The organism is Nocardioides albertanoniae, assembly GCF_006716315.1.
In the GTDB taxonomy this organism is placed as follows: Bacteria; Actinomycetota; Actinomycetes; order Propionibacteriales; family Nocardioidaceae; genus Nocardioides; species Nocardioides albertanoniae.
This window is the reverse complement of the sequence record NZ_VFOV01000001.1, coordinates 292501-348146: the sequence shown is the minus strand read 5'-3', so window position 1 is coordinate 348146 and position 55646 is coordinate 292501. Positions and strand designations below refer to the sequence as shown.

52 protein-coding genes, 3 tRNA genes and 2 rRNA genes (2 of these 57 only partly in view) are annotated in these 55646 nt (G+C 69.1%); 23 read left to right on the top strand and 34 right to left on the bottom strand.

The window, feature by feature from the left end; all coding sequences use genetic code 11:
* Nucleotides 1–213 carry the 3' end of a CoA transferase subunit A gene (locus FB381_RS01675; RefSeq protein WP_141778679.1) on the top strand. The gene continues 618 nt to the left of window position 1, outside the view, so the window shows 213 of its 831 coding nt (coding positions 619–831); the start codon falls outside the window, past its left edge; the stop codon is at nucleotides 211–213.
* Complete coding sequence (locus FB381_RS01670; RefSeq protein ID WP_141778678.1) at nucleotides 210–965, top strand: CoA-transferase subunit beta; 756 nt, start codon at nucleotides 210–212, stop codon at nucleotides 963–965. Before FB381_RS01675 ends, FB381_RS01670 begins: the two co-directional genes overlap by 4 nt.
* A 106-nt stretch (nucleotides 966–1071) precedes the next feature.
* Here the strand turns inward: FB381_RS01670 and FB381_RS01665 are convergent, their stop codons facing one another.
* Nucleotides 1072–1689, bottom strand: a complete 618-nt coding sequence (locus FB381_RS01665; protein WP_141778677.1) for a TetR/AcrR family transcriptional regulator — start codon at nucleotides 1687–1689, stop codon at nucleotides 1072–1074.
* Nucleotides 1690–1759: 70 nt separating this feature from the next.
* On the opposite strand from FB381_RS01665, the gene FB381_RS01660 reads away from it, so the two are divergent.
* A complete protein-coding gene (locus tag FB381_RS01660) occupies nucleotides 1760–3316 on the top strand; it encodes an AMP-binding protein (RefSeq protein WP_141778676.1) in 1557 nt (518 codons plus the stop codon).
* Between the two features lie 6 nt (nucleotides 3317–3322).
* Here the strand turns inward: FB381_RS01660 and FB381_RS01655 are convergent, their stop codons facing one another.
* Entirely contained in the window at nucleotides 3323–4921 is a 1599-nt protein-coding gene (locus tag FB381_RS01655; RefSeq protein WP_141778675.1) for a cation:proton antiporter family protein, read from the bottom strand.
* 129 nt (nucleotides 4922–5050) lie between these two features.
* Between FB381_RS01655 and FB381_RS01650 the strand changes: the two genes are divergently transcribed.
* Nucleotides 5051–5311, top strand: coding sequence for a ribbon-helix-helix protein, CopG family (locus FB381_RS01650; RefSeq protein ID WP_141778674.1), 261 nt, complete (start codon nucleotides 5051–5053; stop codon nucleotides 5309–5311).
* On the top strand, nucleotides 5308–5559 hold the full coding sequence (locus FB381_RS01645; protein WP_141778673.1) for a type II toxin-antitoxin system RelE family toxin: 252 nt from the start codon (nucleotides 5308–5310) through the stop codon (nucleotides 5557–5559). Before FB381_RS01650 ends, FB381_RS01645 begins: the two co-directional genes overlap by 4 nt.
* A gap of 119 nt (nucleotides 5560–5678) precedes the next feature.
* Here the strand turns inward: FB381_RS01645 and FB381_RS01640 are convergent, their stop codons facing one another.
* From FB381_RS01640 to FB381_RS01630, 3 genes are all read right to left on the bottom strand, one after another.
* A complete protein-coding gene (locus FB381_RS01640) occupies nucleotides 5679–6896 on the bottom strand; it encodes an acetyl-CoA C-acetyltransferase (RefSeq protein WP_141778672.1) in 1218 nt (405 codons plus the stop codon).
* A gap of 9 nt (nucleotides 6897–6905) precedes the next feature.
* Nucleotides 6906–7673 carry an SDR family oxidoreductase gene (locus FB381_RS01635; RefSeq protein WP_141778671.1) on the bottom strand — a complete coding sequence of 256 codons (768 nt, stop codon included), beginning with the start codon at nucleotides 7671–7673 and terminating at the stop codon, nucleotides 6906–6908.
* A 65-nt stretch (nucleotides 7674–7738) separates the two neighbouring features.
* Nucleotides 7739–8641, bottom strand: coding sequence for a hypothetical protein (locus FB381_RS01630; RefSeq protein WP_141778670.1), 903 nt, complete (start codon nucleotides 8639–8641; stop codon nucleotides 7739–7741).
* A gap of 214 nt (nucleotides 8642–8855) precedes the next feature.
* On the opposite strand from FB381_RS01630, the gene FB381_RS01625 reads away from it, so the two are divergent.
* Nucleotides 8856–9545, top strand: coding sequence for a nitroreductase (locus FB381_RS01625; RefSeq protein WP_141778669.1), 690 nt, complete (start codon nucleotides 8856–8858; stop codon nucleotides 9543–9545).
* Nucleotides 9546–9657: 112 nt separating this feature from the next.
* Here FB381_RS01625 and FB381_RS01620 read toward each other — a convergent pair whose 3' ends face one another.
* On the bottom strand, nucleotides 9658–11790 hold the full coding sequence (locus tag FB381_RS01620; protein ID WP_141778668.1) for a YhgE/Pip domain-containing protein: 2133 nt from the start codon (nucleotides 11788–11790) through the stop codon (nucleotides 9658–9660).
* The gene (locus tag FB381_RS01615) at nucleotides 11787–14486 is read right to left on the bottom strand and encodes an MMPL family transporter (RefSeq protein ID WP_141778667.1); all 2700 of its coding nucleotides are present in this window, start codon (nucleotides 14484–14486) and stop codon (nucleotides 11787–11789) included. The genes FB381_RS01620 and FB381_RS01615 overlap by 4 nt, the downstream gene beginning before the upstream one ends.
* A 61-nt stretch (nucleotides 14487–14547) precedes the next feature.
* Between FB381_RS01615 and FB381_RS01610 the strand changes: the two genes are divergently transcribed.
* The 3 genes from FB381_RS01610 to FB381_RS24025 all read left to right on the top strand — a co-directional run bounded on the left by FB381_RS01610 (nucleotide 14548) and on the right by FB381_RS24025 (nucleotide 17759).
* The gene (locus FB381_RS01610; protein WP_170225026.1) at nucleotides 14548–15168 is read left to right on the top strand and encodes a TetR/AcrR family transcriptional regulator; all 621 of its coding nucleotides are present in this window, start codon (nucleotides 14548–14550) and stop codon (nucleotides 15166–15168) included.
* Between the two features lie 47 nt (nucleotides 15169–15215).
* The gene (locus tag FB381_RS01605) at nucleotides 15216–16475 is read left to right on the top strand and encodes a TerC family protein (RefSeq protein ID WP_141778665.1); all 1260 of its coding nucleotides are present in this window, start codon (nucleotides 15216–15218) and stop codon (nucleotides 16473–16475) included.
* Nucleotides 16476–16580: 105 nt separating this feature from the next.
* Nucleotides 16581–17759, top strand: a complete 1179-nt coding sequence (locus FB381_RS24025) for an HDIG domain-containing metalloprotein (protein ID WP_211352298.1) — start codon at nucleotides 16581–16583, stop codon at nucleotides 17757–17759.
* A 135-nt stretch (nucleotides 17760–17894) separates the two neighbouring features.
* Here FB381_RS24025 and FB381_RS01595 read toward each other — a convergent pair.
* Nucleotides 17895–17967: transfer RNA gene (locus FB381_RS01595), tRNA-Arg, on the bottom strand.
* 108 nt (nucleotides 17968–18075) lie between these two features.
* Here FB381_RS01595 and FB381_RS01590 point away from each other — a divergent pair.
* The gene (locus FB381_RS01590) at nucleotides 18076–19146 is read left to right on the top strand and encodes a LuxR family transcriptional regulator (protein ID WP_246087914.1); all 1071 of its coding nucleotides are present in this window, start codon (nucleotides 18076–18078) and stop codon (nucleotides 19144–19146) included.
* A gap of 48 nt (nucleotides 19147–19194) precedes the next feature.
* Here the strand turns inward: FB381_RS01590 and FB381_RS01585 are convergent, their stop codons facing one another.
* From FB381_RS01585 to FB381_RS01575, 3 genes are all read right to left on the bottom strand, one after another.
* On the bottom strand, nucleotides 19195–19377 hold the full coding sequence (locus tag FB381_RS01585; protein WP_141778664.1) for a hypothetical protein: 183 nt from the start codon (nucleotides 19375–19377) through the stop codon (nucleotides 19195–19197).
* A gap of 181 nt (nucleotides 19378–19558) precedes the next feature.
* A tRNA-Ser gene (locus FB381_RS01580) sits at nucleotides 19559–19650 on the bottom strand.
* A gap of 44 nt (nucleotides 19651–19694) precedes the next feature.
* Nucleotides 19695–20189 (bottom strand): hypothetical protein, encoded by a 495-nt coding sequence (locus tag FB381_RS01575; protein ID WP_246088292.1) that lies wholly within the window; start codon nucleotides 20187–20189, stop codon nucleotides 19695–19697.
* A gap of 171 nt (nucleotides 20190–20360) precedes the next feature.
* On the opposite strand from FB381_RS01575, the gene FB381_RS01570 reads away from it, so the two are divergent.
* Nucleotides 20361–20585 (top strand): hypothetical protein, encoded by a 225-nt coding sequence (locus FB381_RS01570; protein WP_141778662.1) that lies wholly within the window; start codon nucleotides 20361–20363, stop codon nucleotides 20583–20585.
* A gap of 28 nt (nucleotides 20586–20613) precedes the next feature.
* Here the strand turns inward: FB381_RS01570 and FB381_RS01565 are convergent.
* The 4 genes from FB381_RS01565 to FB381_RS01550 form a co-directional block, all read right to left on the bottom strand.
* Nucleotides 20614–20701: transfer RNA gene (locus FB381_RS01565), tRNA-Ser, on the bottom strand.
* A 74-nt stretch (nucleotides 20702–20775) separates the two neighbouring features.
* Complete coding sequence (locus FB381_RS01560; protein WP_141778661.1) at nucleotides 20776–21006, bottom strand: biotin/lipoyl-binding carrier protein; 231 nt, start codon at nucleotides 21004–21006, stop codon at nucleotides 20776–20778.
* 54 nt (nucleotides 21007–21060) lie between these two features.
* Entirely contained in the window at nucleotides 21061–22854 is a 1794-nt protein-coding gene (locus tag FB381_RS24170; RefSeq protein ID WP_246087913.1) for a hypothetical protein, read from the bottom strand.
* Nucleotides 22855–22939: 85 nt separating this feature from the next.
* Complete coding sequence (locus FB381_RS01550; protein ID WP_141778660.1) at nucleotides 22940–23716, bottom strand: carbon-nitrogen hydrolase family protein; 777 nt, start codon at nucleotides 23714–23716, stop codon at nucleotides 22940–22942.
* Between the two features lie 24 nt (nucleotides 23717–23740).
* Here FB381_RS01550 and mobA point away from each other — a divergent pair, with 24 nt between their 5' ends.
* The 3 genes from mobA to FB381_RS01535 are packed head-to-tail and all read left to right on the top strand — an operon-like array spanning nucleotide 23741 to nucleotide 25907.
* Nucleotides 23741–24310, top strand: coding sequence for a molybdenum cofactor guanylyltransferase (gene mobA / locus FB381_RS01545; protein WP_141778659.1), 570 nt, complete (start codon nucleotides 23741–23743; stop codon nucleotides 24308–24310).
* 10 nt (nucleotides 24311–24320) lie between these two features.
* A complete protein-coding gene (locus FB381_RS01540) occupies nucleotides 24321–25295 on the top strand; it encodes an NAD(P)H-quinone oxidoreductase (RefSeq protein ID WP_141778658.1) in 975 nt (324 codons plus the stop codon).
* Between the two features lie 27 nt (nucleotides 25296–25322).
* Nucleotides 25323–25907: a bacterial proteasome activator family protein gene (locus tag FB381_RS01535; protein WP_141778657.1), complete on the top strand. Its 585-nt coding sequence runs from the start codon at nucleotides 25323–25325 to the stop codon at nucleotides 25905–25907.
* Between the two features lie 39 nt (nucleotides 25908–25946).
* On the opposite strand, the gene chrA is transcribed toward FB381_RS01535, so the two are convergent.
* The gene (gene chrA, locus FB381_RS01530; protein WP_141778656.1) at nucleotides 25947–27080 is read right to left on the bottom strand and encodes a chromate efflux transporter; all 1134 of its coding nucleotides are present in this window, start codon (nucleotides 27078–27080) and stop codon (nucleotides 25947–25949) included.
* Nucleotides 27081–27241: 161 nt separating this feature from the next.
* On the opposite strand from chrA, the gene FB381_RS01525 reads away from it, so the two are divergent.
* Nucleotides 27242–27457, top strand: coding sequence for a hypothetical protein (locus FB381_RS01525; RefSeq protein WP_141778655.1), 216 nt, complete (start codon nucleotides 27242–27244; stop codon nucleotides 27455–27457).
* Nucleotides 27458–27749: 292 nt separating this feature from the next.
* Here FB381_RS01525 and FB381_RS01520 read toward each other — a convergent pair whose 3' ends face one another.
* Genes FB381_RS01520 through FB381_RS01510 form a run of 3 tightly spaced genes read right to left on the bottom strand, consistent with a single transcriptional unit; the run spans nucleotide 27750 to nucleotide 29303 of the window.
* Nucleotides 27750–28322: an NUDIX hydrolase gene (locus FB381_RS01520; protein WP_141778654.1), complete on the bottom strand. Its 573-nt coding sequence runs from the start codon at nucleotides 28320–28322 to the stop codon at nucleotides 27750–27752.
* 19 nt (nucleotides 28323–28341) lie between these two features.
* Nucleotides 28342–28674 (bottom strand): YnfA family protein, encoded by a 333-nt coding sequence (locus FB381_RS01515; protein ID WP_141778653.1) that lies wholly within the window; start codon nucleotides 28672–28674, stop codon nucleotides 28342–28344.
* Nucleotides 28668–29303 (bottom strand): histidine phosphatase family protein, encoded by a 636-nt coding sequence (locus FB381_RS01510; RefSeq protein ID WP_141778652.1) that lies wholly within the window; start codon nucleotides 29301–29303, stop codon nucleotides 28668–28670. Before FB381_RS01510 ends, FB381_RS01515 begins: the two co-directional genes overlap by 7 nt.
* A gap of 128 nt (nucleotides 29304–29431) precedes the next feature.
* On the opposite strand from FB381_RS01510, the gene FB381_RS01505 reads away from it, so the two are divergent.
* Nucleotides 29432–30382 carry a helix-turn-helix transcriptional regulator gene (locus tag FB381_RS01505; RefSeq protein WP_141778651.1) on the top strand — a complete coding sequence of 317 codons (951 nt, stop codon included), beginning with the start codon at nucleotides 29432–29434 and terminating at the stop codon, nucleotides 30380–30382.
* A 133-nt stretch (nucleotides 30383–30515) separates the two neighbouring features.
* On the opposite strand, the gene FB381_RS01500 is transcribed toward FB381_RS01505, so the two are convergent.
* The 8 genes from FB381_RS01500 to FB381_RS01460 form a co-directional block, all read right to left on the bottom strand.
* Nucleotides 30516–31895, bottom strand: coding sequence for a cytochrome P450 (locus tag FB381_RS01500; RefSeq protein ID WP_141778650.1), 1380 nt, complete (start codon nucleotides 31893–31895; stop codon nucleotides 30516–30518).
* Nucleotides 31896–31991: 96 nt separating this feature from the next.
* On the bottom strand, nucleotides 31992–33242 hold the full coding sequence (locus FB381_RS24020; protein ID WP_211352297.1) for a hypothetical protein: 1251 nt from the start codon (nucleotides 33240–33242) through the stop codon (nucleotides 31992–31994).
* Between the two features lie 151 nt (nucleotides 33243–33393).
* The gene (locus tag FB381_RS01485) at nucleotides 33394–34107 is read right to left on the bottom strand and encodes a TetR family transcriptional regulator (RefSeq protein ID WP_170225025.1); all 714 of its coding nucleotides are present in this window, start codon (nucleotides 34105–34107) and stop codon (nucleotides 33394–33396) included.
* Between the two features lie 267 nt (nucleotides 34108–34374).
* Nucleotides 34375–38055 carry an urea carboxylase gene (gene uca, locus FB381_RS01480; RefSeq protein WP_141778646.1) on the bottom strand — a complete coding sequence of 1227 codons (3681 nt, stop codon included), beginning with the start codon at nucleotides 38053–38055 and terminating at the stop codon, nucleotides 34375–34377.
* Nucleotides 38052–38822, bottom strand: a complete 771-nt coding sequence (locus FB381_RS01475) for an urea amidolyase associated protein UAAP2 (RefSeq protein ID WP_141782549.1) — start codon at nucleotides 38820–38822, stop codon at nucleotides 38052–38054. The genes uca and FB381_RS01475 overlap by 4 nt, the downstream gene beginning before the upstream one ends.
* 23 nt (nucleotides 38823–38845) lie before the next feature.
* Nucleotides 38846–39700 carry an urea amidolyase associated protein UAAP1 gene (locus FB381_RS01470; RefSeq protein WP_141778645.1) on the bottom strand — a complete coding sequence of 285 codons (855 nt, stop codon included), beginning with the start codon at nucleotides 39698–39700 and terminating at the stop codon, nucleotides 38846–38848.
* Between the two features lie 470 nt (nucleotides 39701–40170).
* Nucleotides 40171–40929 carry an HAD family hydrolase gene (locus FB381_RS01465; protein ID WP_141778644.1) on the bottom strand — a complete coding sequence of 253 codons (759 nt, stop codon included), beginning with the start codon at nucleotides 40927–40929 and terminating at the stop codon, nucleotides 40171–40173.
* 89 nt (nucleotides 40930–41018) lie between these two features.
* Nucleotides 41019–42344, bottom strand: a complete 1326-nt coding sequence (locus tag FB381_RS01460) for an FAD-binding oxidoreductase (RefSeq protein WP_141778643.1) — start codon at nucleotides 42342–42344, stop codon at nucleotides 41019–41021.
* A 70-nt stretch (nucleotides 42345–42414) separates the two neighbouring features.
* Here FB381_RS01460 and FB381_RS01455 point away from each other — a divergent pair, with 70 nt between their 5' ends.
* Nucleotides 42415–43263 (top strand): LysR family transcriptional regulator, encoded by an 849-nt coding sequence (locus FB381_RS01455; RefSeq protein WP_141778642.1) that lies wholly within the window; start codon nucleotides 42415–42417, stop codon nucleotides 43261–43263.
* A 30-nt stretch (nucleotides 43264–43293) separates the two neighbouring features.
* Here FB381_RS01455 and FB381_RS01450 read toward each other — a convergent pair whose 3' ends face one another.
* The 3 genes from FB381_RS01450 to FB381_RS01440 all read right to left on the bottom strand — a co-directional run bounded on the left by FB381_RS01450 (nucleotide 43294) and on the right by FB381_RS01440 (nucleotide 46147).
* Complete coding sequence (locus tag FB381_RS01450) at nucleotides 43294–44526, bottom strand: RNA polymerase sigma factor (RefSeq protein ID WP_141778641.1); 1233 nt, start codon at nucleotides 44524–44526, stop codon at nucleotides 43294–43296.
* Between the two features lies 1 nt (nucleotide 44527).
* A complete protein-coding gene (locus tag FB381_RS01445; RefSeq protein ID WP_141778640.1) occupies nucleotides 44528–44905 on the bottom strand; it encodes a YciI family protein in 378 nt (125 codons plus the stop codon).
* Nucleotides 44906–45037: 132 nt separating this feature from the next.
* Complete coding sequence (locus tag FB381_RS01440) at nucleotides 45038–46147, bottom strand: alkene reductase (RefSeq protein WP_141778639.1); 1110 nt, start codon at nucleotides 46145–46147, stop codon at nucleotides 45038–45040.
* A 124-nt stretch (nucleotides 46148–46271) separates the two neighbouring features.
* Here FB381_RS01440 and FB381_RS01435 point away from each other — a divergent pair, with 124 nt between their 5' ends.
* Complete coding sequence (locus FB381_RS01435; RefSeq protein ID WP_141778638.1) at nucleotides 46272–46631, top strand: MerR family transcriptional regulator; 360 nt, start codon at nucleotides 46272–46274, stop codon at nucleotides 46629–46631.
* Nucleotides 46632–46681: 50 nt separating this feature from the next.
* Complete coding sequence (locus FB381_RS01430; protein WP_141778637.1) at nucleotides 46682–47506, top strand: nicotianamine synthase family protein; 825 nt, start codon at nucleotides 46682–46684, stop codon at nucleotides 47504–47506.
* On the opposite strand, the gene FB381_RS01425 is transcribed toward FB381_RS01430, so the two are convergent.
* The gene (locus FB381_RS01425; protein ID WP_141778636.1) at nucleotides 47503–48396 is read right to left on the bottom strand and encodes an LLM class flavin-dependent oxidoreductase; all 894 of its coding nucleotides are present in this window, start codon (nucleotides 48394–48396) and stop codon (nucleotides 47503–47505) included. The genes FB381_RS01430 and FB381_RS01425 overlap by 4 nt on opposite strands.
* Nucleotides 48397–48528: 132 nt before the next feature.
* Between FB381_RS01425 and FB381_RS01420 the strand changes: the two genes are divergently transcribed.
* The 3 genes from FB381_RS01420 to FB381_RS01410 are packed head-to-tail and all read left to right on the top strand — an operon-like array spanning nucleotide 48529 to nucleotide 51513.
* On the top strand, nucleotides 48529–48954 hold the full coding sequence (locus tag FB381_RS01420) for a YciI family protein (RefSeq protein WP_141778635.1): 426 nt from the start codon (nucleotides 48529–48531) through the stop codon (nucleotides 48952–48954).
* A gap of 42 nt (nucleotides 48955–48996) precedes the next feature.
* Nucleotides 48997–50226 (top strand): RNA polymerase sigma factor, encoded by a 1230-nt coding sequence (locus tag FB381_RS01415; RefSeq protein WP_141778634.1) that lies wholly within the window; start codon nucleotides 48997–48999, stop codon nucleotides 50224–50226.
* Between the two features lie 21 nt (nucleotides 50227–50247).
* Nucleotides 50248–51513 (top strand): Nramp family divalent metal transporter, encoded by a 1266-nt coding sequence (locus FB381_RS01410; RefSeq protein ID WP_141778633.1) that lies wholly within the window; start codon nucleotides 50248–50250, stop codon nucleotides 51511–51513.
* A gap of 29 nt (nucleotides 51514–51542) precedes the next feature.
* On the opposite strand, the gene FB381_RS01405 is transcribed toward FB381_RS01410, so the two are convergent.
* Entirely contained in the window at nucleotides 51543–52352 is an 810-nt protein-coding gene (locus FB381_RS01405) for a siderophore-interacting protein (protein ID WP_141778632.1), read from the bottom strand.
* A gap of 99 nt (nucleotides 52353–52451) precedes the next feature.
* Here FB381_RS01405 and FB381_RS01400 point away from each other — a divergent pair, with 99 nt between their 5' ends.
* Complete coding sequence (locus FB381_RS01400; RefSeq protein ID WP_141778631.1) at nucleotides 52452–53732, top strand: MFS transporter; 1281 nt, start codon at nucleotides 52452–52454, stop codon at nucleotides 53730–53732.
* 296 nt (nucleotides 53733–54028) lie between these two features.
* Here the strand turns inward: FB381_RS01400 and rrf are convergent.
* Together rrf and FB381_RS01390 are read right to left on the bottom strand one after the other, a co-directional pair.
* A 5S ribosomal RNA gene (gene rrf, locus FB381_RS01395) occupies nucleotides 54029–54145 on the bottom strand.
* A 105-nt stretch (nucleotides 54146–54250) separates the two neighbouring features.
* A 23S ribosomal RNA gene (locus FB381_RS01390) occupies nucleotides 54251–55646 on the bottom strand (it continues 1695 nt past the right edge of the window).

Genomic DNA, 55646 nt, shown 5'->3' with positions numbered 1-55646 from the left:
GCCAAGGCCCCGCCGCAGACCCTCTTGGTCCCCCGGATCTTCGTCAACCACGTCGTCGAGGCCCCGGGCGGCGCCCACTTCACCACCTGCGAGCCCGACTACGGCCGCGACGAGGAGTTCCAGAAGGCGTACGTCGCCGCAGCCAAGGCCGACCCTGAGACCGACGCTGGACCCAACGAGGGCTGGACCGAGTTCGAGGAGCGTTACCTGTGACCGTGCAGACCATCAGCCGAGCAGACATCTGCGTCGCCGCCGTCTCCGACGCCTTCAAGGGCTCCGGCGAGGTGCTCGCCCACGCCGTCGGGATCGTCCCGGCCATCGGCGTACGCCTGGCCAAGGCCACCCACACCCCCGAGCTCGCGCTCAGCGACGGTGAGGCGTTCATGATGTCCGAGGCTCCCCCGCTGCTGAAGTCCGCGGCGGCCGGCGGCACCCCGGAGGCATGGGTGCCGTTCCGCAGCATCTTCGACATCGTCGCCAGCGGCCGCCGCCACTCGATGATGGGCGCCAGCCAGATCGACCGCCACGGCAACCAGAACATCTCCTCGATCGGCGACTGGCGCAAGCCGAAGCGCCAGCTGATCGGCGTACGCGGCGCCCCGGGCAACACCGTCAACCACCGTGTCGACTACTGGGTCGCGAAGCACTCCGCCCGCATCTTCGTCGACGACGTCGACGTGGTCAGCGGCGTCGGCAACGACCGCGCCACCGGCCCGGCCGGGAAGTATCACGGCCTCGGCGTCGTCGTCACCAACCTGGCTGTCTTCGGCTACGACGAGCACGGCCTGATCAAGGTCGACTCGATCCACCCCGGCGTCACTCCCGAGGAGCTCCAGGAGGCCACCGGCTTCGAGATCGACGCCTCGTCCGCCCCCCTCACCCGCGAGCCCACCCCCGCCGAGCTGGCGATCATCGAGGCGGAAGATCCCAAGGGTCTCCGTCACCGCGAGGTGCCCGAACCCTGAGACGGCGGGGAGCACTGGACGGGCACTTCATGGGGTTGACGGGTGTTCCAGTGCCCGTCAACCCCAGGGATACCCGGTCGGCCGGGTATCCCTGGGAGATCTCCCGTCAGGCCAGGATCCCAGCATGGAGCAGCTTCAGATACTGCTCCGAGAGCGTCTCGGGGGTGTGCCGCCCGTCGGGGCGATACCAGGCGACGGTGGACCAGACGCCGTCACGGATGAAGCGGTAGGTCAGTGCCGGGTCCAGGGACGCCTGGAAGACGCCCGCGGCCTGACCGGCCTCGATGACCCGGATCCACAGCGCCTCGTTCTCACGCGAGCGCTCGGCGACGAACTCGAAGCCCTCGACGGTGGAGAGGAATGACGCCTCGTTCTGGTAGAGCGCGACGGCGAGCCGCTCCCGATGGATCGTCTGGAACGACTCCGTGATCAGTCCGTCGAGGTCTGCCTGGGGGTCGACGCCGGACTCGACGATCTCGGTGAACCGCGCGTTGAGCCCGTCGAGGAAGCCCGCGAGCAGCTCGGTCAGCATCGCTTCCTTGGAGCGGAAGTGGTGGTAGAGCGAGCCGGAGAGGATCCCGGCACCGTCCGCGATGTCGCGTACGGTCGTCTGGGCGAACCCCTTGGTGGCGAACATCTCCGCTGCCAACGTGAGCAGCTCGGCCCGTCGTGTGGACCCCGTCGCCGTGCCTCGTCTTCTCGGCGCAACCCCCGTGTCAGTCATGGACGAACCCTACCAAACAAGCAGTTGCTCAACTACGCTGAAGAGCCTCATCACAGGAGGCACCGATCCGATGACCCCCCGCACGATCCCCGCTCTGCTCGAGAAGGCCAAGCAGTCCTACGCCGACCGACCGGCCATCGTCGACGGCGCGACGACGCTCACCTACACAGACCTGGCCGAGGCCGCGGAGAACGCAGCGCGGGCATTCCTCGCCGCCGGCGTACGCAGCGGCGACCGCGTCGCGATCTGGGCCCCCAACCGCTGGGAGTTCCCGGTCGCGGTGCTCGGCGCGCAGACGATCGGCGCGGCCGTGGTGCCGCTCAACACCCGCTACCGGGGGCACGAGGCGCGCGAGATCCTCGAGCGGTCACGGGCGACCGCGCTGATCACCCTCAACGGCTTCCTCGGCGCCGACTACGTGCAGATGCTCCGCGACGCCGGCCCTCTCCCCGAGCACCTGATCGCGATCGTCGACCTGTCCGGCGACGACGCCGCGAGCTCCGCTCCGGTCGTCGGCTGGTCCGCGTTCCTCGCCAAGGGCGAGGAGGTCACCGACGAACGCCTCGACGGCGCCAAGGCATCGGTGACCCCCGACACCGTCGCAGACCTGCTCTTCACCTCCGGCACGACCGGGAAGCCGAAGGGCGTGATGAGCGCCCAGCGCCAGACGATCGGGGTCGCCGACGTCTGGGCCCGGGGCGCCGAACTCACGCCCGAAGACCGCTACGCCATCGTCAACCCGTTCTTCCACGGCTTCGGCTACAAGGCCGGGTTCATCGCGGCCTTCACCTCGGGCGCAGCGGTGCATCCGATCGCGACGTACGACCCGACCCAGGCGCTGAAGCTGATCCAGGACGAGCAGATCACCGTGCTCCCGGGCGCCCCGACGATCTTCGCCACGCTGATCAACCACCCCGACCTGAAGACCTACGACATCTCCTCGCTGCGGTTCGCGATCGCCGGCGCCGCCAGCGTGCCGGAGAGCCTCTTCTCCGACATGCTCGACATCCTCGGGATCGACGAGGTCAAGGGTGCCTACGGCCTGACCGAGTGCATGGTCGCCACCGCCACCCGCCCGGGTGAAGACCCCGCCCACGTCGCCCAGGTCGTCGGCCCCGCGGTCGAGGGGCTGGAGATCCGCACCGTCACGGAGTCCGGCGAGGATGCTGCCCAGGGCGAGGACGGCGAGGTCTGGATCCGCGGCGACAACGTCATGCTCGGCTACTTCGAGAACCCGGAGGCCACCCAGGAGGCGATCGACGCCGACGGCTGGCTGCACACGGGCGACGTGGGTCGTCTCGACGAGCACGGCTGTCTGAAGATCACCGACCGGATCAAGGACATGTTCACCGTCGGCGGCTTCAACGTCTATCCCGCCGAGGTCGAGAACGCCCTCGCCGACCACCCCGACATCGTCGAGTCGGCGGTCATCGGCGTACCCGACGCCAGGCTCGGTTCGGTGGGACGCGCATTCGTCGTCGTACGGAACGACCTGGTGCCCGACGAGATCGACACCTGGTTAAAAGACCGGCTCGCGAACTACAAGCGGCCCAAGACGTACGCCGTCGTGGACGCGCTGCCTCGCAACGCCAGCGGCAAGATCCTGAAGACCGAGCTCAGGTCATGACCGGCATCAGCCGGCCGCGGCGGTCTGGCGCTCCTGGTTGATCCTGAGCGCCTTCTCGGCGAGGTCGGACCCGGCCGAGGCGTAGAGGTTCAGCACGGCGTGAGCGCCGCGCTTCTTGAGCTCGTCGCGCTCCTCGGGCCGCAGCGCGATCGCCGCGACCGTGCCGGTGAACCCGAGCTTGCGGAGCAGGTCCATCGCGAGCAGGTTGTCGCCGTGGAAGGGCATCGTGAGCACGACCAGCTCCATGCCGACGCCCTTCTTGACGCGCTCCCAGAAGTCCTGGTCGGTGGCGTCGGCCTCGACCACACGGAAGCCCTCCGCCTTGAGCGAGTCGGCCCGCAACGAGTCGTGCTCGATGGCGAGCACGTTGTAGCCCTGGGTGTCGTGGAGCTCCTCGTAGGTCGTACGCCCCACCCGGCCCATCCCGACCACCAGCGCCTTGGCGTTGCCGAGGTTGATCGGCCGGTCGGCCTCCTGGAGCCGCTTGGGGTTCTGCGTGGGCAACACCTGGTTGAGCAGGTTGATCAGCTTCGGCGCGTAGGCGTTGAAGACGGCGGCGACCAGGAACGAGAGCGAGGTCGCCACCGCGAGCACGGTCTGCCACTGGGCCGACGCCAACCCGGTCGAGGCCGCGATGACGATCACGATGAGGCCGAACTCGGAGTAGTTGGTCAGCGTGAACGAGGCCAGCGTCGCGGTGCGGTAGCGCAGGCCCATGAGCGCGAAGACCGCCACGTACGCCGCGGCCTGGAACGGCAGCAGGATCTGCAGCACCGAGGCCAGCGCGAGATCCTCGATCGAGGGCACCCCGGTCAGGCCGATGCTGAGGAAGAACGCGATCAGGAGCAGCTCCTTGGTGCTGAACAGGAGCTTGGCCAGCGCCGGCGCCTTGGCGTGCGACCCCAGGAGCACACCCACGATCAGGGCGCCGAGGTCGCCCTTGAGACCCACGGCCTCGAAGAGCCAGTGGCCGGGCACGAGCGCGATCGCCAGGCCGAAGAGGGCGGTCAGCTCGGCGGAGGTGATCTTGTCCCAGACCCGGTGGGCGAGCCAGGCGCCCGGCAGCAGCAGCACCAGCGCGAACACCCACGGCGAGGGCCAGTGGCCCTTGGAGATGGTCAGGAACACCACCGCGACGATGTCCTGCATGACCAGCACACCGATCGCGATACGGCCGTAGAGCGTGTTGTTGTCGTGACGCTCGTCGAGCACCTTGATCGCGAAGACGGTCGAAGAGAAGGAGAGCACGAACGCGATCAGCGCCATCTCGCCCAGGTCGGCGTCGGCGAGGAGCGCGAAACCGAGCGGCGCGATGCCGGCCAGCAGCCCGACACCGATCAGGATGCTGAACCCGAGGTGGGCGAAGGTGCTCAGCCAGACGTCAGGACGCAGCAGCGACCTCACGTCGAGCTTGAGACCGATGCCGAACAGCAGCAGCGTGACGCCGAGGTCGGCCAGCGTGTGCAGGCCCTCGAGCTCGCCGACGCCGGCGGCGTGCAGCCCGAACCCGGCGGCCAGGAAACCGACCAGGGGCGGCAGCTTGAGGAACATTGCGACCAACCCCGCTCCTAGTGCGACAAGCAGATAGAGCGCGGTCAGCGACATATGGTCCTTCTCCTCATGCTGAAACGTTCGGCGTCAGGGTCAACCCTGCAGGTCGCTGAAACATTTCGGCGTATTCTTTGACATTCGCACGATACCGGCTGATACCAACCCGGAGCTACGCTGGGTTGTATGGCGATGACACTTCGACTCAGCGAGAGCGACGACCGGCTGCTGACCGATCGCGCGCGCACGGAGAACCGCTCCAAGCAGGAGATCGCCCGCGAGGCGATCCGCGCCTACCTCAACGACCAGGACCGGCGCATCGAAGACCTCGAGGACGACCTGGCCGTCGCCCGCTACTCGCTGCGTCGTGAGCTCGGCGAGGTCACCTACACCCGGCACGCCGAGGCTCGCCGCACCCTCGGCCTCGACCGTCCCGCTCACGGGTGAGCTATGAGGTCGTCTGGGCCGACGAAGCACTGCAGTCGGCCGAGGCGTACGTCGACGACGACCCGGTCGGCCTGATCCAGGTCTTCGACACCGTCGACACCCTGGCCGAGACGCCGCGCGACGCCGGCGCCTACGCCTGGGGCAAGGACCGCTACCGGCTCCGCATCGGCCACTACCGGATCATCTACATCGTTGAGGAGCGCTACGTCACGGTCGCCGTGATCCACCTGGGGCGGCGCAGCGTCTAGCCCCGCTTGGCCGACCGGCGGCCGTGTAACACGCTGTTCGTTCGACTACTCGCCCTATCTGATAGGGCGAGTAGTACTTCGAACAGCGTGTTACACCGCCTGATGCGGCTCCAGTCAGATCAGCTCAGCCGCTCGATCACCAGCGCCATCCCCTGACCCCCGGCGGCACACATGGTCTCCAGGCCGTAACGCCCGCCGGTCTCCTGGAGCCCGTGAAGAAGCGTGGTCGCGAGCCTGGCCCCGGTGGAACCGAACGGGTGGCCGAGGGCGATGGCGCCGCCGTTGACGTTGACCCGATCGGGGTCGAGGCCGATCTGCGAGATGCTCGGAAGCACCTGGGCCGCGAACGCCTCGTTCATCTCGACCAGGTCGATGTCGCCGGGCGTCAGGCCGGCACGGGCGAGCGCCTGGCGTGAGGCCTCGACCGGGCCGAGCCCCATGATCTCGGGGGAGAGACCGGAGACTCCGGTCGACACGATCCGCGCCAGCGGCTCGATCCCCAGCTCCGCCGCCCGGGTGTCACTCATGATCACCAGCGCCGCGGAGCCGTCGTTGAGCGGGCAGCAGTTGCCGGCGGTGACGGTGCCGTCCTCGCGGAAGACCGGCTTCAGCCCGGAGACCTTCTCCAGCGTCACGCCTGCCCGCGGCCCGTCGTCAGCAGCGACGACCGTCCCGTCGGGGAGCGTCACCGGCGTGATGTCGCGCTCCCAGAAACCACGTGCGGCTGCAGCTTCGGCGCGGTTCTGGGAACGTACGCCCCACTCGTCCTGCGCCTCGCGCGTGATGCCGTACATCTCGGCGACGTTCTCGGCGGTCTCGCCCATCGCGAGGTGATAGTCGGGCAGGTCGCCGGTCTCACGAGGGTCTGTCCAGGCCTCGCCCGCGGCCACCCGTGCGGCGCCGCGCTCGCCGGCCTCGAGGAACTCCTCGGCCTTGGTGTCGGGCATCCCGTCGGCCTTGCCGCGCTCGTAACGGGAGACGCACTCCACCCCGGCGGAGACGAACGCGTCCCCCTCGCCCGCGCGGATCGCGTGGAAGGCCATCCGGGTGGTCTGCAGCGACGAGGCGCAGTAGCGGTGCACGGTGGTGCCGGGCACGGCGTCGAGCCCCAGACGTACGCCGACGACCCGGCCGATGTTGTAGCCCTGCTCTCCCGCGGGCTGCGCACAGCCCATCATCAGGTCGTCGAGCTGTGCCGGGTCCAGCTCCGGAACAAACGCGAGGGCGCTGCGTACGATCTGCTCGGCCAGCTCGTCGGGACGCAGATCCTTGAGCGATCCCTTGAAGGCGCGGCCGATCGGCGAGCGGGCGGCAGAGACGATGACTGCTTCGGGCACGGTTTCTCCTCAGGAGTTGGGGGTGTGCTGGAGGAAGGCGGGCCACTCGCCGCCGCCGTCGACGTCGAGCACCGCGCCGGTGATGTGCGTGGCGAGCGGCGAAGCGAGCAGGAGGCAGGCGTCCCCGATCTCCGCAGGCGTCGCGAAGACCCCGCGTGGGATGGTCGCGGCCACCGCCGCCCGTTGCTCGGGGCTGCCGTAGTGATCCTCGGATCCGGGCGTGGCGACGATCCCGCAGGAGACTGCGTTGATGCGTACGTCCGGCGCCCACTCCACCGCGAGCGAACCGGTCAGGCTCTCGACGGCGGCCTTGGCGGCGCCGTAGATCGCGGTGCCGGGGCTCGGCCGTCGTGCCGAGATCGAGCTGATGTTGACGATCGACCCCTGCGAGACCTTCAATGCCTCGTACGCCGCCTGGCAGACGTAGGCGGTCGCCAGGAAGTTGATGGCGGAGATCTTCTCGTGGAACCTCGGCGACGCCGCAGCGAAGTCGGCGTAGGGCGCCCCGCCCGCATTGTTGACGACCACGTCGAGCCGGCCGTGGCGCTCGATGATCGCACCGATCCAGGCTGCGACCTGCTCGGGCTCACGCACGTCGACCTGCGAGAAGACCGGCTTGCGGCCGTCGACGACGGGCAGCTCGTCGGGCGCGTTCCGACCGCAGATCTCGACCTCCGCCCCCGCCTCGAGGAACCGCGCCACGATGCCGGCGCCCACTCCGCGGGCACCACCGGTCACCGCGACCACCTTGCCGCTGAAGTCGATCTCGACTGCCATGTCCGGCAGTCTAGGGGTCAAACCAAGCAAATGCTAGGTTGAGGTCGCGATGACCGGCACCCGGATCAGACGCAGTGCACATCCACCCAGTAGGTGTGGTCTCCCTTCATGTGCTTCTTGACCTCCACCGGAACGGTGACGGAGCCGGTGGCGCCGGGGAAGAACGTCTGCCCGTCGTGGTGCACGTCGTCGATCTCGCAGCCGGGCTGGTCGGTCACGGTGATCGTGTGCAGCCCCGCCTCCGCCGCCTCGACGTGCGCCTCGTGGAAGGCGAGCACCGCCGGGTTGTACTCGGAGTACTTCACGTTGTGCGCCCCCAGCGTGTCGGTCCACTCGGCGGCCAGGCCATCCATGAACGGCCCGCCGTCACGGGAGAACCGGGTGTCGATCTCGACGATCGCCCGGGCGCGCACCTTGAAGTTGTCGGTCTTGCTGTCCGCAGGGACGAAGCCGTGACGGTTGCCCGGAGCGGTGGGGTCGAGCGCGTCGTACGGCGTCAGCCAGGCCTTGTACTCGCCACCGTTGTTGGGGGTGTCGAGGAAGGGGAACAGCTGCACGGTGATGCCGCCGTCCTCGGCGTCGGTGCCGGTCGCGTGCGCGCAGGCGCCGCTCGACGCGACGCTGGCGAAGCGGCCGCTGTCGTCGACCTCGACCCGGCGGCAGGCGACCGGGTCGGTGGAGAGCAGCGTCTTGCCGGACGGGTCGGTCACCTGGAAGGCGTAGATCCCGGCGGGCAGACCGGCCGCGTCGACGGGCGCGTTGGTGCCGGGGCCGCCGTTGAGATAGACGTCCTCCTTGGCGGCGTAGTGGTTGAGATTGACGGGCGCACCGGAGACGTCGCTGGTAAAGATCGCACCGGAGAGCTGCAGGAGCGGCGCCGCCGTGGCCGGCGACGACGCCCAAGGCGTCACCCAGAGGGCGGCCGCGGCGACCCCCGCCGCGGCCGCACAGACGAGTTTTCGAATCATGGGTCTCCCCTTCGGGTAGGTCGGACCTCGAGTCTTCGACGCCCCCACCCCCACGCCCGGGACGACGCCCGGCCATCACCGGAACCGGGTAGGAGCACACGGTGTGTCGTGAGCCACGGCGCCGCCGGAGAAGGAATACCGGAGACTCTCTCCGCCTTTGCTTGGTCGTAGTCCGTGGTCTTCGACCTCAGCGAAATCTCGAGAGGAACCTCCCTTGACGTCCCCTGCGCAGCTCTTCACCGACGTGATCCGCTCCCGACGGTCCACCCGGGCCTTCCTGCCCGATCCGGTGCCTGCCGACGACATCCGCGGTGTGCTCGAGGACGCTCAGCGCGCCCCGTCGCACAGCAACACGCAGCCCTGGGAGGTCCATGTCTTCTCCGGTGACGCCCGCGACCTCCTCGCCGAGGCGATGCTCAAGGCGTTCGAGGCCGGCCAGATGAGCCCCGACTTCACCACGACGTACGGCGCCGACGACAGCGTCCACACCCAGCGGTCGCAGCAGGCCGGCGCCGTCCTCTACGGCGCCATGGGCATCGCCCGCGACGACGTCGACGGCCGCACCAAGGCGGTCGCGGAGAACCTCCGCTTCTACGGCGCGCCCCACGTGGCACTGCTCTTCGTGCCGGAGCTCGGCGATGTCGTACGCGCTGCCAACGACGTCGGCATGTATGCCCAGAACTTCCTGCTCTCGCTCACCGCCCGCGGCTACCACGGCGTCCCGCAGGGCATGCACGGCCTGTTCGCCGACGCCGTCCGCGCCCACCTCGGGCTCCCCGCCGACCTCAAGCTGCTCTACGGCATCTCCTTCGGCACCGCCGACCCCGACGCCGCCGTGAACCGCCTCGACATCGGCCGCGCGCCGCTGGAGGAGCACATCGTGCTGCACGACACCCGCCTCTGAGGGTCCCTCGAGCTGAGCGCCGCGCGAGCTGTAACACGTCGTTCGTAGGACTACTCGCCCTATCTGAACGACCGGAAAGTCCTGCGAACGACGTGTTACACGTCCGACCGGCTCACGAGACGGCAGCCACGCCGCCCCGGATCTCCGCCACCGACGTACGCTGCGCCCGGCTCGCCGCGAAGACGCTGAGCGCCGACGCACCGATGAGCCAGAGGACCAGGCCGGCCACGGGGCCACCGACGGCCGCGCCGCTCTGGGCGATCGAGACGCCGCTCAACGCCTCGGCGGCGAGCGGCACCGGGAGGACGCCGGAGAGCGCAGCGAACGGTCCGGACGCGGTGGCGGTCGGCAGCAGTCCGCCGAGGGAGACCACCTGCAGGGCGAGGAAGGCGAGCGAGAAGAGCCAGCCGCGCCGCTGCCCGGCGAGCGCGACGGTGGTCTGGTGCACCGCGACGAAGACGACGCCGGCGAGCCCCGCGATGCCGGCAGCGGCGACGGGCCGGTCGAGGTCGGCGCCCAGCACACTGGCTGCGACGACGAGGAGCACCGCCTGCGCGAGCCCGACGACCACGGCCGGCCACAGGCCCAGGAGCGTGAGCCGGCGAGCCGTGATCGCCTCGCGCAGCCGTCGCACGGGGAAGGCGGGCCGGAGCAGGTAGATCGCCAGCGCGCCGATCCACAGCGCCAGGGCGATCACCGCGGGCGCCAGCCGAGTGATCCCCGACGTGGACGATGTCGACGCGACGTCGACGCGCACGGGGTCGGCGACGACGTCGGTCTGCTTCTTGTCGGGCACCGTGATCTGCTCGGCGCCGTCGTCGAGACCGGTGGCGAGGTCGCCGGCGCCCTTGCTCAGCGATGAGGTGCCGGAGGAGAGCTCGTCGGCCCCGTTCGCGAGCTCGGCCGAACCGCTCGAGAGTCGCCCGGTGCCGTCGGCCAGCTCGTCAGCACCCGCGGAGAGCGCGGTCGCGCCGTCGTTCGTCTTCGTCAGACCGTCCTGGAGGGCACCGGCTCCCTGGGCGATGTCTGCGTTGGCTCCGGCGAGCCGGTCGGCACCGGTCGCGACCTGGTCGGCCCCGGACGCGGCAGAGGAGATCCCGCCCGCCAGCTTGGGTGCGGACTGCGACAGCACACCAGCACCGTCGGCGACCTGCGACGCGCCAGCGGCGAGCTGGTCTGCCTGAGCGCCGCCCTCACCGACGGCCGCAGCGGTGCCACCGCACAGCTGCGGCCGGGCCGCCGCCAGCACCGGGTCGGTGGCGCAGGCCTGCGCCCACCCCTTGGCGAGCTGCGTGTAGCCGGCCACACCCTCGGACACCTGGCTGGCACCGGCGGCGAGCGAATCGGCCTGGCCCGGAAGGCCCGCGGTCGAACGCTCGAGCTGCCCGAGACCACCGCTGAGCTCGCCGGCACCGTCGGCCAGCTCGTCGGCGCCCCGCGAGGCCTTGCCCGCTCCCCCGGCCAGCCGCCCGGCGCCGGCCTCGAGCCGGTCGGTGCCGGAGGCGAGCTCGCCGAGGCCGCCGGCCACCTGGGAGGCCCCATCGGCAGCGCCGGACGCGCCGTCGCTGAGCGAGCGTGCCCCGTCGGCGACCTTCCCGGCGCCGTCGTCGGCGGCGGCAGAGCCGTCGGCGAGCTTGCCGGCGCCATCGGCTGCCGAGCCGAGGCTCTTCTTGAGCTTTCCGGTCTGGTCCCTGACCCCGTCGAGATAGGTGGTGGTGACGGTGCGGCCCAGCGTGTCCGCCGACTGGCGCGCGACCTGCCGCGCGATCTCGGCGGTCACCTCGCTGGAGGCGTCGGAGGCTTCCACATCCACCCTGCCGGCGGCGGGGTCGCTGCCCGGGATGCCGGAGAGGGTTCGTGAGAGGTCCTCGGGGATCGTGATGACCGCCGCGTAGCTCCCGTCGGCGTAGCCCTCACGCGCGTCCTCCTCGTCGGTGAGCGCCCACCCGAGGGTGGGGCCCTCCGACGACCTGGAGGAACCGGACGAGGAGACCAGGTCGGCCGCGAGTGCGCGCCCGGCGAACACGGTCTGCTTGTCCTTCCCCTTCCCGGTGGTGACGGGTTCGTCGAGGTTGACCACCGCGGCAGGCACCTTGTCGAGGTTGTCGGCGCGGTCACCGAGCGAGACCAGGGCGAGCGCCGTCACGATGACGGGCAGCAGGATCACGGCCGCCACCAGACTGCGGCCAGGCGTGATCTGGGCACGAGTGGCGCGGGCGGCTGAACGGACGTTCGTACGTTTCATCGGACTGTCTCCAGGACGCCGACCGTGTTGTCGGCCGGCTCGGTGATCTCGGTCTGGGGTCGGTCACCGGCGGGCGGTGCGGCATGCGCGAGCGCGTCGGCGACCTGGGTGACGCGAGGCGGGTGGGGCACTCCGAGGAGCACCGTGATGCCGCGAGAGGTCAGCGCGGACAACGCCGCCACCTGACCGCTGTCGAGGTCGGCGGGGCTGTCGATCGCGACCAGCCCGAGCGCGCGTCCGCTCATCTCGAGCGCGGCCTCGACGCTGTCCACCAGAGCCGCCCGGCGGCGTACGCCTGCGGACTCCTCGGGCAGCAGCCGGTCGAGCACGGCCAGCTGCCCGTCGAAGCCGAGGCGTCCGGTGATGGCCGCCAGCGCTGCCGAGCGGGCCACCGGATCCGTGCCGTGGACGATGCCGAGACCGGCCGGCGGGAGGGTGAGGTCGAGCGGTGCGAGCGCGCCGGTCACCTGCACGCCCCGCGCCCGGACGGCGACCTCACCGTGCGCGGCGACGTAGTCGGCATGCTCGAGGTGGTGGACGAGTGCCTCGCCCTCGATGTCGAGCACCGGCATCCGTCGATCGAGCCAGCGCGGCAGCCACCAGGCACCGCGGCCGAGCATGGCGAGCACGGCCGGCACCAGCGTCATCCGCACCAGGAAGGCGTCCACGAGCACACCCACGGCGAGGCCGAGCGCCATCGGTTTCACGATCGGGTCGCCTTCGGGGATGAAGGCGGCGAAGACGGCGATCATGATGATGGCAGCGGCGGTCACGACGCGGGCGCTGGCCGCGAACCCGGTGTCGACCGACCCGCGCGCGTCGCCGGTGTGCACGAAGTCCTCGCGCATCCTGGAGACCAGGAACACCTCGTAGTCCATCGCGAGCCCGAAGAGCACGCCCATCAAGATGATCGGGAAGAACGCGATCACCGGCCCGACCTTCGCCACGTTGAGCAGCTCGGCGCCCCAGCCCCACTCGAAGACGGCCGCGACGACGCCGAACGAGGCACCCACGGAGAGCACGTAGCCCAGCGTCGCCTTCAGCGGCACGGCGATCGAGCGGAACACCAGCGCCAGCAGGATCAGCGAGAGCCCGACGACGACGGCACCGAACGGCAGGATCGCGCCCGAGAGGCGTTCGCTGACATCGATGGCGACCGCGGTCTGGCCGGTCACCATCACGTCGTCGATGCCGAACCGCTTCTCGAGCTCGGCATGGTCGCCGCGGATCGCCTCGACCAGGTCGGCGGTCGCCGGGTCGCTCTTCTCCGTGGTCGGGTAGATCACCACCAGCCCAAGGTCGGCGGTCTGGTTCGGCGTGGCCAGCGCCACCTTCTGCACGCCTTCGTAGCCGCCGAGCACCTTCCCCAGATCGTCCATCACACCGATCGGGTCGGTGGTGTCGATGATCTCGGCCGTCACGAAGAGCGGAGCGTTGTAGCCCGGGCCGAAGTCACGGCTGATCAGGTCGTACGTCTCCCGCTCGCTGCTTCCGGGGTCCGCACTGCCGTTGTCGTTGAGCCCCAGGGTGAGGTCTTTGGCCGGGATCGCCAGGACGGCGATCACCAGCAGGGAGATCACGACGGTCACGGCAGGCACCTTGGTCACCAGCCGCACCCACCGGGTTCCGAGAGTGATGGCGTGAGGCCGCCCCTCCGCAGCAGCCTCACGCCGATGGGCCCGAGACCCACGCTTGGGACGCAGTCGCTCACCCGCGATCGCGAGGAGCGCCGGCACGGCGGTGAGCGCCACGGCCACCGCGACCAGCACGGCCGAGGCCGCGGCGTAGCCCATCACCGCCAGGAACGGGATGCCGGCGACCACGAGGCCGCAGAGCGCGATGATGACCGTGACACCGGCGAAGATGACCGCGCTGCCGGCGGTCGCGACCGCCCGCGCGATCGACTCCTCCACCCCCAGCCCGTTGGCGAGCTGGCTACGGTGCCGGGCGATGACGAACAGGGCGTAGTCGATGCCGACCGCGAGCCCGATCATCAGCGCCAGGGTCGGGGTCGTGGCCGAGATGGTGGTGAACGCCGCGGTCGAGAGGATGCCCGCCATCGCGATCCCCACCCCGAGCAGCGCGGTCAGGATCGGCAGACCGGCAGCCAGCAGCGAGCCGAAGGTGATCGCCAGCACCAGCAGGGCGATCAGCACCCCGATGCCTTCGGTCGCGCTGACGTGCACCCCGGTGGCGGCGTACGCATCCCCGCCGATGTTGATGTCGAGGTCCGATCCGTCGGGCGTGACCGCGACGCGCTCCAGCTGCTCGGTCGCGCTCTCGGGCAGCTCGTCGATGCCGAGATCGAACTGCACGGTCGCCAGCGCGTCCCTGCCGTTGTCGCTCACGGTCCTGGTCGCCTTGGCCAGCGGGTCGGTGACCGTGCTGACGTGGTCGACCTTCTCGACCTCGGCGAGCACCGCTTCGACCTCCTTGCGGTGGTCGGTGATCTTCTCCCCGTCGGGGGCGACGAACACCAGCTGCGCCGAGGTGCCGGAGACCTCCGGGAAGCGCTGGGTGAGCGAGTCGAGGCCCTGTTGCGACTCGGTGCCGGGGATCGTGAAGTCGTTCTGCAGCTTGCCGCCGAGCGACACGGTCAGCACTCCGAGGAGCACGGCGATCAGCAGCCAGAGGGCCAGCACGCTCTTGGCGTGGCGAGCGACCTGGCGGCCGAGGCGGTAGAGGTAGGAGGACACATTCGATACATTAATGCATTGGATTCAAAAATGTATCATCGGATTGTGTGAGGATGACTACATGACGGAAGTGAAGGCCCCCAGGCGACGTACGAACACCCGCGCCCGACTGCTCACCGCAGCCGTCGACGTCTTCGTCGAGCGTGGAGCGCGCAGGGTCACCGTCGACGACCTCGTCAGCGCCGCCGGCTACACACGCGGCGCGTTCTACTCCAACTTCGGCACCGTCGAGGAGGTGCTCCTCGAAGCCTTCAAGGAGGAGTCGGAGGCCCTGATCGAGTCCGTACGCTCCGCCATCGGCGCCCACGGGGAGACCGAGTCGAGCGGGTCGCTGATCGCGACCGCCTTCGACGCGCTGCGCCCCATGCAGGATCGGTGGTTCGTGCTGCAGAGCGAGGTCGTCCTGCAGAGCCTCCGCGACCCCGATGCGCGAGAGATCAGCTCGGCCACCTTCGCCGCGCTCAGCGAGCAGCTCGTCGAGGTCGTCGAGCTCGCTCTGGACCGGCTCGACTGCACGTCCACGATGCCGACCGACCTCCTCGCCCAGACGATGATGGGCGTGTTCCTGCACAGCCTCACGATGCGCGCGATCAACCCCGACGACCCGCGTGCCGACAAACTTCTCGACGAAGCGCTCCCCCAGATCCTCGATGGGGTGTCTGTGCCGAAGGCACCCGCATAGGCTGAGGCAAGGCCGAACTCGCAGATCAGCTCTTGGGGGTTGTCAGTATGGGTGCACCAGCATGGGTATGGCTGCTCACGGTGATCGGGATCGTCGGGCTGCTCGCGTTCGACTACTTCTTCCACGTACGCAAGGCCCACACGCCCACGCTGCGTGAGGCCGCGATCTGGTCGTCGATCTACGTGGGCATCGCGCTCGTGTTCGGCGTGGGTGTGCTGGTCTTCGGCGGCGGGGCGATGGGCGGCGAATACTTCGCCGGCTACGTCACCGAGAAGGCGCTCTCGGTCGACAACCTGTTCGTCTTCCTGATCATCATCGCCAGCTTCCATGTGCCCCGCGACGACCAGCAGAAGGTGCTGCTCTTCGGGATCGCCTTCTCGCTGGTCGCGCGCACCGGCTTCATCTTCGTGGGCGCCGCGCTGATCAACACCTTCGCGTGGGTGTTCTACCTGTTCGGGCTGATTCTGCTGCTCACGGCCGGCAACATGCTCAAACCCGACGACGACTCCGGCGACAAGGAGAACTTCGTCGTACGCCTCACCCGCAGGCTCTTCCACGTCAGCGAGCACTTCGACGGCGACAAGCTCTTCACCGTCGAGAACGGCAAGCGCATCCTCACCCCCATGCTGCTGGTGATGGTGGCCATCGGCGGCACCGACATCCTCTTCGCGCTCGACTCGATCCCCGCGATCTTCGGCCTGACGCAGAACGTCTACCTCGTCTTCACCGCGACCGCGTTCTCGCTCCTCGGACTGCGCCAGCTCTACTTCCTGCTCGACGGCCTCCTCGACCGGCTCATCTACCTGTCCTACGGGCTGGCCGCCATCCTCGCCTTCATCGGCGTGAAGCTGATCCTGCACGCGCTCCACGAGAACAACATCCCGTTCGTCAACGACGGAGAGCCCGTGCACGTCGCCGAGGTCAGCACCGGCCTCTCCCTCTCCGTCATCCTCGGCGTGCTCGTGATCACCATCGCCGCCTCGCTCTTCAGCAAGCGCGGCCGCGCCGAGAACGCCATCGCCAACGCCCGCCGCCACGCCGCCTCCTACCTCGACTCCGAATACACCTCCGACCCCGCCGAGCGCGAGCGCATCCACAACGCGCTCCTGGCCGAGCGCGACACGATCGTCTCCCTCGGACCGAAGTACACGAAGATCGCTCGCCAGGAGACACCCCTCATGGAGCTCCTCGAGCGCGCTCTCGCCAGCCACACCGCCGCCGTCGAGCGCGGCGAAGCCACCCCCTCCGGCCCGCCCAAGATCGTCAAGGACGACGACGGAGGCGCCTCCAACCGTTCCGATCCGTAGATACCCCGGAGGCCGCGCTCGCGGCCGAAGGCCCGCCTCGAGTCAGTAGCGAAAGTTCTCACGAAACCGCCAGCGGTGAGTGTCGGCGGTCGTAAGGTCCGCATCATGGCACCCAGCCGAAACGGTCCACCGAGCCTCGGCAACGTCGTCGCGATCACGGCATCGATCCTGGTCGGCGCGGCAGTCGGGGCGGCCGTCGTCGTCGGCATCACGACGTCGTACGCCGATGGCAACAAGACGGGGCCGAACAAGGAGGTGGAGACCGGCGTCGGCTACGTGACCGACGCTGAGGGCATCCACCATGTGCCTGTTGAAGTCGATGTCGATGTCGAGACTCCTCCCGAGTGGCTCTGCCTGCCGAGCGACGAGGCGAAGGCCCGGATGGCCTGCTACATCCCAGTTGGCGACGACAACGTGACCGAGGATGAGGTCGATCGACGAATCAAGGAAGCGATCGCGCAGATGAATGACGACGACGCCGAGGTCGAGCGTCAAAGCGTGACCGTTGACTCAAGCGAGACTCGAGAGTCGAGCCCGGCGACCTGGCTGACGTTGTTTTTTGCTGGGCTGACCTCGATCGTTGCTGCGGCGGGCTTGGCGTGGACGATCTTCACCCAGCGAGAGCATCTCCGTGGCTTGCTGCCTGCGATGCAGCGCATGCTGCGCCTCACCTCTCGGCATGCGAAGCGTAGGCACGCATCATGGCCGAGCACCGACGTTGGCCGAGTGCCCGACCTACTGAGCGCGGCAAAGGATGAGGCCGGCCGGCTGGTTGAGCCGCTGGGCCGTAGATGGCAACACCTGTCGGCGGTCGGAGAGAAGGCGGAGGCTCTTGGGGAGGATCTCCGGCTGGACGTCGAGCTCCTGGCGGCCGCATGCTGGCTTCACGACATCGGGTACGCCCCCGAACTCGTGGACACCGGAATGCACGCGATCGATGGCGCACGCCACCTACGACGCGAAGGTTGGGACGAGCGGATCGTATCGATGGTGGCTCACCATTCCTACGCTGTGCTGGAGGCAGAGGAACGCGGCCTGAGCACAGAGCTTTCCGAGTTCGCGAGCCCTCCCACGGACTACGAGGACGCGGTGTGCTTCTGCGATATGACGACGGGCCCCGACGGGACGACTGTGGACGCTGCGGATCGGCTGGACGAGATCGAGACACGGTATGGGGCGGACCACGTGGTGACGCGGTTCATCCGGCGGGCACGGCCAGAGATCCTCGGGGCCGTCGCCCGCGTCAGAGCCGCGCGTGGAGGGGACCGCTCCGATCTGGCGTGACGACTCCGGAGAGGGCGTCTGACATGCTGATGAGAGCAAAGTGAGAGCAAGCGCCCTGATGTCGAGGCTCTTTGCGGACATGAAGAAGGCCCCTCACCGGGCTCATCGCCTGGTCAGGGGCCTGTCTCTCACTTGCGCGCCTGTAGGGATTCGAACCCCAAACCTTCTGATCCGTAGTCAGATGCTCTATCCGTTGAGCTACAGGCGCAGTGTTACCGGAGCAACGTGTAGAAACACTAGCGGATGATGGTGCGTGACCAGAAATCCTCACGTGTGAGAGGATCTGGCGCCAGCCACAGCATCGGGGAGGTGGAGCGTGAGCAAGCGTCAACCCACGCCGTCCGGCGAGGAGAAGAACGTGACCGACGGAGGGCACGCGTCCGAGACGCGCGCAGTGTTCGAGGCCAAGGGCATCGAGCTCTTCGAACTCATCTCGGACCAGGGCGGGATCCCCGTGTCCGACCCACGGGTCAGCGAGGGCGGAGAGTACGCCGACGCGCTGGCTGCGCTCGAGGAGCTCGGTCTCGTCCGCAACCCCGACGAGAATCCTGGCACCTGGGTGACTGTCGACCCGACAACGGTGCAGGCGCAGATCGTCACACCCATGACCCAAGAAGGGATCAGGCTCCTCCACGAGTCGGCGGAGTGGGCGAACGACTTCACCGCCCTGCACGGCGCCTGGCGCCGATCGGCGCCGGACGATCAGCACGCCGCCGTCACCAACATCCACCGGCCACAGATCCAGCCGTTCATCGACTCCCTGGCTGCGGAGTGCGAGTTCGAGGCGCTCACCGCTCAGCCCCAGGCCACGCGCGATCCGAGCGTGCTCGCAGAGACCGCCCGTAAGGACGCTGCCCTCCTCGGGCGGGGCGTGGCGATGCGTACGCTCTATCAGCATGCGGCCCGCCGCAACGCGGCGACTCGGGACTACGTCTCTGCCGTCTCGGAGGCGGGCGGTGAAGTCCGGACGCTGGACGAGTTCTTCAACAAGATCCTCATCTTCGACCGCCGGGTCGCCGTCATCCCGGGACCCGACGGGATCGACACCGCGATCGCGGTGCGCGAGCCTGCCGTCGTGGCCTATCTGGTCGATGTCTACGAACGATCCTGGGAACGGGCACGTCCGTTCTCCGCGGCCGACACGTCGACGATGAAGGAAGTCGCCGGCGAGCAGAGGTCCATGACCTTGCGCATGCTGGTCGAAGGACACTCCGACCCTGCGGCTTCGAAACGCCTCGGCGTGAGCCCGCGTACGTACGCCGGCTATGTCTCCGACCTCAAGGACGAGTTCGGAGCAGACACCCGTTTCCAGCTGGGCTACGAGATCGGCCGCAGCGACGCCGAAGCCGACGAGCTAGGCGGCAACACACCTCCGCCACGCGGCTGATGCTGGTGATCCGTGTCGCCACGGATCACCACCGTCAGCCGCTGGACTTCACCAGCTGGTGTCGCCGCCAGCAGTGATCCAGCTGGTGTCGTTCGCAGCGAACCAGCTGGTGTCGTCTTGGCCGGCGATCCAGCTGGTGTCGGCCTGGGCAGGGGCGGACGCCGCGAACAGACCGACAGTCATGGCGGCGGAGGCCAGAGCAAGAGCCGCCGCAGAGCGTACGAGCTTCATAGAATTTCCCTTCGTGGTCTCGAGGCCGAGAATGTCGCCGAGAGGCCTGCGTCAAGAAGTATGGTGCCTGCCGCATGTAACAGCCAACCCAGGTTCCGCCGTACGGAATTGGGCAGTGCGTAAAGATGCAGGTCAGAAAAGGTTTGGCCCCCTTCGTAAAGGGGGCCAAACACAATGAAACTGGCGGAGGCGGAGGGATTTGAACCCTCGATGGGTTTGACCCCAAACTCGATTAGCAGTCGAGCGCCATAGACCAGACTAGGCGACGCCTCCATACCGCGCGAACAGGCTAGCAACACCTGCGCGCCTGGGCCCAATCAGGAGGGTTCAGCGGGCCCAGGGGTGGGATCGAGGGGCTTGATCGTGGCCTTGAGATGGCCCTGGAGCTCGCGGACGAACTGCTCGCGGTCGATGCTCAGGATGGTCACGGGGATGATCGTCGCGCCACCCTTCTTGAGCCGCAGCTCCAGGCACGGCGAGCCGCCGGGCATGGTGGTCACGGCCTCCTGGATGTCGACCCACCGGGCCTCGCGCACCCCGGCACCCCGCACGAACGCAACCCGGTAACCCTGGGCGCTGGCGCGCACGACGTACGCCTTGTTGCGGAGCCACCACCCGAAGCCGATCACTCCGACGGCGCCGACCACGAGCGGGAGGAAGAGCCAGGCGAAGTCGATCCGGGCCAGGATGACGACGGCGGTGCCGACGAAGACGAGGAGTGCCAGGCCGACGACTGCAGCGCCGAGAAGGCGTGCCTGCACGGCGGGAGCGAGGCGGTAGAAGGTGGGTTCAGCGGACGACACGCACACCATTGTGACCGACACGAACGGCCGGAGCCGCATCGGCTTGCCCCTCGACGTGACCTAGGTCACAATCTGTTCATGACAGGTGTGCTTCCCACTATGACGGATGCTCTTCGGGCCCTGGATACCGCAATCGCCGCTCCCCGTCCTGGGGTCAACGTCGGGCTATGGCGTTGGTCGGTGCGTCAGCGGCTCGGCGGCGTACGTTCGGCGCTTCAGATCCTCGACACGGGCCAGGAGTGGCACTCCCTGACCGACGTCGGCGCGCTCCGCGACCGCGGCACGCTGCTGAGCCGGCTGGCCGTGCTCGCCGACGACGTGCTCGATCGCACCGATCTCGAAGACCTTCTCCTCGAGCTTCGGCGGTTGATGGTCGACGTGAACCGTCACCTGCGCGAAGTGTGAGGTCCGCCAGCTTTCGCTGGCGCTCATCTGGCAGAGAGGGCGGGATTCGAACCCGCGGTAGGTCTCCCTACGACCGCTTTCAAGGCGGTTCCGATCGGCCGCTCCGGCACCTCTCCATGCACCCGTGGGCGCGTCTACGGAGTGTAGTGGAGGCAGGGCGTGTCCGCGACACGCCCCGTCGCTCAGACGCTCAGACGCTCAGCTCCACCAGGACGTCGCCCTCCTGGACGACGTCGCCCGAGGCGACCTTGACCGCCACGACGGTGCCGGGCGTCTCCGCGAGCACGGGGATCTCCATCTTCATCGACTCCAGGAGCATGACGGTGTCACCGACAGCGATCTTGTCTCCCGGCTGGACGCCGACGTTGATGACGTTGGCGACCATCTCGGCAGCGATCGTGGTGGGGGGTCTGCGGCTCATATCCAGAACGTACGCGTTACCGAGGGGTATCCCTAGCGGACCAGGAGGCCAGGCTCAGAGCAGCGCACGGGTGCGGCTGGGCTCAGGTCGTACGGCACTGGACTCGTCGATCTCACGAGCGGCCCTGCGGCCACCACCGGCCGCCTGCGAGCCGGTGAACGCGAGGTCGATGCGGATGATGATGAAGGCGAGCACCAGCCCGACCGCGATGCTGTAGATGACCGAGAGGCCGGCCTCGGCGAGGCCGATGTCGGGGTTGAGGAACGTGCTCGCGACCGGCGCGGTGAGCGTGACGCCGAAGAGGCAGACCCACCAGCCCTGACGGCGGCGGGCACGCATGTGGGTGCCCCAGACCAGCGCCGGGACACCGAACAGCGCCTGGATCGGGTGCGGGTAGCCGCCGATGTGCAGCCGGCACCAGTGCTGGATGTCGTCGACCGAGTCGAGCAGACCGGTGCTGCCGTAGCGGCGCAGCATCTCGGCGTAGATGAGGGTGAGCGCGAGCATCAGACCGCCGATGCCCACCACGATCGCTCCGCGGCGGCCGAGGCCGTGCAGCCCCGCGCCGAGGCGGTAGACGGCGAAGAAGGCGACCGCGAGCGCGCAGGCGAGGGTGGCGTACTCGAACCGCGAGACCGTCACCACGGGCTCGAACCCGAGCGCGGCGAAGCTGCCCACCGCGGCGATGCCGACGGCGATGAAGGCCTCACGGGTCACCTGCAGGAACCGGCGCCCGGGCACGGTGGCCATCACGGCGAGGACCGCGGCCACGGAGGCGACCAGGACCGACGCCCCTGTGCGCAGCGCCTCGTTGTCGGTGACCACCACGACGAGGCCTGCCACCGCCGCCAGCAGACCGAAGATCAGCGGCCGGCCACCGGTGCGGTGGGCGAGCGCGAAGGTGTAGGCGGTGCCGACGACGGCGGCGCCGAGGCTGCCGAAGATCTGCGGTCCGAGGTCGAAGGCGCTGATCGCGAGGCCGGCGAGGCCGACGACGAGCGCGGCCACCCAGATCACCCGGACCGTGCCAGCGGTCAGGCTCTCGATGATCCCGAGGCCAGCCCGGGCGGCACTGGGCACTCGTGGCTGAGCCAGGAAGGCCGTCACCTTCGCCGCGGTGGCACCGCGACGGGTCGGCTGCGGACCGTAGTCACCGTTGGGGTCGACGGCCGGCTCGGCGCCGACCGGCTCGAAACGGTCGGACTGATAGGGATCAGCCTGATAGGGGTCGCGCTGGTAGGCGTCGGGCTGGTACGGATCTGCCTGGTAAGCGTCTGCCTGGTAGGGATCGGCCTGATAAGGATCAGGCTGGTAGGCGGGCTGCTGGGTCTGGTGCGGTGCCTGCGCGAAGCCGGGAGACCCGGCGTAGGGCCCCTGCGAGGAGTACGCCGGTGTGCGCTGCGAGCTGAGCGCGGGCGCCGGCTCGGGATAGCCACCGTAGGTCTCCTCGGGTGCCGGCGGCGCCGAGCGGGCTGCTCGCCTGCCGGAGTAGCCGGGCGCCTGGGGCTCACGAGACTGGGGCTGACGCGGCTCAGGACGTCGCGGCTCAGGACGTCGCGGCTCAGGACGTCGGGGCTCGGGTCGCTGCGGCTCGGGCTGGGCGCCGCCGGCGATCCGGCGGCCACCGCCCGGAGCGGGCGTCTCCTGAGGTGACTGGTGGTCGTCGTACCAAGCCTCGTCGTCCCAACCGGTCTCCTGGTAGGACGACCAGTCGTTCTCGGCCCACTGGTCATACGCGAGCGCCTCGCTGGAGGTCGGCTCGACGTATGCGGGTGTGGGCTCGCTACGACCGGCTGCACGACGGCCACGCTTGCTCTTGTCAGCGCGACGGCGGGGGGCTCGGTCCATAGCAGACGAGGATACCGGGGTCGGGGTGAACCTAACGAGTCATCGATATCCGGTTACCGCTGTGACGCAGAGTTGTTGACCAGGGTCACATTCTGCGGTTGACCAGGGATGGATTGGTGCGGCGCGCCTCCTCGAGCACCGACCGCTCGATCGTCGCGGCGACGGTCTCGTCGTCGTCACCGGCCTCGACCAGCACGTCGCCGAGCGGGTCGACGACCATGGAGTGACCGCTGTAGCGCGGCGCCGACTGGGCGGCGGCCGCGATGAAGACGGTGTTCTCGATCGCGCGCGCCCGCACGAGCGTCTGCCAGTGGTCGACCTTGCGCGGCCCCGCCACCCATGCCGCCGGCAGCACGATCAGCTCCGCGCCCTGGTCGACGAGGCGCCGCGTGAGCTCGGGAAAGCGCAGGTCGTAGCAGGTCATCAGCCCGGTCGGGACGCCGTCGATGTCGACGACCACGGGCTCGGTCTCGCCCGCGACCAGCGCATCCGACTCCTTGTAGCCGAAGGAGTCATAGAGGTGGATCTTGCGATAAGACGCCTTCGCACCGCCCCGCACGAGCAGGGTGTTGAACGGCCGGCCGTCGGGATCACCGCTGATCTCGAGCATGCCGGCCACCACCGTCGCCCCACGCTCCCCCGCGACCCGCGCCAGCTCGGTGCCGAACGGCCCGTCCTGCGCCTCCGCATAGGGGCTCAGGTCGGACCCGGGCTTGCCGAAGTCGCGCGCGAAGACCTCGGGGAAGACGACCAGGTCGCTGTCGGGCGGCGTCAGCTCGGCCAGCAGCGCCCGGTTGGCGGCGGGGTCCAGACCGGACGCGCGCTGCACGAGGCTGATCGAGAGGGTGTCCCAGCTGCTCATGGTTCCAGCGTAGGGTCTGGGTGCGTGAGCGAGTGGGACGAATGGGAGCCGTACGCCGCGGTGCTGCTCGCCGGGGGTCGCAGCTCCCGACTCGACGGGATCGACAAGTCCGGGATCGAGCTCGGCGGCCGCACCATGCTGGCCTGGGCGCTCGACGCAGTCGTCGACGCCATGGAGGTCGTCGTCGTGGGTGACCCGGTGATGACGGAGCGCCCGGTCACCTTCGTCCGCGAGGACCCGCGCTTCGGCGGACCGGTCGCCGCGCTGCTGACCGGCGTCGACGCGCTGCTCAGACCCCGGGCGTACGTCGGCGTGACCGCTGTCGACATGCCGTTCCTGCGCCCGCGCACCCTGTCGCGGCTCCGCGAGGCGGCCTTCGGGCGGGACGGCGCGGTGCTCGTCGGCCCCGACGGACGCCGGCAGCTGGCGTACGTGCTCTCGACGGCACGGCTCGCCGAGATCCGGCCCGACCACGAGGGCCAGCACGGGATGCCGCTGCGCACGCTGCTGGCCGATCTGGAGCTGGTCGAGGTCGCCTCCGAGGGCGACGAGCACCGTGACGTCGACACCTGGACGGATTTGAAGTCGCTCTAGTGTGGGTCGCATGCGAGCAGTCGTAGCCGAGCAGCCCGGAGGACCCGATGTCCTCGCCGTCACCGAGCTCCCCGACCCGGAGCCGGCACCTGGCGAGGTCGTGATCGACGTCGCCGCCGCGGGGCTCAACCGGGCCGACCTGTTGCAGCGCCAGGGCTTCTACCCGCCGCCGAAGGGCGCCAGCGACGTCATCGGGATGGAGTGCAGCGGCACCGTCTCCGCGGTCGGCGAGGGTGTCGACCGGTGGCAGGTGGGCGACGAGGTGTGCGCCCTCCTGGCCGGCGGCGGCTATGCCACGAAGGTCGCCGTGCCGGCCGGACAGCTGATGCCGGTCCCGCAGGGCGTCGACCTGGTCACCGCGGCCGCGCTGCCCGAGGTCGCCGCGACGGTGTGGTCCAACGTGTTCATGGTCGGCGGCCTGACCCCCGACGAGACGTTCCTCGTGCACGGAGGCGCCGGCGGGATCGGCACGATGGCGATCCAGCTGGCCAGCCAGATGGGGGCGCGGGTGCTCACCACGGTCGGTTCGCCCGAGAAGGCCGAGCTGGCCAAGTCGCTCGGTGCCGAGGTGGCGATCAGCTACAAGGACGACGACTTCGTCGAGGTCGCCAAGGTCTACGGCGGCGCCGACGTCATCCTCGACAACATGGGCGCGAAGTATCTGGCCCGCAACATCGACGCCCTCAACCCCGAGGGACGCCTGGTCATCATCGGCATGCAGGGCGGCACCAAGACCGAGCTCGACATCAGCTCCCTGCTGCGCAAGCGGGCCGCGGTCATCGCGACCAACCTGCGCGGGCGCCCGGTCGAGCAGAAGGCGTCGATCTGCGCCGCGGTCGTCGAGCACGTCTGGCCGCTGGTCGAGTCCGGCGGGGTCAAGGCGATCGTGCAGGACAGGCTCCCGCTCGCGGAGGCCGCCGAGGCACACCGGCTCATGGAGTCGGGCACCCACACCGGCAAGATCCTGCTGACCACCGCAGGCTAGGCACCACAGGCTGGGTAGGGTGGGCGCATGACGCAGGAGCACACCGGGGAAGTCGTGGTCATCGGGCCGGACGGGAAGCCGATCTCGGTGCCCGCCGACGTACTCAAGGACGCCACCGAAGCGCAGGCTCCCGACGCCGAAGAGCGCGACGTGACCGATCTCGTGGAGCAGCCTGCGAAGGTGATGCGGATCGGGTCGATGATCCGTCAGCTGCTCGAGGAGGTGAAGGCTGCCCCGCTCGACGAGGCATCCCGCAACCGTCTCCGCGAGATCCACCACGCCTCGATAAAGGAGCTCGAGTCCGGGCTCGCGCCCGAGCTGGTCGAGGAGCTGGAGCGGCTCTCGCTCCCGTTCACCGAGGAGCAGGTGCCCTCCGACGGCGAGCTCCGGATCGCCCAGGCACAGCTGGTCGGCTGGCTCGAGGGTCTCTTCCACGGCATCCAGACCGCCATCTACGCCCAGCAGGTCGCGGCCCGCGCCCAGTTCGAGCAGATCCGCAAGGGCCTGCCGCCGGGCGTGAGCCTCACCCCGGACGGCACTCCCGCCCCCGGCTCCCCCGCTCAGGGCGACCACCAGGACCACGGCGACTCCTCGGGCGGCCTCTACCTGTGAGGTCCGGGTGGATGTTGACCGAGCTACCTCGGTCAGCATTCACGGCAACGGCCCGCCCGCGAGCGCGACGACGACACCGACCCCTGCCGCGAGCAGGAGGGTGAGCACGACGCCGCGCCTCAACGCCAGCAGGAGTACGCCCGCAGCAGCCAGCACCGTCCACTGCCACCATTCGCTCGTCGCCGTCGCGAGCGGCACGGCGGAGCCGAGGATGGCGCCGATCGCGGCCGGGCCGGCACCGTCGAGGAAGGCGCGAGCCAGCGGCGACGAGCGCAGCGCTTCGAAGTGGGGTCCACCGGCGATGATCAGCACGAACGAGGGCCCGAAGGCGATCAGCGCGGCAGCCAGGGCGCCGAGGAGCCCCGCGGCGGCGAAGCCCACGACCGCGACGGTGTGGACCACCGGCCCCGGCGTGATCTGTCCGAGCGCCACCGCGTTGAGGAACTCGGCGTCGCTCATCCACCTGTAGCGCTCGACCGCGTCGGACTGCATCAGCGGGATGATCACGAACCCGCCACCGTAGGACAGCGCGCCCACCTTGAAAGCCGTCCACGCGAGCGGAGCGGCGACCGTGGCGGTGAGCGCACCCTGTGCCAGCAGCGGGAGGGTGAGCACCGACTGGAACGAGCTCGTACGCCGCGGCCGCCGCACCGCTACCTCGACGAGCCCCGCCCCGACGAGCACGAGGACCACCCAGGCGCCGGTGGTCGCGGCGGCGACGGTGCCGATGACGGCGTAGAGGATCCAGCGCGCACGTGACGGGGTGCGCGCATACGAGGACGGCACGAGCGCCCAGCCGGCCTGGACCGCCACCGCGGCAACGGCCGCGCCGGCGCCGGCTCCGGCGCCCAGCACCCATGCGGGCGGGTCTCCGAGAAACAGGGCGGCCAGGGCGAGGATCAGCACGAGGCCGGGGAGGATGAACGCGAGGCCGCCGACCAACGCACCGGCCGCGCCGCGCACCCGCCAGGCGGTGAAGATCGCCAGCTGGGTGGAGGAGGGCCCGGGAAGCAGGTTGCAGGTCGCGATCGCGTCCTCGAACTCGTCCGGCTCCACCCACCCGCGGCGTTCGACGACCGTCTCACGGAGCAACCGGATGTGGGCGGGAGGCCCGCCGAACCCGAGGCACCCGATCCGGCCCCACTCCCGAGTGATCTCCACCAGCGTGGTCATGGGGCGCAGCGTACGGGGTCGGATTGATGTTTCTTATTTGTGGACTTTCTGTCACCACAAAGTGGCAAAACTCTGCGTCATGACCGCGTCACGGGCCCGTTTCATCCACACGAAGCCGCCGGAAGTGGGCGGTCAGCACTACCGCCGAGAAGAGGAACACCATGGCCACCACCACGATCACCGCCCGTCACCGCAGTGACCTGAGCGCCATCGAGTCGCTCCGCAACGACGTGCTCGACGCTGTCCGCAGCCTCCGCAAGAGCGACACCACCGACCACAAGCACCGTGACGGCATGCCGCCGGCCACCGACACCGCGATGTTCGGCGTCGCGGTCGTGGCCGCGACCGGCATCATCGCGCTCGGCGCTCTCCGCTGACCATGCGTCTCCATCTTCGGTCCTTGGTCCACACGGTTGTGCTGTGGGTGGACGCAGTGGGCCGGCTGAGGGGCAGGCGCAGGGCACGACCACAGCACCGCACCACCGACTGAGTGTCATCGCGCTCGAGCGAATCGGGGGATTCCGCTCGAGCGGGTGGCACCTGCCAGAGATCCGTCCAACCGGGGGATGTCGACGAGATCTCGCCAATGCCGCGGCCGACCATCGTGAGGGGGATGGTCGGCCGCGGCGCATCTCGTACGCTGCACCGCGGTGCGCATCGGGCCGGCGCTCAGGCGGGGACGGACGACTCCTCGACCGAACCTCCGTCGGCAGGATCGGCCTCCCCCGCGCCGCGGCGCAGATCGGCGTCGCGCCACAGGTCCAGGAGCACCGCCGGCCAGATCTCCTCGTCGGTCTCCGCCAGCTCGCTCCGCGCCCACCAACGATGATCAGCCATCGTGAGCAGCTCGTCCTCGGTGTGGCCGGCGGTGGAGACCTCGAAGGCCGGCACCCAGCACGCGTAGAAGACGTCCTCCTGCTCGATGACGACATCGCTGTAGCCGTGCACGACGGCGCGTCGCATCGTCGGGCCGAGCAGGTCGGTCTCGGTGATGCGGAGCCCGGTCTCCTCCTCGACCTCACGCACCGCGGCGGCCGCGTCGCTCTCGCCGGGGTCGATGCCACCGCCGGGGGTGATCCACCAGCGCGACCCCGAGATGCCGGGGTCGGAGTCGGCGAAGAGCAGGATCCGGTCGCGGTCGTCGATCAGCAGCACACGTGCCGTGCGGCGGGTGCGCCGAGGTCGCTGCGCCGGGGGCACCGCGACGAACGTGCGTGGTGACTCTTCTTCCTCGAAGCCCATGTCCACATCCTCCACATCCTCACCCACGCGGGGCGTACATGATCACGCCCATCCCGGCCAGGCAGAGCGCGGCGCCGGTGATGTCCCACCGGTCGGGCCGATAGCCGTCGACCGCCATCCCCCAGGCGATCGAGCCGACCACGAAGACACCACCGTACGCCGCCAGGATCCGCCCGAAATGAGCGTCGGGCTGCAGCGTCGCGATGGCGCCGTAGAGACCGAGCGCGATGACGCCGGCACCCACCCAGAGCCAGCCGCGGTGCTCGCGCAGCCCCTGCCAGACCAGCCAGGCTCCGCCGATCTCGGCGAGCGCGGCCAGGACGAAGAGGAGCAGGGAACGGAGGATCAAAATCCTTCACCGATCAGATGCGCGCCGCCGAGCGGGTCGTTGTTCCACGAGGTCGTCACCCAGCCGCCGTCGGGGTCACCCTCGACGATCGCGAGGCCGGTGTTGCGGATGCGGTTCTCGTCGCCGAACGCGGGCGACTCCTTGGTGCGCAGCCCGGTCCACATCCGGATCGCGGCGCCGTGCGTGACGATCGCGACCGTGTCGTCGGCGTCGTGCTTGTCGGCCACGGCCCGCACCGCCGCGTCGAACCGCGCCAGGAACTCGTGGCCGGCCTCGCCGCCCGGCACCGGGGTCTCGAGGGTGCCGTCGATCCAGTCGGCCAGCGCCTCCAGGTAGGCCGTCACGGCCTCCTTGCCGGTCGCCATCTCCAGGTCGCCGGCATTGATCTCCTCGAGCCCCTCCTGCACGACCACCGGCAGCCCGAGCCGGGTCGCGAGCGGCTGAGCGGTCAGCTGCGTACGCACGAGGCGGGAGGCGTAGAGCCCGGCGATCCCCTCCCCCTCCAGCGCATCGGGCACCGCCGCCGCCTGGGACAGCCCGAGGTCGGTGAGCCCTGCCCCCGGGAAGGCGGTGTCGAGCGCCCCACTGACGTTGCTGGGGGTCTGGCCGTGGCGGATCAGCAGAATTCTCATATGCGGGCCAGGGTACGGGACCCACCCCCGCCGAGAAGTCACTCCTGCAGGCCGAGAAGTCACTCGCGCAGGTCGAGAGGTCACGGATAATCTGGAATCCGGACGAACTACTTCCGGGAGCCGCTGCGATGGCACATGACGAGAGCCCGACCGCGCGGGCACTGCTCACCTTGGAGCTGCTGCAGTCCTCCCCCGGCATCACCGCCGAACGGCTGGGCGAGAGGCTACGGGTCACCGAGCGCGCCGCACGCCGCTACATCGCGATCCTGCGCGAGGCGGGCATCCCGGTCGAGTCCGAACGCGGCCCCTACGGCGGCTATCGGCTCGGTCGCGGCATGCGTACGCCGCTGATCTTCACCACCGCGGAGGCGCTCGGCCTGGTGATGGCGCTGCTCGACGGCCACCACGACATCTCCGACGCCACCGGCCCGGTGGGCAGCGCCGTCGGCAAGATCGGCCGCGTGCTGCCGGAGTCGCTGTCGCAGACGGTGGCCGCAGTGCGGCGTACGATCTCGGCGGTGCCCGACCGGAGTGCCGTCTCCCCCGAGCCGGACATCACCACCAGCCTCGTGCAGGCCTGCGACTCCCGGCGCCGCACGACGATCGCCTACACGACCGAGCACGGCAACGAGCGCAAGATGGTGGTCGACCCGTGGGCCGTCGTCGTGCGCCACGCCCGCTGGTATCTGCTCTGCTGGTCGCACACCGCCGACGCCCGCCGCGTGCTGCGCGTCGACAGGATGAGCGCGGTCGACATCGAGGAGACCACGTTCGTACGCCCCGAGATCGATCCGCTCACCGAGGTCGAGGAGCATCTCGGCGAAGGCTGGGCCTATCCGGTGGAGGTCGTCTTCGACGCCCCGTTCGCGCAGATCGATCGCTACCTCCCCCGCGTGCTCGGACGCCTCGAACCCATCGACGACACGCACTGCCGGCTCGTCGGGAGCACCAACAGCCCGGACTGGTACGCCCACGAGCTCGCCGGTCGCGCCGTCCCGTTCCACGTCATCGAAGGCGACGAAGTACGCCGCTGCGTCGCCACCCTCGGCCGCCGCCTCCTCGACGCCGCCGAGCACTGACGTACCTCCCTTCCCGCCGAGACGTCGGTTGTGCAGGTCGAAGCGTCAGTTGTGCAGGTCGAGATGGCACCGAGGTGCCATCTCGACCTGCAGGAGTGACGTCTCGACCTGCAGACGTGACTCCTCGGCAGGGTCAGGAGAGCCGGGCGGGGAGGTGGGAGTAGCCGCGGAGGATGCGGGTGGGGTGGCGTTCGCGGCCGTCGAGGAGTTGGAGGTCGGGGAAGCGCTCGAAGAGCAGGCGGAGGCCGATCTCGCCTTCCATCCGGGCCAGGGCGGCGCCGAGGCAGAAGTGTCGGCCGCTGGAGAAGGAGAGGTGGTCGCGGGCGTTCTCGCGGGTGACGTCGAAGGTGGCCGGGTCGGTGAACACGGCCGGGTCGCGGTTGGCGGCGGCCAGCACGGTGTTGATGATCGTGCCGCGCGGGATCTCCTGGCCGGCGATGGTGGAGTCGCGCCGGGCGACGCGGCCGGTGAGGAGCACGGGCGGGTCGAGCCGCAGGATCTCGTCGGCCGCGTTCGACCACAGGTCGGGTTGTGCCGTGAGCTTCTCGAGCTGCTCGGGGTTGTCGTGGAGCAGCGCGATGCCGTTGCCGATGAGGTTCACGGTGGTCTCGAAACCGGCGGCGAAGACCAGGCCGGCGACGGCGCGCAGCTCCCGTTCGCTGAGCCGGTCACCGTCGTCACGGAGCGCGACGAGCTGGCTGAGCAGGTCGTCGCCCGGGTGCTCGGCGAGGTACTCGAGGTGGCCGCGCAGCCAGTGGTCGAACTCCTCCAGCGAGGCCTCCATGTCGCGGAAGGTGCGCCATTCGAGCCCGATATCGAGGCTCAGGGCAGCACCCTTGCCGAGCTCGAGCATGCGTTCGCGCAGCTCGACGGGCACTCCGAGCACCTCGGAGATCACCGTGATCGGCAGCAGCCCGCAATAGCGGGTGACCAGGTCGACGCTGCCTCCGGAGGCAGCCTCCTTCTCCAGGTCGTCGAGCAGCTCTCGGGCGATCTCCTCGGTGCGGGCGCGCAGCTTCTCGACCGCGCGCACCGTGAAGACACGGGTGACGAGCTTGCGATAGCGGGTGTGCTCCGGCGGTTCGGTCGCCAGCAGCGAGGGCGGCTGGAGCGGCGCGAAGACGTCGCTGGCCGACCAGGCGGCCGCCCGCGCGAACAGCCCCGTGCCCGACTCGTCGGGCGCGAAGAAGCCGGTGATGAAGTCGTTGCTGGTCAGCACCTCCTTGATGACCTCGTGGTCGACCGCGAGATGGCTGAAACCGCCCTGGTAGAGCGGCCCCCGCGCGCGGAACTCCTCGAAGAGGTCGACCAGGTCGAAGGTGTGCGACCCGGGTCCGCTGAGGATCAGGTCACCCTGCAGGTCACCCTTGCGGGCAGAACGCACGATGGCCGTACGCGGCAGCCCATGACCCAACGCCCAGCGCACGCCTTGCTTGGCAGTGCGCTCGGCCTTTCCCAGCGTGCGGCCGGCCATCTTGCGCGGGCCGACCGGCGGCATGATCTTGAACGGCATACGGGACCTCCGAGCACAGGAACACGTTCTCGTGCAGCGTACGCCGGGCGTGATCGCAGCCACATCCGACCGTGGTAGCAAATTCGTCCCGGTGAATCAGCGCCGGACGAACTCCCGATCGCCCTTGGGCCAGGAGTGGGTGTAGCCGGTGACCTTGTCGGCGCCGGCAACCCTGACCGACCACTTCGCGTGGCCGGAGCCGACCGGCCTGACCTTCACCAGCTGGTTCGGCTCGGTGATGGTGACCGTGCGCGTGAACTTCTCCGGATCACCCCACGGGTCCATCGTGATGGTGGCGGTCACCGGCAGCCGGCTGGCGTCGATCCGCAGCCCGATCGCCTCGGTCATCGCGATCGCGTCGACCGACAGTGTCCGGGTCGGACCGGGATCCGGCTTCGGCTTCCTGGTCGGGGCGGACGTCGGGGTCGGGGTGGGCGTGACCGGAGCCGACGACGCCGACCCGCTGGGCGAGGGCTTCGTCGACGGTGGCTCGATGACGTCCTCGCTGGCCGGCGCGCTCGGCGTCGACTCCTGGCTCCGTGGCTCCCGCTTGTCGGCGGAGCCCGGATCAGATCCGGCCGCACACCCGCGCAGCACCACATAGAGCAGGATCAGCAGCAGCACACCGACGACGACCAGCACGATCCGGCCGCGACGCGTCACCCGAGATCGCTGGTACGGCCCGGGGCCCATGTGGTGCATCGGAACGAGTGGTCCGGCCTCAGCCGGTCCGGCAGCCGGCGGTCCGGCGGTCGGAGGGGCAGCAGCCGGCGGAGGCGTCGACGGCGGCGGGGCCACCGGAGGCAGCGGCGCGGGCGCGGGTTCCGGCTCGGGTGCGGGCGCGGGTTCCGGCGCAGGCTCGGGATCCGGCACGAGCGCAGCAGCAGGCGGCGGAGCAGGAGCAGCCGGAGGAGGCTCGGCCGGCTCGACAGGAGCCGGAACACCCAGATCCGGCGCCGCCTCCGGCTCCGCGGGCTCCTCGCGCGGTTGATCGGAAGCCCCGCCGGCTCCCCCGGCCGGCTCTGCTTCGATGACCAGGTCAGCACCAGCGGCGCCGGGCAGCCACGCCGCTCCGGGCACGTCGTACGGCGATGTGTGGGCTCCGAAGACCTCGAGCGTCTCGACGTCGGTGACCTGGCCGTCGGGGTGCACGAGCATCCGCACGCGGGCGTCGTCGTCGGTGGCGACGACCTCGACGGGCCTACGAGCGGGCTCGGCGAGCTGCTCCCGCACGGCGCGTACGCCTGCTTGATGCGGGTCGTCTCCCCAGGGACGTTCGACCACGAGGCCGTTGAGCGTCGTCACCCCGCGGGTGACGGAAAGGATGGCTGTCTGCTTCCGGGCCATCAGCGGCCTCCGGAAGGGTCGTTGCGCACGTGTGGGGTCCTCGTTGCTGGGGAAGCGGGCAAGGGGCTCGGAAAGTGTGTCGGTCAAGCCTCATCTGGGCAACTCACACGCGCGTGCCGCGCACACCATTTACCGTTTGCCCGCCAGCTGGTCAGGCAGGCTGAGGGACCTTGTCCTCCAGGAAGTCCTGGAGCATGTCGATGGCGACCGGCGAGGCGGCGTCGATCCGGTCCTGGCTCACCCCGCAGACCCGCAGGCACGACGCCGCGATCGCCCAGGCCTCCGAGCACGGGATGTGGCGGTCGGGGTCTTCGGTGCGCATGTTGATGACGCCCTCGACGAGCTGGATCAGCAGGTCACCCAGCTGCTTCTTGGGCACCGTCGCCAGCACGGTCTCGGATGCCACCTGGCTGGCGATGTCCGCATAGTGATCGGCCAGCTCTTCACGCTCGTCGCGGAACTCGTTGTAGACCTCGCCGTTGGTCACGTCGGGCAGCTGGTAGAGCATGCCGACGTTGTGCGGCACGTCAGCGAGCGTGCGTACGTCGACCAGCACGAGCAGGTAGAGAGCCGTCTCGTAGTCGAGCGGCGGCACCTGGCCGAGGATCTTCTCGACCTTGTCGGTGGTCGGCCGCACCGACTTCCGGAGCAGCTCGACGAGGATCTCGTCCTTGCCCGCGAAGTGGTAGTAGAGAGAGGCCTGACGGATGCCGACCTGGTCGGCGATCTCGCGGGTGGACGTTGCCGCGAAGCCCTGCGACACGAAGAGGCGCGCAGACGCATCGAGGATCTGATCACGTGGTGAGGCGGTGCCCGAATCGGGCACATGCCTGGGGCGGCCGGGCCGAGAACGCCTAGTTGTCATGTATGCCATCTAAGCGGCCTCCCGAGTTTCGGGGAAGAATCGAAAGAGCATTCTTCCCCTAAAGAATAGGGCCGAAAGTCCCACAGAGGGGTTGAAGACTCCGTCGACAACGTGTATGGCGCGATGCGCTCGCGGACGTGTCGCTCTCCTACGTGGCACAGCATCCTCCTGGGGCGATAAATGCTGGCGGGCCTCTCAGTGTGACAACGCGAGACGCACCTGAACAGAGCCGTGTGCCGCCGGGAGGAATGCCGCGTACGTCGCCGCCTAACCGAGAGGGCGCACCGCGGCGATCACCTGCCCCGGCGCGATCTGCTCGCCCGGCTTCACGTAGATCTCGACCACCTCACCCGCGACGGGCACGGGCACGCTCGCCTCCATCTTCATCGCCTCGACGACCATCAGCGGATCGTCCTCCGCCAGCCGGGCGCCGAGGTCGGCCACGACCTTCCAGACCGTCGAGGTGAACGGTGCGGTCACCTCGACGCACCCCTGCGGCACCTCGATCTGCGACGGATCGGCGTGGGCGCCGATGCGGTCGCCGATGTCGAACTCGCCGTTCGCCTCCCAGCGTTCGCGCTCTTCGTCGAAGGCCGTCGACTGGCGCTGCCGGAAGGCCGAGATCGACTCCTCGTTGGCACGCAGGAACCGGTCGTACTCCTTGATCGAGAAGGTGCCTTCCTCGGTCTCGAACTCGCCACGGCCGGCGTCGACCTCCGCCCGCAGCTCCAGGAGCTCGTCGGCGGAGACGGGATACCACTCGATCCGGTCGAAGAAACGCAGCGCCCAGGGGTCGTCCTGGAAGAGCCCCCCAGGGCCCACCGAACGCCGGAAGCGGTTGAACACCTGCGTCGTCCGACCGACCAGCTGATAGCCGCCCGGCCCCTCCATGCCGTAGATGCACATGTAGGCGCCACCGATGCCGACCGAGTTCTCCGCCGTCCAGGTGCGCGCAGGGTTGTACTTCGTCGTGACCAGCCGGTGCCGCGGGTCCAGCGGCGTCGAGACCGGAGCGCCCAGATAGACGTCACCCAGACCGAGCACGAGGTACGTCGCGTCGAAGACGGTCCGGTGGACGTCCTCGATCGAGTCGAGCCCGTTGATCCGGCGGATGAACTCGATGTTCCACGGCGCCCACGGCGCGTCGTCGCGTACGCCGGCGGTGTATCGCTCGATCGCCTCACGGGTCGCGGGGTCGTCCCACGACAGCGGCAGCCGCACCCGCCGGGACGGCACGGTCAGCTCGGAGGTCGCGGGCAGGTGCTCCTCGAGCTCACGCAGCAGCCCGGCGACCTGGCCAGCGCGCAGCACGGAGGAGTCGGTGTGCACCTGCAGCGACCTGATCCCGGGGGTGACGTCGATGATCCCCGCCGGCGCGTGCTCGGCGAGCGCCGACTGCAGCGCGTGCACCCGCATCCGAAGACCGAGGTCGAGGGTCATCGGGCCGTATTCGACCAGCACGGAGTTGTCGCCGCTGCGTCGATAGGTGACCTCCGGCCGCGCGCTGGTCTCGGGCATCCTGCCCAGCACACCGTCGTCGCCGTCGCCGCCCGACCCGCGGGCCACCGTAGGGGAAGCACGGTGGTTGACCAGGCCGGCGGCCTTGCTCTCGCGCACCGGCACGAAGCGCACCGTGTCGCCGGGCCGCAGCTGCCCGATCTTCCACAGCTCGCCGCTGGCGACGACCGCCGGGCAGACGAACCCTCCCAGCGACGGTCCGTCCGGGCCGAGGATGATCGGGGTGTCTCCGGTGAAGTCGAGCGACCCCACCGTGTAGGCGGTGTCGTGGATGTTCGAGGGGTGCAGGCCCGCCTCGCCGCCGTCGGCACGAGCCCACGTCGGCCGCGGCCCGATCAGGCGTACGCCGGTGCGCGCCGAGTTGTGGTGCACCTGATAGCTGGCCGCGTAGAGCTGGTCGATGTCCTCGCGCGTGAAGAACTCCGGGGCGGCGTGCGGCCCCTCGGTGACACCGATCTCCCAGGTGCTGGTCAGGGTGAGTCTCCGGGAGACGGGGGTGGCGCCGGGCTCGATCTCCGGGTCGGTCGCGGTGCCGGGCCGGAGCACGTCGCCGCGCTGGAGAGCACGGCCGGCGTGCCCGCCGAAACCACCGAGCGTGAAGGTCGAGGCGCTGCCCAGGTAGTCGGGCACGTCCAGACCGCCCCGCACCGCGACGTAGGTCCGCAGGCCCGGGCCGTCGCAGCGGCCCAGCCTCAGCGTGGCGCCCGCGGGGATCTCGACCGGCTCCCACTGCGGCACCGCGACGTCGTCGACGGTGACCGGCATGGGCGCCCCGGCCACACAGACGACAGCGGCGTCGGAGAAGACCAGGACCGGTCCGCCGGACGTCGCCCGTCCCGTCGACAACGGCACGGTGACCTCGAGGCCCGGGGCGCCGCGACGGTTGCCGACGGCCAGGTTGGCCTCCGCGAAGGAGACCGGGTCGAACGGCCCCGAGGGCGGCACGCCGACCTGCCAGTAGCCCACCCGGCCGGGCAGGTCCTGCACAGTGGTGAGCACGCCCGGGTCGAGCACGTCGATGCGAGCATCCGGGTCGCCGCTCCTGCCGCGGGCGTAGCTCTCCTTGGTGCGCTCGGCCAGCGTCGAGGTCGAGTGGGTGGCCGATCGGAGCTCGGCGTACGCCGTCATCGCGCGCAGCGCGGAGACGTTGGTGACGATGCCGTCGATGTGGGTCTCGCCGAGCGCGTCGGCCAGCGTCGAGAGCGCCTCGTCACGGCTCGCGCCGGTCGCGATCACCTTGGCGAGCAACGGGTCGTAGTGCGGCGAGACCTCGAGGCCCGACTCGATCCAGGAGTCGACGCGGACGTTCGCGGTCTCGGCCGGGAGCACGGCGCGCGTGACCAGACCCGACGAGGGCATCGAGTCCTTGCCCGGGTCCTCGGCGTAGACACGTGCCTCGACGGCGTACGCCTCGGGTGCCGCGCAGCGGCGGAAGAGCTCGTCCGGCAGTGCGTCGACGCCGTCGCGGGCCAGCTGCAGCATGAGCGCGACGATGTCGATGCCCATCACCTGCTCGGTCACGGCGTGCTCGACCTGGAGGCGCGTGTTCACCTCGAGGAACGAGACCTGCTCGCGCGCCGGGTCGTAGACGAACTCCACGGTGCCGGCCGACCGGTACGAGACCGACTTCGCGAGCTGGCGCGCGGAGTCGTGCATGACCGTGCGCACCGCTTCGGGGAGGGCGGGCGCGGGCGCCTCCTCGATCACCTTCTGGTTGCGGCGCTGCAGCGAGCAGTCGCGGTCTCCGAGCACGGCGACCTGCCCCTGGCCGTCGCCGAAGATCTGCACCTCGACGTGGCGGGCGGGCCGCACCAGCCGCTCCAGGAAGACGCCGGCGGTGCCGAAGCTGGTCTGGGCGAGCCGCGAGACCCGCTCGAACGCGACGCGCACGTCGTCCTCCGAGCTGCACGCCGTCATCCCGATGCCGCCACCGCCGCCGGTCGCCTTGACCATCACCGGCAGCCCGATCCGGGCCGCCTCCTCGGCGGCGTCCTCGGGGCCGGCGAGCAGGCCGGAGCCGGCGAGCATCGGCACCCCGGCGATCTCGGCGAGCCTGCGGGCCGAGTGCTTCTCGCCGAAGGCGCTGATCTGGTCGGCGGTCGGCCCGACGAAGCGCAGACCCGCTGCCTCCACATCCCTGGCGAAGGCAGCGCTCTCGGAGAGGAAGCCGTAGCCGGGATGGATCAGCCCCGCGCCGGTGCGCAGGGCTGCTGCGATGATCAGGTCTCCGCGGAGGTAGGAGTCGCGTGCGGGCGCGGAGCCCAGACAGACCGACTCGTCGGCCTCGCGCACGTGTGGAGCCGCTCGGTCGGCCTCGGAGAAGACCGCGACCGTACGCAGCCCGAGCTCGTGCGCCGAGCGCATCACTCGACGGGCGATCTCCCCCCGGTTGGCGACAAGAACAGTGCCAAGAGATGCACCAAGCGTCATGCGTCGCCCTCGTAGTCGACGTCGTCCGCGGGCTCGGTGACGACCATCCGCAGCGGCGTCGGGTTGAACGCGTTGCAGGGGTTGTTCATCTGCGGGCAGTTCGAGATCAGCACGAGCGTGTCGGTCTCGGCGCGCAGCGCGACCCGCTTGCCGGGCGCGGACATCCCGTCGACGATGCCGAGCGCGCCGTCCTCCTCGATGGGCACGTTCATGAACCAGTTGATGTTGGACACGACGTCACGCATGCCGAGACCGTGCTCGGCGCCCTCGGTCAGGAAGTTCTCCCGGCAGCCGTGGTGATACATCACGTGGTGTCCGTAGCGCAGCGTGTTCGACTCGCGCGAGCACGCACCACCGATCGTGTCCTGCCGGTCGATCTCGTTGCCGACGACCGTCATCAGCGGGCGACCGAGGTTGCTGCGCAGCACCGTCCCGGTGCGGATGTAGGCGTTGTTCTGCCAGGCGAGCGTGTCCGGCGCGCTGTAGCGCTCGTCGGTGTCGCCGGCGTTGTAGAGCAGGCAGTCGCCCGACTGGTTGCCCCCGACATCGACGATCGTCAGCACCTGCCCGGCACGCACCACACCCGACCACGACGCGCGCGGCGCCACCTGCTCGTCCAGCACGACAGCACCCGGCACCAGCGGACCCGACCAGTCGAGCGGACTGCCTTCGGTATAGGAGGCGCCGACAGGGACGCTGGAGATCAGCTGCCCGTCCGGGGTCAGATGGGTGGTCAACGGGACAGGAATGGTCGTCACAGGCCTCATCACCGGGTTGTCGATCGTGGTTGTCACAGGCCCCGAGCCTCCGCATAGTCGAGTGTGTTCAGATACGCCCGCTGGATCTCGGGAGAGGCGCCGAAGCGCTCGTCTCCCGGACCGGTGGGAGTCGTTGACGGCGTACGCCACGCGTGCACGCGCAGCGGCCCGACGATGTATTCCGGTCGCGGGTCGCGGGGGTGCGGGACGTTGGCGATCAGCACGATGAGCGGGATCTCGGCGACGAGGTCGACCGCGGTGCCGGCCCCTGACGAGCCGAGCCAGTCGAAGCTCCCGTCGGCGGTGACGCGCACTCCTTGGAAGAACGAGACCGACGGCGGCACGTCGGCCGGGCCGAGCCCGTGCTTGGCGGCCGCCTTCACGAAGAGATCACGGCCGGCGGGAGCGGGGCCCTCGGGCAGCGCGGTGCCGTAGCGCAGGGCGTTCCAGGCGCCGGTGCTGGTGCCGCAGAAGGCGTCGTGGCGGCCAGAGCTGTCGGTGAGCATCGTGGCGAGCACCCGTCCGTCGCCGGAGAGCAGTGGGTGGCCGGGGCCGAGATAGGCCTGCCACGGGATCTTCTGGGTGTCGGCGACGTTGAGCCGCTCGGTCGGTTCGAGCGCGTTGTAGACCAGCGTGTGGGCACAGGCCTCGCCGGTCGGGTCCTCGAGACGGATCCGCGTGCCTCGGGCGACGACCTTGTGCGTGTAGTTGCCGGGCGCGACCGTCTCGGCCCAGGTCAGGCTGTCGGGGTCGACGTCGCTCGGGCAGAACGGGCTCGCCGAGGCCGGCAGGTAGGGCATCCAGTCGCTGACCTGTCCCCCTTGCGCACGAGCGTCTTCTCGTGCGTTCAGCACGGTGTCGGTGCTGTGGTTTGCAGCTGGCGCCACCCGGTTCCTCCTCGAGCATGATGTAACTGTCAACTGACAGGTAAGCATGTCGGTCAAGGGCATTGGCGGCAAACCATGACTGTTAAGAACCTGTATCCGAAACGTGGGGTCGGATACGGAAAAATTCGTCCCTGTCGGTCGATCGATTCTTATCGTTTTCCGCGCGCACTGGCTAGGGGTGAAAGGCCATTTCGTGCCAATTTCACGCTCACGGTTCCGCCTGACGGATCGGACGGGGTTGCCGTGCTCGCCGCCCGGCCGGGCCATCTTCTGTCACAGGACAGGTAACAGAAGATGGCGATATCAGACACCATTCCGAAGACCCACCGGAACCGTGCCGAAGAGTGGACCGATACCCCCGGAGGATCCGATCATCGGCTGACATCGACCCATGACAGTGGGACGCTGACCCCCGACCAGCAGGCCGCACGAGGTGACCACACGCCGAGGCCCGGCTCCTCAGCGAGGGTTCATCGGGGCGATCGCTTCGACCCCCAGGGCACCACGTTTCCGGAGACGAAGGTCCGCGATGCGGACTGATCGCGCTGCATCGGCACGCCGATCATCCCGACGAGCTCGCCCAGGTCGTCGATGGTCGGACCGCTCCAGTCCGGATCGCGGCCGGCCGCCGGCGCCTGGAACCGGACGGCTCGCATCCCGACCGCCTCGGCACCGCTCAGCTCATGATCCATCCCGTCGCCGACGTAGACGCAGTCGTTGGTGCTCACCTCGAGGGCGGCCGCGGCGACGAGATAGGCGCCCGAGTCGGGCTTGCGCACCCCGGTCTGGCAGGAGAACGAGACACCGTCGAGATGCTCGGCGAGCGGGCTCTGCGGCCAGATCGCGATCGTCTCGGCGGAGCAGTCGGCCACCACGCCGAGTCTGAAGCCCCGCTTGCGCAGCGCCTTCAGCGCCGGCAGCGCCCAGGTCGCGCCGTGCAGCGAGAGCGAGTAGTCGAGACGGCGCCTGATCGCGCTCTCCACCTGCGACTCGGTGGGCGAGCCGCCCACCTGACGGGCCAGATAACGCACGGTGTGGTGCATTTCGGCCATCAGGCCGCGTACGCGCTCGTCGAACGTCTCGGAGACGACGGTCGCGAACGCGTCGGGATCGACCCCGAGGTCTGCACCCATCGCCCTGGCCACGGCATCGTGCTCGGCCGGGTGTCCGCTCGGGACGAGAGTGTCGTGCAGGTCGAAGAGGACTGCGCGCACGCCTCCCTCGTCCATGACCTCAGCCTAGCCACGTTCGAATCCGTCCCGGGGGACTTCGCCACCATCGCAGCCGTGCGGCGGCCGAACCCGACGCAAACCCTCGGTCACGCCCGGCCGTGATGAGTCCGAAAGACGTCGGCCGGGTCGACGGCGCGCTTGATCGCGGCGAGGCGCTCGAGATCGACCGGCCGATAGCCGGCACCGAGCCGAGCCGCGCTCACCTCCGGACCGGAGAGGAAGTTGACCGCCGGCCCGCCGGTGGCCCACGGCTCCATGCTCGTCACCAGCCGGTCGAGGTCTGCGGTGAGGCTCGCCGCTGCCTCGCCGTCCGCGACGCCGCCCGCATAGATCACGTAGTCACCGTCGCGCCTGCCGAGCGCGCTCGGCATCGCACCAGGACGCGCGAACGCACCGCCCATGTGGCGCACCTCCACCAGGAAACGAGCCGAGTCGGCCTCGGCCACGATCTCGGCGGCGGTGTCCTGGTCGAACGAGTGCAACATCGCGTTGCGGGCATGGAACGCCGCCGGGGCCGTCGGCTCGGCGTGGATGGTGCCGATCCGCGAGTAGGGCATCTCGGTGACGCTGTCGGTGACCGGTCCGAGCTCGCGGAGCGGAGCGATCTGCCGCTCCCCGTCGGCAGCCTGGCCGGTGAACGCGACGCGCACATGGATGACGCGCTTCCCGCGGATCGGCTCGGGCAGGACAGGCAGGTCGGGCATCTGGATCAGCAGCACCGACGTACCCATGGTCTCGGGGGTGGTCCGCGTCCAGGCTCCCCAGGTCGTGAGCACTCGCTCGGCCTCGGCAGGATCGGTGGCATCGAAGTGCAGGCCGCCGCCGTACAGCCGGGCGATCGGGTGCAGGTCGATCTCGAGGGCCACCACGACTCCGAGGTTGCCCTTGCCGCCACCGCGCAGCGCCCAGAAGAGCTCGGGCTCCGAGGTCGCCGTGACATGACGCAGCTGCCCGTCGGCTGTCACGATGTCCAGGCTGCGTACGTGGTCGACGGCCCAGCCGAGCTGGCGACCGAGCACGCCGATGCCGCCACCGAGGTGGTAGGACACCACTCCTACCTCGGGCGAGGAGCCGTTCACCGGCGCGAGACCGTGCTCGGCCGCGGCGCGCACGAGCGCCCCACCGCGCACGCCGGCCTCGACCTTCGCCGTGCGTGTGGCCGGGTCGATGGTGACGCCGTCCATCCGCGAGGTGTTGATCAGCACCTGGCCGTCGGCAGGCACCGATACGCCGTGGCCCGTCGCCTGGACGGCCACGCCGAGTCCGCGCCCGGTGGCGTAGCGGACCGCGTCGACCACGGCGGCGGCCGACGTCGCCACGACGACGACCTCGGGCTTGTGGTCGACGGACAGGTTGTAGCCGGTGCGCTCGGTGTCGTAGCTGGAATCATGCGGGAAGAGGTAATCAGTCATGGTTCGAGGATCTCGGTTCTGACCTGGGCGAACAATGACGCTTCGTGCATCGACTGATAATGTGAGAGTTATGGAACGGCGCGAGATCGAGATCTTCTTGACTCTCGCCGAAGAGCTCCACTTCGGTCGCACCGCCGAGCGCCTGCTGGTCTCGCAGGCCCGGGTGAGCCAGACGATCAAGAAGCTGGAGCGCCGCTTCGGGGTGTCCCTGTTCGACCGCACCAGCCGACGTGTCGCGATCACCCCGGTCGGCGCGGCCCTCTACGCAGACCTCCGCGCCGGCCACGACCGCATCGAGCGCGGGATCGCCGCCGCGACGGCAGCCGGGAAGGGTGTCACCGGCACTCTCTCGGTGGGTCTCGAGGCACCCGCGGTGGCCGAGCTCGCCGCCCCGGTGTTCGCCCGCTTCCGCCGGCGCAACCCCGGCACCGAGGTGGTCTTCCGTGAGACCGGGTTCGTCGATCCGCTCGATCTGCTGCGTGCCGGCGAGGTCGACGTCACCATCACCAACGGCCCGGTCGAGGCCGACGGGTTCGACGAAGGACCGGTCGTGCTCGAGGAGCCGGTCGTGCTGGCCGTCGCCCGAGACCATCCTCTGGCCGGCCGGTCCACGGTGACGCTCGACGACCTCGACCACCTGGACGGCGAGGCGGTCTTCCGGGCCGGCAGGCGAGCGGCGCCCTACCGGAGAGAGCCCGAGCCCGAGGTCGCGACCCTGCTCGACCTGATGGCACGAGTCGCCGCCGGCGAAGGAGTCTGCCCGTTGGCCGCACACGCGGCCGACTACTTCGCCCGGCCCACGTTGGCCATGGTGCCGTTCGAGCCCGGGCTTCCCCCGGTGCGATGGGTGCTGTGCTGGCGCACCGGCGCGCGCACCGCCAAGGTCGCTGCCCTCGCCGAGGCGACGGCGACCGGCTGAGCTCGACCGGACGTCGGCATCAGCCATGCCTCAGCGACCGTCGAGCGCCTCGACCCGTCGGTTCAGGTAGCGCTGCTCCGGCACGCTCTGAGTCAGCCGGGCCGCGAGCACGTAGTGCTCCCGAGCTCCCACGACGTCGCCGGACTGCTCGAGCAGGTGCGCCAGCACGGCATGTGCCCGGTGGTGGCGCTGCATCGCCGGGTGCTCCAACAGGTCGCGTACGATCTCGATCCCGTGCTCGGGGCCGAGGCTCATCGCCACCGCCACCGCGCGGTTGAGCGTGACCGCGGGCGATGGCGCCACCTGGGCGAGCATCCCGTAGAGCAGGTTGATCTGGAGCCAGTCGGTGGCGGCGTACGACTCGGCCTCGGCATGGACGGCCGCGATCGCCGCCTGCAGCTGGTAGCGGCCGACCGGCCCCTCCGGCAGTACGTCCTCGAGCAGCGCGACACCTTCGCCGACCAGGTCGCGGTCCCACTGGGTGCGGTCCTGGTCGGCGAGCGGGATCAGGTCGCCGAGATGGTCGACCCGCCCGGCCGAGCGGGCCTGGGTGAGCAGCATGAGCGCGAGCAGGCCGGTGGCCTCGTCGTGCTCAGGGAGCACACCACGCACGATCCGGGTCAGCCGCACGGCCTCCTCGGTGAGCTCGACACCCTGGAGGTCGGGGCCGCTGGTGCGGGTGTGTCCCTCGTTGAAGATCAGATGACACACGTCGAGCACGGACGCGATCCGCTCCGGCAGCTCGTCAGGTGCCGGAGAGCAGAACAGCTCGTTCTTCAAAGTCGATCGGGCTCGGCTGATCCGTTGGCCCATCGTCGCCTCCGGCACCAGATAGGCGGCGGCGATCTCCGAGGTCGTCAGGCCACCCACGCACCGCAGCGTGATCGCCACCTGAGAGGGACGGCGCAACGCGGGATGGGCGCACATCATCATCAGCCGCAGCGAGTCGTCGTAGGCCGAGGCGATCTCCACCGCCGCCGGTTCGGGCTCGTCGAGCCGCCGGGCGATCCCGTCGGCGACCTCGCGACGGGTGCGCGACGCGTCGGCCCGCAGCTGGTCGATCAGGCGACGATGCGCCACCCGGATCAGCCAGGCTCGCGGGTTGGCCGGCACCCCGTCGTACGACCATCGCTGGCTGGCGGCGATCAGCGCCTCCTGCGCGGCGTCCTCGCAGTCGGGGAGGTCGGAGTGGACCCGCAGCAGGGCGCCGAGGACGTGGGCGGACTCCTGCCGCCACACGTCCTCGACTCCCGTCACCGTCATGTCAGTAGGTTGCCACCGGCCGCAGCTCGACCGTCTCACCGGGTCCGGCGAAGCTGCGCACCACCTCTTCGGCCCGCTCCTGCGACTCGACGTCGATCAGGAAGAAGCCGGCCAAGTGCTCTTTGGCCTCGGAGTAGGGGCCGTCGGTGACGACCGGTTCGCCGGCATCCCAGCGATAGAGCTTCGCGGAGACGGGGTCCGCGAGGGCCTGGCCGCCGAGCAGCTCGCCGTTGGCCGAGAGCTCCTCCATCACCGCCTCCCACGCACCCATCAGCTCGTCCTGAGTGGCCTGCGGGAGCGACTTCACCTCGGGGATGAAGTCACCGGTCGGGTGGCCCCACGGTTGCGGGTTGGAGTGGATGAGGATGACGTACTTCATGGCTCTTCCCTTTCATCGGCGCCGGTCGCGGGCGCCATCCGTAGGCGTGCTTACGGGGGATACGTCGGAGCCGATCGGCGTCGTTCTACATCGTCCCAGAAGCGGCTCGGGAAGTCGCTGGATCGGCCAACCTCAGGCGACGTCCTCCTGCCCGGTGTCCGCGTGGGCCGGATAGTCGATGAACCCGCTGTCCCCGCCGGCGTAGTAGGTCGCCACGTCCGCCTCCGCGAGCGGGAGCCCGAGCCGCAGCCGCTCGACGAGATCGGGGTTGGCCAGGTAGGGCCGCCCGAAGCTGATCAGGTCTGCGCCCAGCCCGAGCCAGTGGTCGGCCGAGGCCAGGTCGGTGGAGCTCGCACCGAACACGGAGTCGCCGCGGGTCAGCCAGGAGCTCGGGTTGATGATCAGCGTCTGCCCCCACCGGCGACGCAGGTCGAGCAGGATCTCCTCCTCGGCGGAGGCGACGAGGTGGACGTACGCGAGGTCGAGGCGGCCGAGCTCGTCGAGCAGTGCACCGTAGAGCTCCGGCATCTCGTCCTCGACGATGTCGCCCAGCCCGGCACCGGGTGAGAGCCGGATGCCGACCCGGCCGGCGCCCACGGCATCGACCGTCGCCGCAGCCGCCTCGACGGCGAAGCGGATCCGGTTGGCGATCGTGCCGCCGTAGCGGTCGGTGCGCAGGTTGGCGTTGGAGGAGAGGAACTGGTTGATGAGGTAGCCGTTGGCGCCGTGCAGCTCGACGCCGTCGAAGCCGGCGTCCACCGCGCGACGTGAAGCGGCCGCGTACGCCTCGGCCTGCTCGGTCACCTCGCCGGCCGCGAGCTCGCGCGGCTCGGGTGCCGGCACGAAGCCGGCCGCGGTGAAGACCTGCGAGTCCGCAGCGACCACCGAGGGCCCGACCGGCCGCAGGCCCGTGGTGGTCTCGTGACCCATCCGGCCGCCGTGCATGATCTGGGCGAAGATCCGCCCGCCGCCCGCGTGCACGGCGTCGGTCACCTGACGCCACGACTCGGCCTCGGCGTCGTTCCGCAGGCCGGCGATGCCGGCGCTGGCGGTGCCGACCAGGTTGGGCGGGATCCCGTCGCTGATCAGCAGACCAGCGCTCGCGCGCTGGGCGAAGTACGTCGCCATGGACTCGGTCGCCAGGCCGTCGGCGGTGCCACGAGCCCGCGTCATCGGCGCCATCACCACCCGGTTGGGCAGGGTCAGGTCGCCGATCCGGTGGCTCTCGAAGAGGTTGGACACGCTGTTCTCCTTGGTTGAGGTCTCGTCGACTACGCTAGAACCTGACACTGACGTCAGAGGCAAGTCTTGTGGGCGAGGTCACAGGCCCGCTCACACGTCTGCTCGCCACGAAACGGAGGCACGGATGCGGATCGGAGAGCTCGCCGCGCGAGCGGGCGTGAGCGTGCGCTCGCTGCGCTACTACGAGGAGCAGGGGCTGCTGCACAGCGAGCGCAGCCCGAGCGGCCAACGTCACTATCGCGACGAGGCGGTCGACCGCGTCATCTTCGTGCAGCGCCTCTACGCCGGCGGCCTCTCCAGCCGCACCATCGCCGAGGTGCTCCCCTGCGTCGACACCCCGAGCGCCGAGGCGGCCGACGCCGCCTTCGACCGGATGCTCATCGAGCGCGAGCGCCTCAGCGCCCACATCGAGGAGCTGCTCCGCACCCGCGACTCCCTCGACGAGCTCATCGAGCTCAACCGTGGCTACCGGGCGACCGCCTGATCGAACAACAACGTGCGACTGGCGCCGCGGCTGTGGGATCGTGACCCGTTGTGGATCCGGGTGCCTTCGAAGCTGTTGACGACCGTCTGACCTCCACCCTCGACGACCTGCTCGGCCAGGCGTCGCTCGATCCCGGGATCGTCGTCGACGCCCTCTTCAACCGGCTGGTGACGGCGATCCTGAGCGTGCCCGAGCCTGCGGCCGACGCTGTGCTCGCCGCGCTGCCGCCGTCGCATCACCCAGCCGTCTTCCGCTCGGTGGCCTCCACCGGCGAGCACGCGCTCGAGCGGTCCTGGGCCGACCGGATCGTGCACTCCTCCGATCCCGTCGGGACGTTCGCCCACTTTCCCTATCGCGAGAACTATCGGCTCCTCGTCGAGATGGAGCTGGAGGCCGTACGCCGCGAGGGCACGGAGGCTCGACACGTCCTGCTCCTCGGCTCGGGTCCGCTCCCCCTGACCGCCCTCTGCCTGGCAGAGCACGGGATCACCGTGCACTGCGTCGATCACGACGCCGAGGCGATCCGGCTCTCGTCGGCCGCGTTCGGTCGCCTGGGCGCCGTCGGGGTGACCTTCGAGCACGCCGACGCCGCGGCCGCCACACCGCCGCGACCCGTCGACGTCGTGCTCCTCGCCGGCCTGGTCGGCGTCGACGATGCGGCCAAGGCGGCCGTGCTCGGCGGTGCCGTCACCCACCTCGCGCCGGGCGGCCTCGTGCTGGCGCGGAGCGCCCGGGGGCTGCGTACGCTGCTCTATCCGCCGGTCGGTCCGGCCGCGTTCGCCGGCTTGAGGGTCGTCGCCGAAGCGATCCCTGAGATCGACGCGCCGGGCACCGACGTCATCAACAGCGCCATCCTCGCCCGGCCGAGTGCCTAACGAGCGAGCACGGGGTCGATGATCTCGGCCTTGAGCTGGGCGGCCCGCTCGATCCGCTCGGCGCCGGTGGCGCCGAGGTTGCGGGTCGGCAGGATGTATTCGTCGAAGCCGGCCTCGACGTAGCGCCCGATCAGGTCCTGCAATTCGTCCACCGACCCGGTCTGGGTCATCGCCGGCACGGCCGGGTTGGCGCCGTCGAGGTCGAGGTGGAGGTTGGTGGTCGTGCGCATCGTGCCAGGATCACGGCCCACCTGCTCGCACGCCTCGAGCAGCTTGGCCCGCACGGCACCGGCCTTCTCCGGCGTGCCCCAGGTGTTCCACTCGTCGGCGTGCTGAGCGACGACGCGGAGCATCCTCGGCCCCTTGGCGCCGACGAGGATCGGGAGCGGCGACGCCACCGGCTTGGGCTCGCAGGGCGCGTCGGCCACCTGGAAGTAGGTGCCCTCGAAGGTCGTGCGCGGCTTGTCGAGCAGCGACCGGGTGACCTCGATGGCCTCCTCGAAGCGATCGACGAGCACCTTGGCCGGGGGCAGCTCGATGCCGTAGGCGTTGTGCTCGTTGATCTGCCAGCCGGCGCCCAGGCCGAGCACGAACCGCCCGCGGGCGATGTGGTCGATCGTCGCCGCCCGGTTCGCGAGCAGCGCCGGGTGGTGGATCGTCGTCGGCGAGACGAGGGGCCCGATGCGTACGTTCTGGGTCGTCGCGGCCAGCGCGGGCAGGATTCCCCAGACCTCGTGCATCGGCCCGTCGTCGACCTCGTCGGTGCCGGTGTTGGGCATGTAGTGGTCGGCGACCCACACGCCGAACCAGCCGGCCTGGTCAGCCGCCTGCGCCTCGGCAAGGATGTCGGCAGTGGGGAAGACGAGGTTGGGCCACAGCGAGATCTTCACCCGGCCAATCTACCCACGCCCGAAACTTCCCTCGAAACATTTCTCGTCGGGTTGTCGATCCCGCGCACGCCTCGTTCGACCAAGGGGTGAACGGGCCGGCAAAGCGGCCCGACCGACACAGGAGCAACCGATATGCCGAAGTACATGCTGATCTGGCGCACCATCGACGAGGAGAAGCAGAACGCCGCGATGGCCGACATCCCCTTCGAGCAGATGCTCGAGACGATGGGCAAGCTCAACGACGAGCTCATCAAGTCGGGCGTCGTGCTCGCCATGGAGGGCCTCGACCCCGAGGAACACACGGTCGTCACCTACGCCGACGGCGAGCAGCCGGTCGTCACCGACGGCCCCTACGGCGAGACCAAGGAGCTGTTCGGGGGCTTCTACCTGCTCTCGGTCGCCTCGAAGCAGGAGGCCGTCGAGTGGGCCAAGCGGTTGACCTACTTCCCCGGCAGCGCCGTCGAGGTGCGCCGGGTGCCGACGATCGACGAGTTCCCGCAGGACAACCCGTGGATCCAGAAGGAGCTCGAGTGGCGCACCAAGAACGGTCAGCTCTGACCGGCGCCCGAGCCGGTCGAGACTCCGGTCGAGGAGACACCGATGAGTGACGCGACGCGCGCCGTCGAGGCGATCTGGCGGATCGAGTCCGCCCGCATCGTCGGCGCGCTCGCGCGCTTCACCGGCGACTTCGCCCTCGCCGAGGACGCCGCCCAGGAGGCCCTCGCCGAGGCGCTGGTCTCCTGGCCCGAGCACGGTCGGCCGGCCAACCCGACCGGCTGGCTGATGACCACCGCCAAGCGGCGTGCCATCGACACCATCCGGCGTGCGGGGGTCCAGCGGGAGAAGTACGCGGCCATCGCCCACGACCAGGACGAGGCGTACGACGACGACGTGGATGTCGAGCGGATCGACGACGACATCCTGGCTCTGATGTTCGTCTCCTGCCACCCCGTGCTGTCGAAAGAGGCGCGGGTGGCGCTCACGCTCAGGGTCGTCGGCGGTCTCAGCAGCGAGGAGATCGCGCGCGCTTTCCTGGTGCCGGTGGCGACGATCCAGGCGCGGATCACCCGCGCGAAGAAGACGATCGCAGCCGCGCAGGTGCCCTTCGAGGCACCGCCCCCGGACGAGCGCCGAGAGCGGCTCCCCGGCGTGCTCAGCGTGCTCTACCTGATCTTCACCGAGGGCTCCACCGCGACGTCGGGCGACGAGCTGATCCGCACCGACCTCGCGCGTGAGGCGCGCAGACTGACGCGGGTGCTGATCGGCGTCCTGCCCGAGGAGCCGGAGGCGTACGGCCTGCTGGCGCTCATGGAGCTGACCGCCTCTCGCTTCCCCGCACGCATCGACGCGAGCGGCGATCCCATCCTCCTCGAGGATCAGGACCGCACCCGTTGGGACCGGGGCGCGATCAAGCGGGGCATGGCTGCCCTCGAGCAGGCGACCCCGCGCGGGCTGGGCCCCTACGGGCTGCAGGCCGCCATCGCCGGCACCCATGCGGTCGCCGAGTCGGTCGAGCAGACCGACTGGGAGCGGATCATCGTGCTCTACGAGGCGCTGGGCCGCATCGCACCGAACCCGATCGTCGACCTCAACCGAGCCGTCGCCGTGGCGATGGCTCACGGCCCGCTGCCCGCGCTGGAGCTCGTCGATCGGCTCGCCGACGACAAGCGGCTCGACCACACCCACCTCCTCCCGACCGTACGCGGCGAGCTGCTGCGTCGTCTCGGGCGCAGTGCCGAGGCGCGCAAGGAGCTCGAGCGGGCCGCGGAGATGTGCACCAACGACCGCGAGCGAGTCGTACTCAGACAAAAGATCGCGGAGCTCACCTAAAACGGGGTATACCTGTGCCCCATGTCACATGCAAGCAGAACGGCGCCGTCCGGCACTCCCCGCTGGCGCATCCTGGGGCCCGGCCTCGTGGTCGCCGCGACCGGCGTCGGCGCGGCCGACCTGGTCGCCACGCTGATCGCAGGCAGCAAGTACGGCTATGCCCTGCTGTGGGCCGTGGTCATCGGCTGCGCGCTGAAGGTCGTGCTGGTCGAGGGCGCGGGGCGCTACAGCCTCGCGACCGGCGAGACGATCTTCCAGGGCTGGCGGCGTCTGGGCATCTGGACGACGATCTACTTCGGCCCCTACATCGTCATCTGGGGCTTCATCTACGGCGCCGCCGCCATGGCCGGCACCGGTCTCTCGCTGGCGGCGCTGTTCTCGTTCGCGTCGGTGAAGTTCTGGGGCATCCTGTCCGGGCTGATCGGGCTCGCCATCGTGTGGGCCGGCCGCTATGGCCTCTTCGAGAAGTTCCTCGCCGTTCTGGTGGGCATCATGTTCGTGACGATGGTCGCTGCCGCGCTCGTGACGCTGCCCAACCTTCCCGACCTCCTCAAGGGCCTGGTGCCGACCATCCCCGAGGGCTCTCTGGTCAACATCCTCTCGGTCGCCGGCGGCGTCGGCGGCACGATCACCCTCGCTGCCTACGGCTACTGGCTGCGCGAGAAGGGCTGGCACACCCCACAGTTCATGCGCGTGATGCGGATCGACAACACCACCGCGTACGTCGTCACCGGCATCTTCGTGATCGCGACCCTCATCGTCGGCGCCGAGCTGCTCTACTCGGCCAACATCGCCATCGGCACCGGCGACAAGGGGATGCTCGACCTGTCCAACGTGCTCGCCGATCGCTACGGCAACTGGTTCGGCAAGCTCTTCCTGATCGGCTTCTGGGCCGCCGCGATGTCGTCGCTGGTCGGTGTCTGGAACGGTGTCAGCCTGATGTTCGCCGACTTCGTCGGCACCCTGCGTGGTCGTGCCGACGAGCCCGAGGCCAAGTCCGGCGGCATCTGGTACCGGTCCTACATCCTCTGGCTCACCTTCCCCCCGATGCTCTGGCTGCTGCTGGCCGACGAGCCCGCCTGGCTGATCCTCATCTACGGAGTGCTGGGGGCCTTCTTCATGCCGTTCCTGGCGGTCACCCTGCTCTGGCTCCTCAACACGAGCCACACCCCGGCGGAGTGGCGCAACAAGTGGGTCTCCAACATCGGCCTGATCGTCTGCGCCCTGCTCTTCGCCTGGCTCGCGTTCGACCAGGTGCGCACGTCGATCACGGACCTGTTCGGCTGAGGCTCGAGCGACGGCGGATCGGCCGGGACCTACGCCTGGGCCTTGCCGATCCGCCAGTAGCCGACGAACGTGATCCGCGACTTCGGCACCCCGGCCGCGACCAGATGGCGGCGCCCCTCCGCGGGGATCGTGCGCTCGCCGACAAGGTAGGCCGACAGCGTCGCCGGCTCCTCGGGCGTGAACGACCTCAGCTCCGCGAGCGCCAGCGCACCCGGCTGACCGGCCGCGGCCCCCTCCGCTGAGCGCGACAGCCATCGCACCTCGACGCCGTCGGGCCCAGAGACATCCTGTACGTCGGCCAGGTCGGGAATCTCCATGATGGCCAGCCCTCGCGCGTGAGGCGGGAGGTCGCGGAGGATCCCGAGGATCGCCGGAAGGGCCGACTCGTCGCCGACCAGCAGGTGGAAGGTCGCATCCGGGGCGAGATCGAACCCCTTGCCCTGGTCCATCAGCACGACCCGGTCACCGGGCTGCGCCCTGCCGGCCCACGGGCCGGCGATCCCGAGGTCGCCGTGGACGACGAAGTCGACGTCGATCTCGCCCAGATCCGGCCGGTGCTCACGCACCGTGTAGTTGCGCAGCGGCGGCCGGTCGCCGTGCGTCATGAACTTGAGATAGTCGATCATCCCGAGCTTCTCGGGCACCACAGCGAAGTTGGTGTCCTCGCCACCCGGTCGCGGGAGGAAGAGCCGGAACCACTGATCGAAGCCGCGCTGTGGGAACTGGCCGACGTCACCTCCCCCGAAGGTGACCCGCACCATGTGCGGCGTCACCTGCTTCGTACGCACGACCTCTGCTGCGTACGCGCCCTTCAGCTTCCGGCCGTCATCGAACCCCATACCCGCTCCCATCGAAAGTTAGGGTTACCTTACTCGGCGAGGGGTCAGGTGGGCCAAAGTCGGTTGACTGGTCCCTCGGCCAGGTAAAGGGTGGACGCCATGTCCGCAGAGGAGCTTCCGGGCTGGAAGCGCAACGCAGTGATCTTCCTGGCAGGGCAGACGGTCTCGCTGCTGGGATCGATGCTGGTGATGTTCGCCGTCATGTGGCACCTCACCATCGAGACGCAGTCCGGATCCGTGCTGATGCTGAGCCTCGTCTTCGGCATGCTCCCGCAGGCGTTCATGTCGATCTTCGGCGGCGTCTGGGCAGATCGACACCACCGCAAGTTCCTGATCATGGGAGCGGACACCACGATCGCCGTGGCGACCCTGATCCTGGCCGGCTTGATGGCGAGCGGCATCGACGATCTCTGGATCATCTATCTGGCCCTGGCTGTCCGGTCCGTCTTCGCGGGCATCCAGATGCCGGCGGTGACCGCGATGATCCCGCAGATCGTGCCGACGTCGCAGCTCCTCCGGATCAACGGAGCGTTCCAGACCATCCAGTCCGCGATGGCACTCCTCGCGCCCGCCGTGGCCGCGGTCATCTACGCCAGCATGGACATCGTGGCCGTGTTCTTCGTCGACGCCGCCACCGCACTGATCGGCGTGGGTCTCCTCGCGCTGGTGCCGGTCGCGCGCCTGGTGCGCCCCGACCAGGGTCAGGCGTCCTACTTCGGAGACCTGCGCGCGGGCCTGAGGTACGTCGCCGGCCATGCGCACGTCCGCTGGGTGCTCATCCTCTTCACCCTTGTGATGGTGATGGTCGGAGCACCCTCCTACCTGACCCCGCTCATGGTCACGCGCACCTTCGGCGACGAGGTCTGGAAGCTCACCGCCAACGAGCTCTTCTGGGGGTTCGGGATGCTGGCCGGCGGGGCCGCGATGGCGACGTTCGGACCTCGGATCACGCACCGGATGCGGCTGATGGTGGGAGCGGTCGTCCTCATCGGCCTGCTCGTCGTCGGGCTCGGCATCTCGACGAACATGTGGCTCTTCTTCGTCATCGGCCTGCTCATCGGTCTGTCCTTCTCGGCCCTGAGCGCACCCGCGATGACGATCTTGCAGGAGCGCGTCGAGCCCGAGATGCAGGGCCGGGTCTTCGGGATCGTAGGCATCGTCATGTCCGTCGCGATGCCGATGTCGATGGTGGTCTTCGGTCCCTTGGCCGACCAGTTCTCCGTGGAGACTCTCCTCGTCGCCGCCGGGATGCTGCTGTTCATCGTGGTGGCCGGCATCTTGGCCATCCCCGGTGCACGTCGTTCCCTCGCCGAGGTCGATCTTCCGGTCGCGGATCAGGACGCCTCCTCACCAATCACGCCCGATGACGAGGCTGCGTAACGGTTCACAAATGACAGCTGCCCGGCACCGAGAGGCACCGGGCAGCTGGAGAAGCTCTGGATCAGCGGCTGGTGGCCAGCTTGATGGCCACACCGAGACCCGCGGCGATGACGGCAGCGATGAGCAGCTTCTTGACCATGGGAACTCCTAGTACGTGATGATGATTGGGACTGCAACTATGACATTGCACCCCGGGTTCCCGGTTACGTCAACCGGGCGTGCCGTGAAGAGGCCGCCACATTGTCTGTAAATGGCAGCAGGGCCACCCCCGAAGGGGTGGCCCTGCGCAAAGATATGTCCGGCGGCGTCCTACTCTCCCACAGCCTCTCGGTTGCAGTACCATCGGCGCTGAAGGGCTTGACTTCCGGGTTCGGGATGGGACCGGGTATTTCCCCTTCGCTATGGCCGCCGTAACTCTAGAGATCACCTCATGGGGTGACCAAACCTGTGTTACAACAGTTGGTTGTGGACGCGAGACATTAACGGTCTTCGTTTGTTGTTTTTGTTGAGGGTTTATGAAAGATAAGCCCTCGGCCTATTAGTACCGGTCGGCTAGGCATCTCTGCTGTACACCTCCGGCCTATCAACCCCATAGTCTGTAGGGGGCCTTAACCCATAAAGGGTGGGAAACCTCATCTTGAAACGTGCTTCCCGCTTAGATGCGTTCAGCGGTTATCACTTCCGAACGTAGCCAACCAGCCATGCACCTGGCGGTACAACTGGCACACCAGAGGTTCGTCCATCCCGGTCCTCTCGTACTAGGGACAGGTTTTCTCAAGTTTCCTACGCGCGCGGCGGATAGGGACCGAACTGTCTCACGACGTTCTAAACCCAGCTCGCGTGCCGCTTTAATGGGCGAACAGCCCAACCCTTGGGACCTACTCCAGCCCCAGGATGCGACGAGCCGACATCGAGGTGCCAAACCATCCCGTCGATATGGACTCTTGGGGAAGATCAGCCTGTTATCCCCGGGGTACCTTTTATCCGTTGAGTGACCACGCTTCCACATGCCGTGGCCAGATCACTAGTTCCGACTTTCGTCCCTGCTCGACATGTCTGTCTCACAGTCAAGCTCCCTTGTGCACTTACACTCGCCACCTGATTGCCAACCAGGCTGAGGGAACCTTTGAGCGCCTCCGTTACACTTTAGGAGGCAACCGCCCCAGTTAAACTACCCATCAGGCACTGTCCCTGAACCAGATCATGGTCCGAAGTTAGACATCTAGTACGACCAGAGTGGTATTTCAACGTTGACTCCACACACACTGGCGTGTGCGCTTCACAGTCTCCCACCTATCCTACACAAGCCGAACCAAACACCAATACCAAACTATAGTAAAGGTCCCGGGGTCTTTCCGTCCTGCCGCGCGTAACGAGCATCTTTACTCGTAGTGCAATTTCGCCGAGTCCACGGTTGAGACAGCGCCCAAGTCGTTACTCCATTCGTGCAGGTCGGAACTTACCCGACAAGGAATTTCGCTACCTTAGGATGGTTATAGTTACCACCGCCGTTTACTGGGGCTTAAATTCTGAGCTTCGCACAAGTGCTAACCCGTCCTCTTAACCTTCCAGCACCGGGCAGGAGTCAGTCCGTATACATCGTCTTACAACTTCGCACGGACCTGTGTTTTTAGTAAACAGTCGCTTGGGCCTGGTCTCTGCGGCCATCACCGCTTCCCCACGCTAGGTGGTTCACGGATCCGGCCCCCCTTCTCCCGAAGTTACGGGGGCATTTTGCCGAGTTCCTTAACCATGGTTTGCTCGATCGCCTTGGTATTCTCTACCTGATCACCTGAGTCGGTTTGGGGTACGGGCGGCTCATGACTCGCTAGAGGTTTTTCTCGACAGCATAGGATCATCGACTTCACCAAACGGCTCCCCATCACATCTCAGACATACAGAGCCCGGATTTGC

Excerpts from the sequence above, each read along its gene's own strand:
- FB381_RS01665 (WP_141778677.1), bottom strand. The coding sequence starts at position 1,689 with ATGACTGACACGGGGGTTGCGCCGAGAAGACGAGGCACGGCGACGGGG.
- FB381_RS01660 (WP_141778676.1), top strand. The coding sequence starts at position 1,760 with ATGACCCCCCGCACGATCCCCGCTCTGCTCGAGAAGGCCAAGCAGTCC.
- FB381_RS01655 (WP_141778675.1), bottom strand. The coding sequence starts at position 4,921 with ATGTCGCTGACCGCGCTCTATCTGCTTGTCGCACTAGGAGCGGGGTTG.
- FB381_RS01650 (WP_141778674.1), top strand. The coding sequence starts at position 5,051 with ATGGCGATGACACTTCGACTCAGCGAGAGCGACGACCGGCTGCTGACC.
- FB381_RS01635 (WP_141778671.1), bottom strand. The coding sequence starts at position 7,673 with ATGGCAGTCGAGATCGACTTCAGCGGCAAGGTGGTCGCGGTGACCGGT.
- FB381_RS01630 (WP_141778670.1), bottom strand. The coding sequence starts at position 8,641 with ATGATTCGAAAACTCGTCTGTGCGGCCGCGGCGGGGGTCGCCGCGGCC.
- FB381_RS01620 (WP_141778668.1), bottom strand. The coding sequence starts at position 11,790 with ATGAAACGTACGAACGTCCGTTCAGCCGCCCGCGCCACTCGTGCCCAG.
- FB381_RS01610 (WP_170225026.1), top strand. The coding sequence starts at position 14,548 with ATGACGGAAGTGAAGGCCCCCAGGCGACGTACGAACACCCGCGCCCGA.
- FB381_RS01605 (WP_141778665.1), top strand. The coding sequence starts at position 15,216 with ATGGGTGCACCAGCATGGGTATGGCTGCTCACGGTGATCGGGATCGTC.
- FB381_RS24025 (WP_211352298.1), top strand. The coding sequence starts at position 16,581 with ATGGCACCCAGCCGAAACGGTCCACCGAGCCTCGGCAACGTCGTCGCG.
- FB381_RS01585 (WP_141778664.1), bottom strand. The coding sequence starts at position 19,377 with ATGAAGCTCGTACGCTCTGCGGCGGCTCTTGCTCTGGCCTCCGCCGCC.
- FB381_RS01575 (WP_246088292.1), bottom strand. The coding sequence starts at position 20,189 with ATGGTGTGCGTGTCGTCCGCTGAACCCACCTTCTACCGCCTCGCTCCC.
- FB381_RS01560 (WP_141778661.1), bottom strand. The coding sequence starts at position 21,006 with ATGAGCCGCAGACCCCCCACCACGATCGCTGCCGAGATGGTCGCCAAC.
- FB381_RS24170 (WP_246087913.1), bottom strand. The coding sequence starts at position 22,854 with ATGGACCGAGCCCCCCGCCGTCGCGCTGACAAGAGCAAGCGTGGCCGT.
- FB381_RS01550 (WP_141778660.1), bottom strand. The coding sequence starts at position 23,716 with ATGAGCAGCTGGGACACCCTCTCGATCAGCCTCGTGCAGCGCGCGTCC.
- FB381_RS01540 (WP_141778658.1), top strand. The coding sequence starts at position 24,321 with ATGCGAGCAGTCGTAGCCGAGCAGCCCGGAGGACCCGATGTCCTCGCC.
- FB381_RS01535 (WP_141778657.1), top strand. The coding sequence starts at position 25,323 with ATGACGCAGGAGCACACCGGGGAAGTCGTGGTCATCGGGCCGGACGGG.
- chrA (WP_141778656.1), bottom strand. The coding sequence starts at position 27,080 with ATGACCACGCTGGTGGAGATCACTCGGGAGTGGGGCCGGATCGGGTGC.
- FB381_RS01525 (WP_141778655.1), top strand. The coding sequence starts at position 27,242 with ATGGCCACCACCACGATCACCGCCCGTCACCGCAGTGACCTGAGCGCC.
- FB381_RS01520 (WP_141778654.1), bottom strand. The coding sequence starts at position 28,322 with ATGGGCTTCGAGGAAGAAGAGTCACCACGCACGTTCGTCGCGGTGCCC.
- FB381_RS01510 (WP_141778652.1), bottom strand. The coding sequence starts at position 29,303 with ATGAGAATTCTGCTGATCCGCCACGGCCAGACCCCCAGCAACGTCAGT.
- FB381_RS01505 (WP_141778651.1), top strand. The coding sequence starts at position 29,432 with ATGGCACATGACGAGAGCCCGACCGCGCGGGCACTGCTCACCTTGGAG.
- FB381_RS01500 (WP_141778650.1), bottom strand. The coding sequence starts at position 31,895 with ATGCCGTTCAAGATCATGCCGCCGGTCGGCCCGCGCAAGATGGCCGGC.
- FB381_RS24020 (WP_211352297.1), bottom strand. The coding sequence starts at position 33,242 with ATGGCCCGGAAGCAGACAGCCATCCTTTCCGTCACCCGCGGGGTGACG.
- FB381_RS01485 (WP_170225025.1), bottom strand. The coding sequence starts at position 34,107 with ATGACAACTAGGCGTTCTCGGCCCGGCCGCCCCAGGCATGTGCCCGAT.
- uca (WP_141778646.1), bottom strand. The coding sequence starts at position 38,055 with ATGACGCTTGGTGCATCTCTTGGCACTGTTCTTGTCGCCAACCGGGGG.
- FB381_RS01475 (WP_141782549.1), bottom strand. The coding sequence starts at position 38,822 with ATGAGGCCTGTGACGACCATTCCTGTCCCGTTGACCACCCATCTGACC.
- FB381_RS01465 (WP_141778644.1), bottom strand. The coding sequence starts at position 40,929 with ATGGACGAGGGAGGCGTGCGCGCAGTCCTCTTCGACCTGCACGACACT.
- FB381_RS01460 (WP_141778643.1), bottom strand. The coding sequence starts at position 42,344 with ATGACTGATTACCTCTTCCCGCATGATTCCAGCTACGACACCGAGCGC.
- FB381_RS01455 (WP_141778642.1), top strand. The coding sequence starts at position 42,415 with ATGGAACGGCGCGAGATCGAGATCTTCTTGACTCTCGCCGAAGAGCTC.
- FB381_RS01450 (WP_141778641.1), bottom strand. The coding sequence starts at position 44,526 with ATGACGGTGACGGGAGTCGAGGACGTGTGGCGGCAGGAGTCCGCCCAC.
- FB381_RS01445 (WP_141778640.1), bottom strand. The coding sequence starts at position 44,905 with ATGAAGTACGTCATCCTCATCCACTCCAACCCGCAACCGTGGGGCCAC.
- FB381_RS01435 (WP_141778638.1), top strand. The coding sequence starts at position 46,272 with ATGCGGATCGGAGAGCTCGCCGCGCGAGCGGGCGTGAGCGTGCGCTCG.
- FB381_RS01420 (WP_141778635.1), top strand. The coding sequence starts at position 48,529 with ATGCCGAAGTACATGCTGATCTGGCGCACCATCGACGAGGAGAAGCAG.
- FB381_RS01415 (WP_141778634.1), top strand. The coding sequence starts at position 48,997 with ATGAGTGACGCGACGCGCGCCGTCGAGGCGATCTGGCGGATCGAGTCC.
- FB381_RS01410 (WP_141778633.1), top strand. The coding sequence starts at position 50,248 with ATGTCACATGCAAGCAGAACGGCGCCGTCCGGCACTCCCCGCTGGCGC.
- FB381_RS01405 (WP_141778632.1), bottom strand. The coding sequence starts at position 52,352 with ATGGGGTTCGATGACGGCCGGAAGCTGAAGGGCGCGTACGCAGCAGAG.
- FB381_RS01400 (WP_141778631.1), top strand. The coding sequence starts at position 52,452 with ATGTCCGCAGAGGAGCTTCCGGGCTGGAAGCGCAACGCAGTGATCTTC.